The following is a 53,239-nucleotide window of genomic DNA, read 5'->3' on the forward strand; positions in this document are numbered from 1 at the left end:
GCGGTGAGCCGATCCGGGTCAGCGAGCACTCCGCCACCAAGAAACTCAAGGTCTGGGACAAGATCGGTGCCCGGATCGTTGAGGTCTCAGGCAAGAACATCTTGGCCGGTGGCCTCCTGCCCTTCCGTCCGAGCGCCGCCACTCTGCTCATGGACGAGCTCAAGGCGGCCAAGCAGCAGGCCCGGCGTGAGTTCCGCAAGCTGACCAAAGAGGCGCAGCTGCCTAAAGCGGCCCGGGAGGATGGCCAGATCGCCGACCTGCTGTTCATGGCGACAGTCGCGCCGACTTCAGCAACATCTGGCTGGAGGATGCCTTGGCCTCAGCGCTCGATCAGAGCCTACCGACCATTCTCAACGGCGATGGCGACGAGGTAGTCTTCTGCCGGGTCCGCTTTCCCTTGCGCTCAGAAGGCGCCGCTGAAATCCGGGAGCGCTTGCGCACCATTCCGGCTTTCCAGGAGGAGAATGGGGGCTTCTGGAACTGGATCGAGCGGCAGCCTGCCCAACGGAAGTCCTCTGGCAAGCCGGCGAGCCGGTCCGCCTCAAAGGAAGGTCGGTCGGTGCGGGTGACGCTCGACACAGGCGAGACAATCCTGGGCAACATTGAGCTGACCGATAAGGCATTGGTGCTGGAGGCGAACTCCCGTGAAAGGGCCGAGCGTGGGATGGCCATCCTGGCTGACTTGGCCGGGGCGCTGGTCGGGCCGGTTCTGACCGAGATCGAAACGCTCGAACAGGCCATGGCTAGGCGAGATGGGGACGTTCATCAGGACAAGGCCAGTGACCTTCCCGCCGAACTGCAAGCCGAACTGGTCCATGAGGCTCTGACCGCCCACTATCGCAAGGCCCTGGACGAACCGATCCCGGCGCTTGGGGACCTGAGCCCACGGGCCGCCGCAAAAACCGCCGTGGGCCGGCGCAAGGTCGTAGACTGGTTGAAGCACATCGAAAACCAGTCGAAGAGCGGGAGACAGCCCGACGATCCGATGGTCAGCTACGACTTCGCCTGGCTCTGGCGTGATCTGGGCCTGGAGAAGCTCAGGCGATAGCTCTGCAACGACAGCATCGGTTCCGCCCGAGCGGGAGTGTGTGTTAGAATTGCGCTCCGGAGAGCTGATCCGGGAGGTGCGCGATGATCCGGGCTTCGTGCCATACCGCCGACAATGCACTCGCTCTCGAGTTCGACGCGACACCGTGGTTTTGCGAGGCCGATCCGCAGAGCATCCTGCACCTTGCCGGGCAGGACTGGTCCAGCGTCTGGGTCGCCGATGCTCTTAAGGCGCGGCCCGGCTACGCGGGCCTTCATCGGCTCATCGACTATGCGGCCACCCGGCTTAAGGAGGAGTCACTCGAGGACCCCACCTGGGCCGCGATCGAGTGTGTCGTCAGCCAGCCTGATGCCACCCAGTGGCTTAGGGAGAACAGGCCCGAGATCGCATTGATGCTTCAGCGCCAGCAAACGGGGTCGCAGGCGAGTTAAGTGATAGCCGGCATGCGGCCTCACTCTTAACCCTAGCAGGGAGATCCATCGATGCATCCCTTGGGAGCCTTGGAGCTCGACATCCAGCCCGGAACACCGGACAACCCGGCAATCGTGAAGATTGCCCTCCTCCGCTACAGCCGGGGCGCGGATGGACGCCTGTTTATCACGCCCGAGTGCACGTCCTTCGAGGAGATCCAAGGGCAGATCAACTCCCTTCAGGACGAACTGGACGAGATCCGCGAGCGAGCCCAGCGCGCATTCCAAGTGACCTGAAGCCAACAACTTGGGACCTTGTACCCCCTTGGAGCGGCGGAGTTACCCCTTCGGGCGAGAGCCTGGATCAGGTAGGCAACGTACACTCACCGAAAGACTTCGGAGGGGAGGCTACCAGATGAGGGTTGTCCTTTCTGCTTGCACCAACAAGACGTTCTCGTGTGGCCCCATGCCGTTGGCGCACCTAAACCCCAGGCCACTGATCGCGGTAAATGATAACAACGCTGTGTTCAGTCCCCCAAAACGCTGCCTCCCCTTTCACGGCAAAAGAGCAGCCTATAGGCGAGCCGAGTTCATCATCGCCGTGCTTGCCGTTGTTGCTGGCATCATCGCGCTGCCTCTGCTTCAGGGCCTTGCCGTTCCCGTCATGACGGCCAGTGAGGAGAGGCCCAAGGTTCTCCGCGGCAGCCCAATCGCCCCTACCCTTCTGCAGCCACAGGGGAACGGGTGAGATGATTACCAGGAGCGACTTGCGCGCACTGTGAAGCAATTGCCTTGATGTCTGAGGCAGGTACCAGACTTGTGCGCGCTTCGGCATGGAAAGAGCCCCGTCGGGATTGGGCTGAACGGGGCTCAAGTCTACGGAGGCTGGTACAAAGAGAGCACAGGGGCTGTGGAACGCCTCCGCCATAGGATAACTCTCAGGCGTCGGGAATGTTGCGCTACAATGCCGGAACAAGGTGGCAATGGTGCACGATCAGGAGGGGCATGTGGGCGAGTGGAAGACGGTCTACGAAGATGAGGTCGAGGAGCGCTGGGTCACGCTCAAAGTCTACGAGAGTGAAGATGCCGAGGATGAGGATTACAGCCCGGTTGTGCGCGTCACGATAGCGCCCATCGACGACGAGGCGAATGAACCGGAGCAGATCGGCGACGAGTCGAAGCATATTTCAAAGGTAGCTGCAGAGGACAACTCGATCACTCTTGATCCTGATGCGGTTGAGGATCTCGAAGAGGAGTTGATCGAGATCGGCTTCAGTCCTGAGGCGGTCCGGTGGATCCTCAGCAAGATCCCTGATTGAGGGGCTCGGCAAGCGTAAACGAGGCGTAAATTCTCCCGATCCGTTCCATGCTCACTCCGCATGGCAGGGGCGAGATCTTTCAGGTTTGTCGTGTGCCAGCCGCGCTGTAGATGATCCCTCCTCCGCCACCGCCTCCCGGTGGCGGGTTTCCTCCCTGAACTCGGCCACCCCAAACGGTGGCCCTTTTTTCTCGCTGTCCGTGCGCGGCGCCTATGCGTGTGGGCTGGCTCATCATTGAGGTTGCGTCATGTTTTTATCAGTTGTTCTGGCAAGCCTGCGTCGCTGGCTGCGTGCCCGTGAAACCGCACGGCCGTTGCATGCTCTCTCTGACCGTGAGTTGTCCGACATCGGCATCGCCAGGCACGACATCGCGCAGGTGGCACGCCAGAGCCGCTGAAGCCTGCCCTGAAGTCGCTGCGATCGATGAGATTGGGTGAGGGGTAAGGACGGCAGTGCATCCGTGCCTGTCCTTACCCCTCGGGCCAAGCGGCCACGGGGCTCACCTAAAGCGGCTCGATGACGTCCATCTGACGGCGTTGCGATTGATCTCCCTGCGTCACATCCATAGATCCGCGGCCTATCTTCCGAAATCTGTTGTCCAAGGACCATGGACGTCTGGCGGGATGTCCTTGCCGGACAACTTCACCTGACTGAGGGTTATCGATCTATTCTGGCGCACACGGATAGGATCTCTCGTTCCACCCTACGAATACCGTGCTGTCGATGTCCACCGATTGTTCACCTGGGTCGGACAGCATGAGTGTGTCGGGCGCGTTGCGTACCAGCCCGAACAGATGCGGAGCTCCACGCTCCGCTGAGCGCCCTGGGGTGAGGTTATCCTGACAGCACCTCAGCCGGGGCGCTTGCCGTTTGGTACGGACCATGTCCGACGCCGTTGTGCTGGCCCAGAGGAGATCGCCGTGGCCTGCTACTACTTTGACATTCAGAATGGTGCACAGAGCGTCCGTGATGACGAAGGCGCCGAGTTCGACAGCCTCGACGCTTCGGTGCATGCAGCCACCCGTTCGGCGGCCGAGATCGGAACAGGCCGGCTGGCGAAGGGCGATTCCCGCGATGTTGTCATCGAGGTTCGAGATGAGCGCGGCCAGCGGGTCTGCACCGTCAGAGCATCGATGGAGATCGAGTGGCACGTCCCACGCTCTCAGGGTCCGCATCCATGGAGCGCATAAGTGCAGGAGGCAGCATGGCCAAAAAGAACCCGGCACAGGGCCGGGCTCTCTACGTCTGCTCATCAACGCTGACGCCCATAGTGCCGTTCCAGAGCTGTCGCTCTGGAGGAATGGCTCTCTACAGTTGATTGCGGCCGCGACTGCGGGAAAAGTACCAGATGGCTGCGGCGACGATGACGACCAGCAGGATGATCCACCAGTAGTCCGCAATTCCACCCCCAGTGGCTGTGGTGCCTCCGGCCGGAGGAGCGCCAGGCGTAGCGGGCGGAGGAGTCTGGGCCCAGGCAGACGAAATCGCCAGAAAGAGAAAGCCCATCAGTGCTGTGAGTGTGCGCATGGCTTTGCCTCCGTTCGAGGGTGCCCAGCGTTGATGGGCTACGGAACTGCTAAGCTAGGCTTACGAATGAACGTTCCTCGCGGGGGCATGTTCCTATGCAAGCCCGACGTCTGCCCGTAAGCTTCAATCCAACATGACGAATACTGGAGCAGTTGGGATGGTGTTGAAGCGGCAGATGCTCGCGATCCAGGATGTCTATGTGCCGGTGAAGCGGCGCCAAACTCTTGATCCGCAGAAGGTTGACGCCCTGGCGGAAAGCATCCTGATCAAGGGGCAGGAAGCCCCCGTTCTCGTGCGGCCAGACGGCACCGGCTTTGTTCTGGTAGAGGGGCTGCATCGGCTGGAAGCCTGCAGGGCACTCGGCGAGACAACGGTCCCAGCCTATCTGGTTCAGGCTCGCAAGCATTGATCTGCGCCGAGGGTGTTGCTGGAGTCAGATCGGAAACCAGACGCGGGATGGTGGAGGACCCAGACGTGGGAAGCGGGAACGGCCCCAAAAAGCTTTTGTGAAACGGTGGGCGGCTGAACTAAGTATCGGGTGTCTTCAGCGCGTGAGTGACGACAATCGCCACGTTGATGCCGGCGCGTCGTCGTTCTGCCGCTCGTGCGAACGTGGCCGAGAGCGCCTCCTCTTCGGTTGGGAAGATGGCAAACGTCTCTCCATCGTGCGACACCGACCACAGACCTTTCCTGGTTCGTGTGACCACAAAGCGCTCCATGCCCGTGGCTCCCTACTGTGACCCACACTCAAGCTTAAGCGTCGGACCGTGCCGTCACATTAGGCCTAAAGGAGTAGACCAGCACCAAGAGGTGGAACCGCTCCGCAGAAGCCTCGCTTAGATTATTGAGCTCCGTCGTGCTGCAGGATTGTTCAAGCGTGAGGTCATCGATGCCGCTTAGCCAAAACCCCGTCGTGGAATGGCCAACAGAGGGCCGTCATCTGCTTCAAGGTTTGCAGATCACAACCGGTCCTAACGGCACGCGCTTTGGCCACCTCGACCTCGACGTAGACGCGGAAACCCTGTTCTTGCTCAACGACTTCGAAGCCCGGGTTCGGCACCGCCAGGTTCGGCTCAGATTGGCAGACGATGCTGCATGCCTCGTGGGCGAGATGAACGTTTTGGTTGGCCTCGGGGCAGCGGCTGATGCGACCGGGCATATTGGCCGGATCCGTATCAGCTTCCACGACCTGCGGGATGACAGTTGTGTTGATCCAGTCTCTCAGGGGTGAGCGGTACGGCAATGCCTACTGGCCTGCATACCACATAGCAGGATCAGGACATTTTAACTTTGCGACTACACATGATTTTCGTTGAACATTTTTCATGGAACCAGCTGTACGATCTGTCCTCATGTCAACGACGTCATCCACGTACCGCCTTAGGGAGTTTGCCGCCGTGACCACCAGCAAGCCCAAGGCCGTGACAGTTCCTTCCAGCGTCACGATCTCTAAGGGAACGGTGTTGCCTGAGACGGTTGAAATCACGCCCTTCCTGTCTGATGTCGGTGTGACCGAGTACCGGTACGCTGTTGTGGGGAACCAGACTGTGCTGGTTGAGCCCAGCAGCCGCAGTATCATTGAGAGGATCGACTAACCGGTGCTTAAGGCAACGTGCGCAGCAATGCACCGTTGACCTGGAACTTCATCTGACCTCTGCTTGGCCTCGGCGCGATCCGTCGGGGCCATTTTGTCAGGCTGTCCGGAGCCGGATGAGAGGGTGCTTGATCGCGGAGCGCAGATCATCCGATACTGCTGGGCATGGGATTGTGTTGAGCTTGCGAGAGCTTCTCATCGGACCCGGAGGATGGAAGTGGACGCCAACCTCGGCACCAATCGCGATCTTCAACTCAGCCGCCTCAGGCACTCATAGGTGCTCGACCGTGCTGCGGCAGGCGCTGAGAGGCCCACATGGCTGCTTGGGTGCGATTGGATGCGCCGATCTTGCGCAGGATGGCTTTGACGTGGACCTTGATGGTCGCCTCAGTGATGTCGAGCCTGCGAGCGATGACCTTGTTGGGCTCTCCCTTCGTCAAGCAGCCCAGGATTTCCGCCTCACGCATCGAGAGCTTGCAGTCTTTCAGATCAGAAAGCTTCGGCTCTGTCGTGCTGTCCTGAAGTGGCTGGCTGTGCTTCCGGGGTGCCGCATCGATCAGTGAGCGCAGAACCTCGAAGGGCAGAACACTCTCGCCCAGCATGACCAGTTCCAGGGACTTGATTAGAACCTCAGGGCCACCGGCGGTGAGACAGAAACCGCTCACGCCAGCCTCATGGGCCGTCCGCACAAAGCTGAGGTCGAACTGATCCGCCAGAGCCACGATCCGGGTCTCGGGCGACCGCTCCCTCACCTGCCTGACCACCTCCAGCACCCGACGGGTGTTCTGGCTGGCCTCGATGATCACCAGGGCCGTGTTGACGGCACAATACTGGAGCCGCTTTGGACCCGTGACGGACGCTGCCTCAGCAATCGCAAACGGCGTGTCGCGCAGGCTGTGCTGAAGTGCGGAGCGGAAAAGGGCGCTGTCGCAGATCAGAGCGGTTGAAATCGTTGGAATGGAACTGCCGGACAGAAGGTCAGGGTCCGATGAGCAATCATGTACAAGCGTGAGCGTTTGCGTAGTCATCTGTGCCCCTTGTCCAGGAATTCCCGTTAAGAAAAAGTAAACAGCTGGTAGGATGTTTGTCTGTCGTAAATCCGACAAAGCAAGGTTAGACAAACGTCCTAAGCCTCACCTTTGATCACGATGGTATGGTCAAGCTTACCTGTAAGTCATATCGATGGCTAAGCTTGGTTAACACCACTGGAACACGGTGATCAGAGTGTTCCTCCGGTTCTAAAAAGCCGCCGAGATGGCGCCGACTACAGGTCGGTTCTCCGCGCCCGGAGGATCTCGGCCATGAGCCGACCCGTGAGAACCGGTTTCCGAAGCGCCACGAGCTCGGGATGTCGCGCCCTGACCTTCTCCGGCAGCTCGTCACCGCTGTAAACGATGGTGGGGGCCCGGCCGGCGTGGAGCGCTTCCAGGATCGGCGTGACGTCGCCGCCAGGCAGATGAAGATCCAGCACCGCGGCGTCGAAGGTGAGCCGCCTGATCAGCTCGCGGGCCTCGCTCACGCTGCGGGCCACGCCCACAACCTCACCCCCGGCATTCTCCATCACGTCGGACAAACTCGCGGCCACCAAGGCCTCGTCCTCGACGATCAGGACCTGGATGCCGCTGAGCATGATGAGGCCTCTTGCGATGTCGCACTGGTCAACAACGGCTGCGCCTGGTTGCACGCCTGAGAGCCAAGGGAACCCTTTCTCAGGTGGGCGCGTCAGATAGCATGGTAAGCGGTAACGGCAAGGCCGACCTGCGACGGGTATTCAGGCCGCTTGAACAGGAGGTGCCCTGCAAGGTCATGATCATGCCTTCAGAAGAAGGACGCACGCTCTCCGGAGCCTCCGGCCCCCGGCCAGATCACCGGGCCAACCGGTTCCTCGCCGCGCTGGAGGCCGAGGACTTCGCTCGGCTTGAACCGCACCTCGAGGCCGTGATCCTGCCACGCAGCACTGTGCTGTACGAGGTGGGCGATCCGATCTGCTACACCTACTTCCCGCATGACGCCATCGTGTCCCTCGTCGATGTGATGGCGGACGGCCGTCTGGCCGAAGTGGCGATGTTCGGGCGCGAGGGCTTGTTCGGCCTGCTCAGCGCCTTTGTCAGCCGCGAGGCCTTCGGGTGCTATGTGGTGCAGATCCCCGGCAGCGCCTCCCGGGTTCAGCTGGACCACATGCATGCGGCCATCCAGGCCCGCCCGGCGCTGCAACGGCAGGTGCTGGCGTACAACGAGGCCCTGCTCGCCCAAGCGTATCACACCGTGGCCTGCAATGCGGTGCATCCGGTCGAGGCTCGGTGCTGCCGCTGGCTTCTGAGCACCCATGACCGCCTGGATCAGGACGCCCTGCCGCTGACCCATGAGTTCCTGGCCGAGATGCTCGGCGTGCAGCGCTCCACCGTCAGCACCGTCCTGCGCGGCCTGCAAACATCAGGCCTGATCGAGCAGCGCCGCGGCGGCATCGCGGTGATCGACCGCGCCGCGTGTGAGTGCTACCGCAAGATCCACTTCCGCTTCGACAAGCTGCTGCCGGCCACCTTTGCCGATGCTGCTCGCCCCGGCGAGACACAACCGGCCCAGCGCTCCCGCCGGCCACCTCCCCGCTCAAGCTGCGCCGCTGACTTTGTTGAGTTTGCCTGGAGGCTGGGTGCCAATGTGGTCCTGCTGATCTATCTGCCTGCTCGATAGATCGCTTCCGTCGGAAGCGAGTGGCCCGGATCATGGCAAAGCCTGCGAGCCGATTAGATCATCGTGCCAACCAGCTTCTGGCGGCGCTGGCGCCTGAAGACTTCGCCGCCCTTGGGCCACATCTCGAGACGGTCAGGCTGTTGAAGGGGATGATCGTCTACGAGACCGGCGACCAGATGCCCCATGTCTACTTCCCCCAGGATGCGGTGGTCTCGCTCCTCACCATTCTGGCCGATGGCAAAACCGTCTAGATGACGGTGTTTGGACACGTGGCCCTGTTCGGCCTCGCCAGTGCGCTGGCGACCCGTCGCTCGCTCGGGCGCTATGTGGTCCAGGTCAGCGGCACCGCCTCGCGCCTCGACACGGAGGTCCTGCGTCAGGTGTTCGAGGCCCGGCCGGCGGTGCGGGGGCTCTGCCTGCAGTTCATCGAGGCAATGCTGGCACAGGCCCTGCAGGCGATGGCGTGCAACACCGTGCACAGCGTCGAGGCGCGCTGCTGCCGTTGGTTGCTTACCCTGCACGACCGGATCGGCCAGGATGCCCTGCCGCTCACCCATGATCACCTGTCCCAGATGCTGGGCGTGCAGCGTTCCACCGTCAGCTTGGTCACTGGCGCATTGCAGACCTCCGGGCTGATCGAGCAGGGGCGCGGCGTCATCACGATCACGGATCGGCCGGGCCTCGAGCAGGCGGTCTGCGGCTGCTATGGCATCATGCGCCAGCGAACCGAGCAGATCCTGCGGTCCCCTCAGCCCCCGTGATCGGCAACTGGGCCTGCCGCCCGCGAGACGCGTGTCAAGCGAACCGAAGAATTGACCTCTTGGGCGAATTGAGGATTTGACCCCCTCTCATTGCTTTGCATTTACCTCAGCTTCGAGTGCCGATCCGGCCTTCTGCAGCAGGCCGGATCGGCGCTTTTCGCGCAGCCGATAGCTGTCGCCGCGGATGGTGATCACCGTCGAATGATGAAGCAGGCGATCCAAAATCGCCGTCGCCACCATGGCGTCCCCAAAAACCGATCCCCATTCGCCCACGGAGCGATTGGAGGTAATCAGGATTGAGCCGCGCTCGTAGCGACGGGACACCAGCTGGAAGAACAGGTCGCGCTCGCCGACGATTAGCCGGTAGGCGTCGTTGACCAGGGCATAGACGTGGTCCGGCCCGCGTAGCACCGCCATGTGGCCGGGCGCCTGCTGGAACAGGGCGCGCAGGGCGGTCAGCTCAGCTTGGAGAGCATAACGGGAGCTCCTGTTCTGTTGGGCAAAGAAGGACTAGGGAGCCGCAGATAATCGTGCTGTCGACCTATGTCAGCGCAGCGAGTCGGCACATGCTGGTGCCTTCATGAACATGCAGCCGTCCTTGGCCAGTCTTAGGTCTAGGACGGTCCTTTCCGTTGTACGGCTGACGTCTTGTTGTGACCTGTGCGAACTCTCTCTCCCGGTGCTCGCCTGTTTTGTCGAACAGATTCTGAACCGGAGCCATACCTATCGGCTTGAAGGATCGCTGAGTTAGCCGTGAGTGCTCTGGCACAGACCCAGGATCGGAGCGCTGTCCATCTTCGCGACAATAGTCTGGTATGGTCAAACCCTGCCGTACAGCATGGCTGTTTAATGGTCGGCTTTGCGGCCGAATGCGGACGTGCGGCTCACTTCTGCTTCTCGTGTGTTTGCAGGCATTAGGGCTAAGCCGGCAACTTTGACGATCAGCGGCGATGATGTGCGAGAGCGCAGCAGGCAGGAAGCCCAGGATCCGACATGACCTGCAGCTGCTTCGCGTTTGTGCAGCGAGCCCCAGCTGGTAGTCCTCCCTACCGGCGTTCAGGTCGGGCATCTCGATTCCAGAATGCGATGCTGGAGAACATCGCATGCACCCTAGTGGAAGGCTTGGTGCTCAACCTCCTACCAGAGAGCTTCTCGGTCCAACGTTGACAATCAATGGGATGATCTACCCAGTCCTTGTCCAAAGGCGAGGTGATGGGGTCCTTGGGCTGGCAGCTGAAAGCAGTGATTAACCCTGTCGAACGAGCCCAGACAGACGGTTTGTGGATAAGGGCGGGGAAAAGCGAACGCATCCCTTTGAGGTAAGCAAAATCGTCAAAAGTTCCGGGCTTGGGAGTCCAATTTTTCGTTGCATCAGAAAGGTTTGATTCAGGATCTAGGGCTCAAAACCCGCGCCTGTTTTTGCGTACCCAGGTGCTTTCGTGCCCCCATCGAAGCTTCATATTCTCTTCACGATCATCGCCTTGATCACACTCGGGAAGGCTCCCGTCGTTGCCCCTGTCAGAAACCCTGATACTCAAATGGCCATAAGGATGTCCGTTACGCGTGACCCGGATGCCTAAGGCTTCTGACCACCGTGCTCTCGTCCTTTGAGGCATCCAGGGAAAAAGCCACGGTTGAACGGCCAAGGTTGCTAGTGCGGTGATGCCCCACAATCGCTGACGCCCTGGCTGAAGGTTCAAGAGCGGATGGCTGCGCTTGGCGCATGCCAGCTCAGCCTTCGGCCAGGTAACACACGCCCGTTCGGCGCACCATCTCAAGTGAGACGCGATCATTCCTCCCGTTCGCGTCGTTCCCTCTGGAAGGACGTATGTCCCACCTTCGGGCCGCTGATCCATCGGCGGCCTTTTTTCTTCGTCCGGCGCGACATCGGTAGCCAGCCTATCCGCTTTACCCCTTCTTAACCCTGCTTCAAACCGGATCCCGCTGACGCGGAGCTTCTAGCCGCTGGAGCGGTTTTCCTATCGTCAGGCTCCACGAGGATGATTAAATGATCGGGAAAGCTCTCTGCCTTACCGTCCTGCTGCTACCACTCGCACGGCAGCCCTCTGAAGCCGCCAGCTTCGACTGCTCAAAGGCTGTAGCGGCGGACGAGAAAGCCATCTGTTCTGATCACCAGCTGAACGATGCGGACGTCGAGATGGCGGTCCTCTATACCCAGTTAAAACCATTGCTTGGGATGGGCGCCCACGGTGACATGGAGGATGAGCAGGCCGTCTGGCTCAAGCGACGCGCCGGCTGCGGCACGGATAACGACTGCCTCATGAAGGCCTATGAAGAGCGTGTCCAGCAGCTCCGACGCGGCTTTGAGGCGCTCGCCAAGCGGGGGCCCTCCTAGCCTCTCCGCTGTACGGCCCATCACCGTCTCGTCACAATAGATCGGCAGGATACTCTCCGCTCATGCTGGGGAGATGATCAATGGCCACACGACGGTTTACTGAGGAGGAGATCACAGCCCGAGCACGTCAGCTCGCTAATAATCAAGGACCAGGTTGGGACGCTATCACGGCTGAGGAGCAAGTCGGAAAGGACACGGCCGAACTGAGGTACTGGAGAGATCGCGCTCTGAAGGAACTTGAGGCTGAGCAGCCGACGGTTTTGGAGGTTGAAGCCAGCACACCTAAGACGGTGGGATTGGATTAGGCTAGCTTTGACCAAGTGGTCTGAGCATCCCGACAATGTGAAGCTTGCTGAGACGGACGCGATACTTGCATCCGAGACGCCAGTGATTGCGCTTCCCTGTCACGTGTCGAACCCGCCAGCTGCCTCTCTTGGAGCGGGGATGCAGTTGATGCGGATGAAGATGAGGGAGATACAGCCGCTTATCGTGACTTGAGGTTTGTGTCCAGAAATGGCGACTTCTGGATTGGGAGCGGAAGTACGGCTTTCGTCTGCCTCGTGCCATAAGCTGACCAATCGCCGTGCTTAGCCTCGCACCAAGTAGATGCTACGCGCCCCTCACGATGTTAGCGCCGTAGATACCTTGAATGCTAGCGGTATTCTGCACGAAACATAAATCTATAGTCCTGTCGCCGATCGGGATCTGCCACTGACCCTTCGAAGCGGCCGACGTTGCGCGGCTATGAAGTGCAAGTACTTCGAAGGACCCTGCCATTCTCCGGGGCTTGATGAGCTGCTGGGACTAAGCCACACGATTATCTAGACTTCGACGGCATTTCGGCGTTCGAGCTCAATAAGGAGGCCGCTGTGATCGAGATCGCCCGCATTCTCGATGAGGCCCCGGAAGAGGTCCGCCGTCAACGCGGTGTAAGGCAGAGCGTCAAGCTCGATCCGCGCCGCAGCATCCAAAGCATTGTCGAGATCTTTGAGATGCGTGACCGAGCGGCCTTTGGTGACAAAATCGCGCTCGACCATGCGCTGACCGTGAAGTTCGAGAATGCGGCTTTCGGCAAATCCCCCACGAAGAGCCTCACGCACCTTGGCCGGATCGGCGCCGCCCCGCTGGGCCAGCAGAAGTGCCTCGGCAACGGCTCCGATGGTCACGCCGACGATGATCTGGTTAGCCAGTTTCGCGAGCTGCCCTGCTCCGTGCGGTCCCACATGAACAGGCCTGCCCATGACCTTCAGGATCGGCTCGACACGGCCGAAGACCTCGGCCTCGCCGCCAGCCATGATGGCCAATGTCCCCTGCTCCGCTCCAAGTGTGCCACCGGAGACAGGCGCATCGATGTGATGGACGCCCCGCTCCTTGAGATGCTTCGCATGTTCCTGTGCCTCAGCAGGCCTGATGGAGCTCATGTCGACCAGGATAGCACCCGGCCGCAGGGCCTCCGCCACGCCTTGCGAGAAGAGCACGTCCGTGACGATCTTGCCATTCTCCAGCATTAGGATCACAACGTCAGCGTTACTCACGGCCTCGGGCGCGGTATCCACCACACGAGCGTCAGGAGCCGCAAGAGCCTCGGCTTTCTCGCGTGACCGGTTCCAGAGCGTTAACGGATAGCCGGCATCCAGCAATCGTTTCGCCTGGCGCGAGCCCATGAGGCCAATGCCAAGGAACGCCACGTTGACCGACATTGATGGCGACATCGAAAACTCCTTCAAGGTGGCCCACACGGATACAGAGCGGACCATCTGAATATCGGATTCAGGCGACCGCGGACGAGGTCTTCGGCTTCAGCAGGCGGCCGAGCGTGCTGCTCAGCAGCGGTCCGAAGGCAAGAGCCAATCCGATCAGCATCAGCGTCGCGACGAGACCGTTGGACCAAAAGATCGAGAGCGATCCTCGGGACATGATCATGGATTGGCGGAAAGCATCCTCTGCCTTGTCGCCGAGTACCATCGCTAGAACAAGCGGCGCAATCGGATAATCCAGTTTCTTGAACAGATACCCCACACCACCGAAGGCCAAGGCCAGCCAAAGATCGAACGGACGGCCAGCGACCGTGTAGGCGCCGATGAAGCATACGACCACGATCACGGGTCCGATGATGGCGAAAGGAATACGCAGGATCGAGGCGAAGAGCGGAATGGTGGCGAGCACCATAAGCACGGCCACGATATTGCCGAGATACATGCTGGCGATCAGGCCCCAGACGAAGTCTGGCCGTTCGACGAACAGCATCGGTCCCGGATTAAGCCCCCAGATCATCAGGCCGCCCATCATCACGGCAGCAGTTGCAGATCCGGGAACACCGAGGGCGAGCATGGGCAAGATAGCGCTGCTTCCGGCGGCGTGATCTGCCGTCTCCGGAGCAACGACCCCTTCGGGCTCGCCTCGTCCAAAACCTTCCTTGCGACGGGAGAGGCGTTTGGCGAGACCATAGCTCATGAAGGAGGCTGCGGTGGGACCACCTGGGGTGATGCCCATCCAGCACCCCACGGCACTGCTTCGCAGGAGCGTCACCCAGTAGCGCGGCAGGGTCGCGACGGTCTTGAAGACGTCACGGATCTTGACCCGAGCGCGGATGCCGTCGAAGCGCAGCCCTTCCTCCATGGTGAGCATGAGCTCGCCTATGCCGAACAGGCCGATCACCGCGATGAGGAAGCTGATGCCGGATAATAGCTCATTGAACCCGTAGGTCAGTCGCAGGCCGCCCGAGACCGTATCCATGCCGACCGCCGCGAAAGCAAATCCGAGGCCCATCGAGACGATGGTCTTGAATGGCGATGCGGCGCCAAGTCCGATGAAGCTGGCGAAGGCCAGGAAATAGACGGCGAAATATTCCGGCGAACTGAACCGGAGGGCGAACTTCGCCACCCAAGTCGACAGCACCGTGATCAGGATCACGCCGACCAAAGCGCCAAAACCGGCCGACAGGAATGCGAGGGTCAGCGCCTGTGTCGCCTGTCCCTGCCGGGCCATGGGGTATCCGTCGAACGTTGTCGCAACGGATGATGGCTCGCCTGGAATGTTGAAGAGGATCGAGGTTGTCGATCCGCCAAAGAGCGCTCCCCAATACATGCTGGTGAGAAGGATGATCGCAGCGACCGGATCCATCGTAAAGGTCAGCGGCAGCAGCAGCGAAACGCCATTGGGAGCCCCGAGGCCCGGCAGAACGCCGACGAGAATGCCCAGAAGCACGCCGATCATCATCAGCATGACGTGGTAGGTTGTCAGCGCGACGCCAAAACCGTGAAGGAGTGATGCGAAATTTTCCACGACCTGTCTCCGTCGGGATTGCCGGCTAGTAGAGGCCCAGAGCGGCTTCGAGCGGACCCTTCAGGAGAGGAACCTGGAATGCCACTTCGAGAACGAAGTAAAAAATGACAGCGGCAGCGATGCCCGAAGCGATGGATATGACGAGCCGATATTTGCCTTGCACCGACATGACGAATGCGAGATAGAGCGCCGTCGCCACATATAGACCGAGAAGACGCGCCACCACCACGAAGGCGAGTATCGGCAGGAAGAACGAGGCCACACGCTTGGCCTCTTCCTTATGAAGGAAGACTGAGTGCAATCCATGTCGACCGACGGTCGCCTGGATCAGAGTTCCGATACTGGCGCCAACGACCAGCAGGCCGATATAGAATGGAAAAGCTCCTGGCTCTGGTCCTGCGTCGCCCCAACCAATCCCGAATTCCAGAGCACCGACCACAGCAGCAAGCCCCAAGCCTGTCGTGAGAGTCGCAGTTCCGATCTCAGCCGTGTAACGAGAAATCATGGCGTCCGTCCCGGTCTGATGAATGCCGCATGGAAGAGAGGCTGACGGAGAGAAGCCCGTCAGCCTTGGAGTCGCGCCAATTAGCGGGCAATCCAGCCTTCTTGTTCAAAGACCTTGCGGTTCTTGGCGTCGTCCGAGGCGATGAAGGTCTTCAGGTCCTGACCGGCCAGAAACCGATCAGTTTGAGATGTGCGCTCGATGTATTCCTTCCACTCGGGCGTCTCGCTCACTTTCTTTAGAACATTGGCATAGAAAGCGACAGCGTCTGCAGGAACGCCACCCGGCAGCCACACGGTGCGGGGCATCTGGAATTGGTCGATCGGAATACCGGCTTCCTTGCAGGTCGGGATGTCTGACCAGCCCATTGTGGCCGTTACCTTGACCCCACCTTGCAGACGCGTCGGGCTGAACACGCAGAGCGGGGTGATCGCTCCGGCCTTCCACTGGCCCGCATTCTCGTTCGGGTTGTTGGTGTTCGAGTCGATATGCCCGCCCGCGAGCTGCACACCGGCGGCACCGCCGCCCTGGAAAGGAACGTAGATGAACTTGGCACCCGTCGCATCCTGGATCAGGCTGGTGAGGGTCTGATCCGTATCCTTGGACTGGCTGCCGCCCATCTTGAAGGTATCGGGCTTTGCCTTGACCGCCTCGATATAGCTCTTGGCGTCCTTATAAGGAGTGTCGGCTTTGACCCAGAGCAGGAACTCGTCGAGGGCCATGGCCGCCACAGGGGTCAGCTCATCGGGCTTGTAGGCGAGCTTCGCCACATAAGGCAGGAGATAGGCGTTGTTCGTGCCGAAGGTGAGTTTGTGGCTGTCGCCGGCTGCGACCTTCGTATAGATGAATCCTTCAGCGCCGCTGCCGCCACCCTTGTTCGTAACGACGATGGGCTGTTCCATCAGCTTGTGCTTGGCAATGATCGACTGGACGACGCGGGCGAAGTTGTCCGTGCCGCCGCCAGGGGACGACGTGACGATGAATTCAACGGGCTTCGCCGGCTTCCAATCCGCCTGCGCCACGCCGCCGAATGTCACCGCGATGGTGGTGGCGAGCAACCATGAAGTTTTCTTAAGCATCGTTCTTCCTCCCTGTGGTGTTTCCAGCCGATAGCGTCGGCTCTTGGAACTGGCTGTTTAGGAATTGACTGCCGACAATCTGGGCTGCGATATCCCGGAGCGACGTGCCCGCACCTCCGAACCCATGCGGATGGCAAGAGAAAGCGCCTCACGGCTCGCGCCGAGATTGGCAATGCCGCGACCGGCAATCTCGTAGGCTGTGCCGTGGGCCGGGGTGCAGATCGGGAATTCGAAACCGCCGATGAGCGTCACGCCGCGATCGAAGCCCATCAGCTTCATGGCAATCTGACCCTGATCATGGTACATGGTGAGAACGGCGTCGAAATCGCCGTTCTTGGCACGCAGGAACACAGTATCCGACGGGAAGGGTCCTTCGACGGTGAAGCCCTGCGCCTGCGCCTGACGGACGGCCGGTTCGATGACGTCGATCTCCTCCATGCCGAAATTGCCGCCGTCGCCCGCATGAGGATTGAGACCTGCGACAGCGATGCGCGGCGGATTAAAGCCGGCGGCGCGCATGCACTGATCCGCCAGCGTGAGGGAGCGCAGGATCGCCTTCTCGGAAATGGCGGAAGCTACCTGCGACAATGGAATGTGCGAGGTGACGCGGGCATTCCAAGTCTTGCCCAGAACGTTGAACTCGCTTGCGGCCACCGATGTCTTGAGAACATCGCGCACAAAGCGGATCTCGTCGTCATATCCATCATAAGCCAGCCGCATGGCCTTCTTGTTGAAGGGTGTGAAGAACACCGCGTCCGCCCGACCGGATTGGGCCAGCAACAGGGCGCGCCGGAAGTTCTCAGTTGCGAACACACCGCCTTCGAGCGTGGCCGTGGCGAGAACGACTTGATCGGGGCTGAGACTTCCGAGATCAATAAAGACCGGACGGGTCGGGCGATCCGGAATTGCGTTCTCGGACGCAACAACATCCAGATCAACTCCAGTTCCCGCGACCTTGGCACCTTGCTCCAGGATCCGAAGGTCGCCGAAGATCACGAGATTTGCGCCGGAACGAAACTCGTCGGATGCGATGAGCTTGGCAGCCAATTCTGGGCTGATACCTGCCGGATCGCCCATAGCGAATGCAACAGTCGGCTTTGCTGACGGGATCGATGACGATTGAGCGCTCACAGCAACCTCTTCTCGGGATGACGTAAGGAACGTTAACAGCCCTAAATTTCGTACACAAGTATTCTGCATACAGAATTTTGTTTGCGGCGGTTTAGGAAAAAGTTGTATACGATGATCAATCCGCGCCAGGATTTGTGGAAAGACGACACAGAACGGAACGAACCATGGCATCTGAGGCAGCAGCCCTGCTGGTTGACGACTTCGATTCGCGCGGCCCCATCGCCCGCCCCACGCTCCACGATGCCATCGTGGCCCGGGTGCGCGACATGATCATTGAGGGCGAACTTGCCCCCGGGACCCGGCTTCACGAGGGCAATCTAGGCAAAATGCTTGGCGTTTCCCGGACACCGCTGCGGGAGGCCCTCAAATTTCTCGTTAGCGAGGGGTTGCTGGAACTGTCACCCGGACGGGGCGCCGTGGTCCGGCAGTTTTCCGCAAAGGATGTCCATGACAGCCTGATCGTGCTCGGCAATCTTGAGGGACTGGCGGGACGGCTCGCCTGTGAGCATGCCACGGATGCCGAAATCCGGGAGGTCCGGCGGCTGCATGACCGCATGATGGACATGTATGAGAAGCGTGACCGCCTGCCCTATTTCAAGCTGAACCAAAGCATCCACTCGGCCATTCTCCGCCTCTCTAAGAACGAGGCGCTGGTTTCAGTGCACAATGTCCTGCAGGCTCGCCTGAAGCGCATCCGCTACATCGGCAACGAGGGACCTGAGAAATGGGCCGGCGCGGTTGCCGATCATGAAGAGATGATCAATGCTCTGGAAGCGCGCGATGCCGACCGCCTGTCGAAGGTTCTCACCGACCACATGGCAGAGACCTGGGAGCGTGTGAGAAACGCTATCTGATAGCAGCTACCAGTCAGCTTCCTTTTCAAACATTTCCTATTTTACAAGGCCTCGACATGAACGATGAGAGCCGGCTTCGCGAGACGATCTGCCTTTTCGGACGGTCTCTTTTCGAGCGCGGCCTGACGGCAGGATCGTCCGGCAACATCTCGGTTCGGTTGAGCGACGGAGGCTGGCTGACGACACCGACCAACTCTTCGCTCGGCTTTCTCGACCCTGCCCGCCTGAGCAAGCTTGATGCCGATGGGCGCCTTGTCTCGGGCGATGCACCGACGAAGGAATTGCCTCTTCACACGGCACTTTACGCGACCCGCAGGGATGCAGGCGCGATCGTTCATCTGCACTCCACCCATTCGGTTGCCGTCTCGATGCTGCCCGACATCGACCCCGCCAACGCATTTCCGCCAATGACAGCCTATTACGTCATGAGGGTCGGCCGCACGGCTCTCGTTCCCTATTATCGGCCGGGAGATGCCGCCGTTGTGGATGCGATCCGCGGGCTCGCAGGCAAATACAGTGCTGTGCTCCTGGCCAATCACGGCCCAGTGGTCGCTGGCAAGGATCTGGAAGCTGCTGTCTATGCCACGGAAGAGCTGGAAGAGACTGCGAAGCTGCGCCTTCTCCTCCATGGCCTCAACCCTCGCCTGCTGACCCCTGCGCAGGTTCGGGATCTGGTGACTCATTTCGATCTTGATGGGTCGATTGTGGAAGAGTCCGCTGACTGCTCTCAGGAATGCTGCTCCGCAGCTCATGACCATTCACACAAGTGCGGATGAATCGATGCCCCGTTTTTCGGCCAATCTAGGCTTTCTCTTTACTGAGCATTCCGACATCGACCGGGTTGCGGCGGCCGCCGCTGCGGGCTTTCGCGCCGTCGAGATGCACTGGCCTTATCAGGTGCCCGCCGCCGAGATGCGCCATGCCCTGAGCACCAGCAAAGTGACCATGCTCGGACTGAACACTCCGGTGGGGAATGCCGCAGCCGGCGATTTCGGGCTCGGAGCCCTGCCGGGCCGCGAAAGCGAGTTTCAGAAGGCCTTCGAACAGGCTGTTTCCTATGGGCACGCCATCGGCGCAACGACCGTTCACTGCATGTCCGGATTGGTCACGCTCGATACCGCCTCGGCTGCCGAGCGCACGTTCGTCACGAACCTGAAGCTTGCCGCCGACAAGGCGGCTCAGGCCGACATGACGGTCCTGATCGAACCGATCAACCATCGGGACAAGCCAGGATATTTTCTTCACACAGTCGAGCAGGCCGCAATGATCATCGATCAGGTCGGTCGCCGGAACGTGAAGATCATGTTCGACTGCTATCATGCCCAGATCATGCAGGGCAATCTGACGCGGCGGCTCAAGCAGTATCTCGATCTGATCGGCCATGTGCAGATCGCTGCCGTTCCGAGCCGGGCCGAGCCTGATGAAGGCGAAATCGATTATCGCGAGATCTGCCGATCCCTTGATCGGCTGGGATATGCTGGCTGGATCGGAGCCGAATATAAGCCGCGTGGACGGACGGAGGACGGCCTCGGCTGGCTCTCGGCCTGGACGCAAGATCAGTCCTCCCCTGCCCGTGGAGCCATAGGATGAAACTCGGATGCATCGCCGATGATTTGACAGGGGCAACGGACCTCGCCCTCATGCTGGCCCGTGAAGGGCTCCGAACCATCCAGACGATCGGCGTGCCGAGAGCGGATCTCGACCTGTCGGGTGCGGACGCTGTCGTTGTTGCGCTGAAATCCAGGACGATCCTCGCGCAGGAGGCTATTGCTCAGTCTCTGGCCGCAGCCGAATCTCTCAAGAAAAATGGGGCGCAGCATCTTTTCTTCAAATACTGCTCCACCTTCGACTCCACGGACGAAGGCAATATCGGGCCGGTCACCGAAGCTCTCCTTGCCTTTACAGCCAGCGACTTCACCTTCGCCTGCCCGGCCTTTCCGGCCAACGGCCGGACTGTCTACAAGGGCCATCTCTTCGTGAACGGCGTACCGCTGCATGAAAGCAGCATGAAGGATCATCCGCTGACTCCCATGCGGGATTCCAACCTCGTGCGGGTTCTGCAACGCCAGACGAAGCTCTCGGTCGGCTTGGTTGCCTGTGAGGATGTGGAAGCAGGTCCAGATGCCATTCGGCATGCCTTCGCGCGTGAAAAGGCGGTAGGCCACCAGATCGTTATCGTCGATGCGCTGAACGATTCACACCTGCGCGCCATCGGCCTTGCAGCTGCCGACCTTCCTCTCATGACCGGCGGGTCGGGTGTCGCCATGGGCCTGCCTGCAGCCTATCGGCAGAGCGAGGGCCGGGAAGCACCCTCGTCCTCAACGGGCTTCGATGCCCCTGCCGGGCGCAGCATCATCCTGGCCGGATCATGCTCCAGCGCAACGCAGGGGCAGGTCAAGACGGCTCTTGATGCGGGTATTCCTGCCCTCCGGCTCGATCCGCGGGACCTCGCGTCGGGGGCCATGACTCCACAGACGGCTCTCGACTGGCTGGGATCACAGCCTTCACAGGGACCTGCTCTGATCTACTCCACGGCAAACCCCGACGACGTTCAGGCGGCCCAGAGCAGGCTCGGGCGGATGCATGCGGGCGAGATCGTTGAGAACACCCTCGCGGAGATTGCGAAAGCGCTTCCGGCCCTTGGCTTCACCCGCCTCATCGTCGCCGGAGGCGAAACATCCGGCGCTGTCGTGAATGCTCTCGACGTCGATGCGCTGGCCATCGGGTCTGAGATCGACCCAGGCGTTCCCTGGACCCGCTCACTGGCGGGGAACGACCTCGCCCTTGCACTCAAGTCCGGCAATTTCGGAACGCCTGACTTCTTCCTGAAGGCCTGGAACATGCTTCGATAGGGCTTCAGCTCAGGGTACCTGCACTTTCAGCAGCACAATAAACCGGCGGCGCGCGCCGCCGGAAGGGGAGAGATGCGCGATGAACTATCATGATTACTACGCGACGGCCGATCGCCCCGTGGAAACCTGCGTCGTCGGTACCGGCGGCTTCGGTCAGAGCTTCCTCGCCCAAGCTCAACGCGTTCCTCTGATGAATACACGCATTGCCGTCGATCTCACAGCCGAGAGCGCGGCATCGGGGTTGAGAGCCGCCGGCATCGATCCCCGCCAGATCCAAGTCTGCGAATCGGCTCGCGATGCTAAGACCTCATGGGAGCGTGGCGACTACATCGCAACCCACGATCTCGCATGCGTTTCCGACCTTCCTTTCGATGTGGTCGTCGAAGCAACCGGGCAGCCCCAGGCGGCAGCCCGTCACTCCCTGATCGCTGTCGAGGCCGAAAAGCATCTTGCTCTCGTCACGAAGGAGCTCGACAGCGTCGTCGGGCCGGGCCTCAAGGCCCTCGCCGCCGAACGCGGACGAATTGTCACGACCGTCGATGGGGACCAGCCGAGCCTGCTGATCGGCCTCGCCACTTGGGCTGAGGTCATGGGCTTTCATCTGGTTGCCGCCGGCAAGTCCAGCGAATACGACTTCGTCTTCAACCCCGCCTCCCGTCGCCTCACCAGCAACGAGCGTTCTGCGGAGAACGTGGATCTAGAAGGTCATTGGACTCTTGGTGAGCGGGATATCGGCGAGATCCTAGCTGCCCGAAACAATGCCATTGCGGGTTTCCCACAACGGGCAGTGCCGGATCTGTGCGAACTCATGGTCGTTGCCAATGCCACCGGTCTGCAGCCCGACCGTCTCGATCTTCACGCGCCGCTCGCGCGGATCCATGAGGTTCCAACCATCTTCTCACATCGGGCGGATAGCGGCATCCTTGAGGGCGACCGGCGTCTCGACGTGTTTCACTGTCTGCGCAAGCCTGATGAGATCAGCTTCGCAGGCGGCGTCTTCGTCGTCGTTCGCTGTGACGATCCGAAGAGCTGGGACATACTGGCTCAGAAGGGGCATATCGTCAGCCGGACGGGTGCGAACGCCATGATTTTCCTGCCACGGCACCTCCTTGGGCTCGAGGCGGCCACAAGCGTTCTCGATGCCGCGATCCATCGGACATCAGGCTACGGCTCCGACTACCAGCCGCGTTACGACCTCATCGCCGTTGCGACCGAGGACCTGCCGGCCGGCAGGGTTCTCGCGATGGGTGGCCATCATCACACGATTTCCGGAGTGACCGCCGAGTTCCGGAGTGCCGGACCTCTCACTGACTCCGCCCCCGCCCCGTTCTACCTTGCGGCGGATTGCCGTCTGACGGCTCCAATCTCCAAGGGGCAGGAGATCCGCATGAGCGATCTCGAGCTGCAGGAGGCATCTGACCTGATGAAGCTCCGCCGGGAACAGGACGCACGATTCTTCAGCCATCGGCTTTAAGAGACGCACCCGGAGCCCAGATTCGATGGCCTTTCTCTCACTCCTGTATCCTGACCGCTTCACCCTTGCCCTTGTGGCGACAGCCATTGCCGCGACGGTTCTGCCTGCGACGGGTGCCGCAGCCCCCATCCTGAAGATGGTCATCGTCGGCTCGATTGCGCTTCTGTTCTTTTTGCAGGGAGCCCGTCTTTCACGGCAGGCTATCATTCAGGGCGCCATCCACTGGCGCCTTCACGTCATGGTGTTCGCCGCGACTTTCATCCTGTTCCCGGTTCTCGGCCTGCTCACGAAAACCTATCTGCAATCCTATCTCGCGCCCGGCATTGCGCTGGGCATTCTCTACCTCTGCCTTCTTCCCTCCACCATCCAATCCTCCATCACGTTCACATCGATTGCGGGTGGAAACGTCGCCGCTGCCGTGTGCAGCGCGTCGGCCTCTAATGTTCTGGGCGTCTTCCTCACCCCGCTTCTCATGGGACTGTTCATGCAGACTCAGGGCGGTGTTTCCGTGGGCGCCATCGGGGAGATCGTCTTGCAGATCCTCGTCCCCTTCGTTGCCGGACACCTGATGCAACCCTGGATCGGCCAATGGGTGGAGCATCGCCGAACACTGACGGGGATCGTAGATCGCGGGGCGATCCTCCTGGTTGTGTACTATGCCTTCGGCGAAGCGGCCATCAACAACCTGTGGGCCCAGCTGGAGCCGGGAGACCTCCTCCTGCTGACGCTCCTCAGCTGCGGTCTTCTGGCCACCGTTCTTGTCATCACGACCATGGCCAGCCGGCTGCTAGGGTTCTCTAAACCAGATGAAATCGCCCTCGTATTCTGCGGCTCCAAGAAGAGTCTTGGCAGCGGCGTTCCGATCGCAAGCATTCTTTTCCCTGCAAGCATGATCGGGGCCATCATTCTCCCGCTGATGCTCTTCCATCAAATCCAGCTGCTAGTATGTGCAGCTCTGGCACGCTCCTATGCGGAGCGGAATGTCTAATGCCGCTTCCCTCAGATGTCCGCTAATGGGATTTAGGAGACGTCCAAGATTGACGAAGTCTTGGACTTCGTCACCGACGAAGCACCCAAGCCGGCCGATTGCTACGTTTTCAGATTCTGCTCGGCAATGCTCATACCGCTTCCTACAGGCCTAGGCAGGTGGCCGAAAGGCGAATCAGGAACATTTGTCGGAATAGGTTTCTGAGTGCCTTTCGGAATGCAGGTTCGAAGCAGCGGCTAAGTTATTGAGAAAATTGGGTGGTGAGCAAAGATTCTAACCTAGGACCCGCTGATTAAGAGCAGCGAAAAGCGCATATCTCATTGTATCAATGAATATCATGCTGATCGGCCATCCTATTGTAGAATATACTTTTTACAGTCCGGTCATCTGTGCGTACGTGAATCTTTGGATCCTTAATCAGACCACGGGGCTGAGGAGGCAATCCTGACGCACCGCGTCCTGAATTTTATAAGTTTGCATAGCATCTTCGAAGCCCGCTCACTCTATCTTGGGAACTGATACCCGGCCGGCGAATGGGGGATATACAGTTCCTCTAGGGCGAGAATTTCCTCGGCCTTAAGGGTCAGTTGCGTCGCGGCCACAGCGTCCTCAAGTTGGCTCATCTTCGTTATGCCTGCAATAGGGCATGTCACACCCGGCTTCTGAAGGAGCCATGCCATGGCGACTTGCGCCCGCGGCAGCCCGCGTCTTTCGGCTATCTCGCCGACCCGGCCAATGATATCCCTATCGGCGTCCTCGGCCGCGCTGTAAAGCACCTTCGCAAAACAATCCGTTGCTGCTCGAGCTGTCGATGCTTCCGTTGTCCAGGGGCGAGTCAGGCGCCCACGTGCCAGAGGAGACCAGGGCATCACAGCCACTCCCTCCGAACGGCAAAGCGGCAGCATCTCCCTCTCCTCCTCCCGGTAGAGGAGATTCAAGTGAATCTGCATGGAAACGAAAGGCGCCCAACGGTTCGCACGTTGGATCCCGAGCGCTTTCATAAACTGCCATGCCCACATGGAGGAAGCTCCGAGGTAGCGGACCTTTCCGGAGCGGGCAATGTCGTTCAGCGTTTCCAACGTTTCTTCGGCAGGCCTCTCGTCGTCCCATCGATGGATCCGGTAGATGTCGATGTAGTCCATGCCCAGACGCTGCAAGCGCGCATCGACCTCGTGCAGGATCGCCTTCCGGGAGAGCCCCTTCCATTGGGCTTGTTCCGCATCTTATCGTAGACCTTCGTAGCCACGACGACTTCCTCCGGGGGGGGCGAAGTCATTCAGGGCCCGCCCGAGGATCTCTTCGCTTGCTCCGAGCGAGTAGGCATTGGCGGTGTCGAAGAAGTTAATTCCCAGATCCAGTGCGCGCTTGATGATGGGGCGGCTGTCGTCCTCGCTGAGAACCCAACTATGAGTGCCGGCATTCGACGCGCCGAAGCTCATGCAGCCAAGACAGATCCTGGAGACCTTCAAGCCCGACGAGCCAAAATTCACATATTCCATTGTCGCTACTCCTGTCCCGAATGGTTCGGCGGTCCACGCACCCTAGCCTGCCTCACTACCTCAGGCGGAATCGATGAAAACAGGCTGAAAACCGTCGTCTCCTTCTACGATCCGCATGCCGGCGGAGTGGCGTATGTGAGACGGGAGCAGGATCGTGCCGTCGGCTTGCCGAAGCAGTGAGCGTCGAGTCTCTCTTGCCGTTTCCTTGTCCGCGCAGAAGACGCTGGTCCATTCCGGCATCCAGACCTGTGCCGGGGAATGAAGGGCATCTCCGCACAGCAGGAGCTTTCCGTCGGTGGTGTCAATCTCGACTCCGAGCTGTCCTACCGTATGCCCGGGCAAAGGCACCAGCCTCATGTTGTCAGCAATTTGGTCCCCGTCCCTGACCTGATCGACCAGCCCAGCCTCCAAAAGCGGGATAGTGCTGTCCTCGTGTGCGCCATGATTGAAAGTACCAGGTGCGGCATTGTCCCGGATTCTCTCCCAGTAATCGAGTTCACCCGCTGGAAGAAGGTAACGTTCGAAAATGTCGGAGTCCATCGATCGGCAGCAAGGCGGGTGTTCCAGCCAATGTGGTCCGCATGTAGATGCGTGCACAGCACAAGATCTATATCATCGGGACTAATCCCAGCAGCTTGAAGACGTACCAGGTAACCCGAGTCTTCACGCCGATTCCAGATCGGAAGCCGAGGACGCTACTTGTTCTCCCCGACACAGGTTTCGATCAGAATTTTGAGATCGGCGGTTTGCAGTAGGAAGCTGTCGCAGCCGAGGAGAACTTCAGCGTGATCAAAATCGATACGATGCCAGCCAAGTAGGCTGCGCTGCGGCGCAGCCAGGTCAGAAAGCTCTGCGCCAGGGAACATGAATCCAATCGGTAGCGGAAACGGATCGAGATCCATAATTCTATCAATCCGCAGATCGTCAAAGTTGAACATGACGACTCCTGATGAAGGTTCGGACCTCGAACTGCTGGAATGACGGCCCCCGAGGTGGTCGGAGAGCTGCTGGCCTCTCCAACCTTGCGGGCAACTCACAAATCCTAAGCCAGCTTATCGACGCGCATGAACACCTTCAGAAGCGAAGCGTGAGAGCACGACATCTCTAGGCCAGCGACACAGCGGCCGGTCGTTCTCTCCGGGTCATGACCACATGCGCGGTGATAAACACTACTCCAACAGCCGATACCGCGAACTCAACCAATGGCGATGCCAGCTGATCGAGCGGCGCGATCGTCGCGAAACCGATCACGGTCCAGACAAAGCGCATCAGCGGGACCAACGGCGCCAAGGCATAGCCGAGGATACCGCCGGTCACGAGCACGAGAGCGACAATAGAGCTGGCGAACACATACATGATCATGATGAAGCTATCTTCGAGGAGCAAACCAGGCTTGTAGATGAACAGGAATGGTAGAATGTAGGCAATCCACCCGAAGCGGAAAGCCTCATTGCCGGTGCTGATCTGATCAGAGCCGGCGATGCTCGCTGCTGCAATAGCCGACATGGCAATCGGAGGGGTGATCATCGACAGCATGCCATAGTAGAATACAAACATGTGCGCTGCGATAGGTTTGATGCCAAGCTGCACCAGCGCTGGCGCTGCAAGTGCGGCCAGCAGAAGGTAGACAGCGGTCGTGGGAAGGCCGAGGCCTAGAACGATGCCTACTATGCCGGTGATGATAAGCAGCCCAAACATGCTCTCACCGCCAAAATCGAGCAGATAGATCGACAAAGCGAAGCCAAGGCCGGTCGTGGTCATCAAACCGATGATCATGCCTGCGGCGGCCGTAATCAGCATCACGTCGGCGACGGACGATCCTGTATCCACGAAAGCGGCGAGGACGGCACGCGGCGACATCTGCCCGTTCTTGACTTTCATTCCCCATGCGAGGAGACCGAATATCGCAATGGCGAGAACGGTCCAGATCGCAGCCGCTTCGGCACGCATCTGGAACTGAAGAATTGCCACCATCAGCACGGCGAAAGCGATGATACAGACCCAGCCCCTGATCAGGACATTGAGGATCGGTGGGCGCTCTCCCTCTACTAATGAAGCGATGTTGTCGCGGCGTGCCATGAAATCGATCTGAACGTAGATCGACAGATAATACAGGATGGCCGGCAGGGCTGCCGCAAGCATGATGTCCCGATAAGGGATCTGCAGCAGTTCCGCCATCAGGAACGCGGCAGCTCCCATGACCGGAGGCATTAACTGTCCACCGGTCGAGGCGACAGCCTCGATCGCGCCGGCTTGCGAAGGCTTGAAACCAGCCCGCTTCATCAGTGGGATTGTCATGACTCCGGTTGACATGACGTTGGAGACGGCGCTGCCAGAGATGGTTCCAAACAGGGCAGATGCAGTCACCGCGACTTTGGCTGTGTTTCCAGGTCCATTACCGGACACACGAGATGCAAGTTGGGTGAAGAAATCTCCACCGCCCGTCGCCATCAGGAAGCTGCCGAAAAGCACGAACAGGACCACAACGAAGGCTGCAATCTGAAGTGACTGCCCCCAGGTAGCCGTCGAATCCGTGCCGAGGAAGCGCAGAATGTCCTCTATAGGCTGCGGCCGGCCCACCAAAGGACCTGGCACGTAATCGCCAAACAATGCATAGAGCAGCAGAAGGGCAAAGATGATAATTAACGTCCATCCGATGACACGTCGCACCCCCTCCATGACGAGAGCAACCACAAAGATCCCGAGCACGAGCGCTTCCGTCGGAAGACGATGCGTATTCTCCGAAAGGTCGACGAAGCGCCAGTAAACGTAGAGGCCTAGCAAAAAGGATGCCAATGCCAGGAAACCGTTGAGCAGGGCCATTACGCCTGTCGTCCGCTCAACGTCGCGCAGGTAGACTACGGTCAGCGAGAAACCCAGCATCAAGGCCGCAATCTGCTCGGGATATATGAGAATGCCAAATCTCTGGGGCACGGACAATGTCCAGATCACCGCGAGGACCGGCACGAATATAGCGAGAGCAGCTGCAATCAGATCGAGAGCGCGGTTGGCTTGTGGTTCTGGCACTGGTCTAGTCCTTGCTTTGACGGCTGACTGGTGACACGGCTTGAGGGAGCGGCGGGGACTAACCCGCCGCACCGGGCTCAAACGGCGTTACTCACCTTTCCAGACGCCGACGCTCTTGTAGAACTCGACGGCTGCAGGATGGTAGGGCAACGAGGTCACGTGCGCTAGTTTGGCAGGATCGTATTCAGCCCAAAGGGGACCAGCAGCCAGGAACACATCCTTGTTCTCGTAGAGAGCCTTCACCACCTTCGTCACCACGTTGGCGGGCACGTCCTTATGCGCAAAGAGCGTGTAGTCGTAGTACAGAATCGTGGTGCTGTCATCGGCGCCCGGCGCCGGCGGGCGGCCCTTCCACGACTTGAGCAGCGTACCCGGAAGATATTTGTCGAGTGTCTTCTCGTCGCCGTTTTTGAAGTTCAGGTAGTGCAATTTTCCGAGTGTAGCCTCGATCTCTAGTGTCGACTGTGCTCCAACGGAACCGATCGTCACTTCGGTCACGCCATCCTTCATGTTCTGGAATTGCGCCGGGAAGTTCGCCGTCGGGACTGAGACCACGTCGTCGTAGGTCAGGCCTGCGGTCGCCAAGGACGCACTGACGAAAATGTCACCAAGCGAGTTCTTTGGGAAGCGAGGCACCTTGCGTCCCTTGAGGTCGGCCATTTCCTTGATGCCGGACGATTCTGCAACGAGAAGGCCGGCGTTGAACGGGATGATCGAGGCGATCATCACCAAATTCGGATGAGGCTGGCCGTCCGACATGCCAACGCCTTTAACGGCATTGGATGTTTGAGGATAGTTTGCAATGCCGAATTCAACACGACCGCTGTTGACCAGTGGGAGATATTGCGACGTGTTTCCCAAGACTTGAGGGCGAACCTTCAGGTCTGTCCCCTGCGCGATTGCCTTCGCCAAGTTTGTGGCTAGTTGCTCGGTAGCACCGCCCTGCGTAGTCGCAAGCCCAATGGTCTGCGCCTGCGCACCGCCTATACAGGCAAGGATAAGGCCGGCGGCCACGGTCATCGATCTCAGCATGAATCTTTCCCTCGCTTCTGAAGCCCGTCTAAATATTCGTGAGGCGGGACTGCCCGCCGCCCCGAGGAGCGGCGGGCAGTCACTTTACTTGCAGGTATCACCGGCGGCCTCGGCGAACTTGGTCCACTGGCCGTCCTTGATTTCGATGACGAAACCGGGAAGTTCCGCATCGTTGCCGGCGAAGCAGATGTTGTCGCCGAGAATACCCGTGAAGCGGATGCCCTTCATGGCCTCGACCAATGCTTCGCGCTCCTGCTCCAGCTTCGACGGGTTGCCGGTCACGCCAGCCTTTTCCATTGCCTGCTTGAGCAGAAACACGCTGTCGTAGGCCTGGGCGTCCGAATGGTGGGCACCAAGCCTGTGAATGCCACGAGCTTCGGCTTCCTTCACGTACTTGTCGTTGAATTCCTGAGCTTCGGGAGTGCGACCGCGCCAGAAGCCGGCGACCACCATCGTGCCCTCACCTTCGGGACCGAAAAGCTCCACGACGTTCGGATCAGCGAAGATCTGCGAGCCGATGATGCGCCCCTTATAGCCCTGACGGCGCAGTTCCTTCGTTACCTTCGAGGCCGATTCGGGCAGCGCCGCAACGGCCACGAAGTCGGGGTTGCTCTGCAGGATCTTGGCGGCCTGCGCCGACATGTCGAAGCTCTTGTACTGGATCGCCATTGGCTCGCCATGCTTGATGCCAGCCTGAGCCAGCAGGGCCGGATAGAGCTTGGTTCCTGCGGTGTTGGAGACGACCTCTTCCGAGATGTAGACGATTTCGGCGGTCTCGGTCTTAAGCCCCTTTTCCTTCATCGCCTTGAGCAGGCGGCTGAACTGCTTGGTCTCATCCTCCGACAGGCGCCAGCCATACTTGCGGCCGTCGGTGAGGCCAGGAGTGGAAGCGGAGGTGGGGATCGTCAGGATCTTTAGACGCTCGGCATCGTTAAAGGCCACAGACGACTCGCCCGACGAGAAGGGGCCCAGGATGGCCAGAACTTTATCGTCCTGCGCGAGCTTGCGCACACCAACTGAGGCCTGCTTCGGATCGGAGCCAGTATCGAAGCGGATCAGTTCGATCTTCTTACCGTTGATTCCGCCTGCGGCGTTGATCTTCTCCACAGCGAGATCGAACGCGACCACGGCCTGGCTCGCGACGCTCTTCAGGGGGCCAGCGGTCGCAACGATATTACCGACCTTGATCGTCTCTTGGGCGAGCACTGTGCCGGCCGTCATGGTAAAGGATGCAGCCGCGGCAAGCAAAAATGCGTTCTTCCTCATATAGGCTCTCCTAGTCCGTTGGTTGTTCCCTTTGGTTTTCAGGCATGGGCATGAGTGCCTCCGGCAGCGGGCCCATGTCCGCCGCCGAGATAGGCTTCCGTCAGCGCCGTGTTGTTCGACAGTGCCGCCGCATCGTCTTCGAGCACGGCGGATCCGAGTTCGAGCACATAGCCGCGGGATGCAACTTCGAGCGCCATCGTTGTGTTCTGCTCGACAAGCAGGATCGAGATGCCGCTCTTGTTGAGTTCGAGGATGAGTTCGAAGAGCTTGCCGACAAAAAGCGGCGAGAGGCCGAGCGAGGGCTCGTCAAGCATGATCAGCCTCGGTCGTCCGACCAGCGCGCGTCCGATGGCAAGCATCTGCTGCTCGCCACCCGACAGGACGCTAGCCTTCATGTTCCGCCGCTCGGCGAGGTTGGGGAAGCGGTCGTAGATCGCCTCCATGTCGCGGGACACGTCCGCGTCCGCGCGCATGTAGCTTCCCATCAGCAGATTTTCATGCACGGTCATCGAGACGAAGATCTGCCGCCCCTCCGGAACGAGCATCATTCCGTTCCGGACACGCGCCGATGGTGGAGCCTGAGTCAGATCGGTGCCGTCGAACAGAATCTTTCCGCCGGCGGGACGGACCGCGCCCTGAAGCCCGCGCAGCAGAGACGTCTTGCCGGCTCCGTTGGCGCCGAGAACCGTGACGATCTCACCCTCGCGAACGGACAGACTGACCTGCTTGACGGCTCGTGTGCGGCCGTAGTTGACGTCGAGCCTGGAAACATCAAGCAGCATCGCCCGCCACTCCGTTGTTGGTCACCGCACCTTGCGCCACATTGTGGCGCGGGCCGAGATAAGCCTCAAGGACGAGAGGGTCTTCATGAACGGTTTGCGTCGAACCTTCGTAGATCTTGCGCCCGAAGTTCAGCACGACCGCGTGGTCACACAGGCTGCGAACGAGCCCCATATCGTGCTCAACCACGAGGAGCGTGACGCCGCGTCGCGAGATGCCCATCAAAAAGTCGCGCAGGCTCGCAGTCTCGGTCTGGTTCAGGCCCGCTGCCGGTTCATCGAGAAGCAGGAGCTGAGGTTGCGCCGCAAGAGCCCGCACGACCTCAATCTTCTTGCGGATTCCGTAGGGCAGCGTCGCGACCACTTCGCCTGGATAGGTATCGAGCCCCATCTCGCCGAGCAATGTTTCCGCTTCACGACGCCATCTCGAACCGCTCAGCGGCATCGCCATATCGGCGAGGCTTTTCGTCCGCGCCTGCTGGCCGAGCATCACGTTCTCGATCACCGACAGGTGCGGCATGAGGCGGATGTTCTGGAACGAGCGGGCCATGCCGAGGCGGACGCGCTTGCGGGAGGGAACATTGGAGATGTCGTGCCCGCGCAGCCGGATCGCGCCTGCGGTCTGACGATAGACGCCGGACACGAGATTGAACATCGTGGTCTTCCCGGCACCGTTAGGCCCGATCAATGCGACCCGTCCACCTTCGGGAACCGAGAAGCTGACCTCGGATATCACCGACAGTCCGCCGAAGTTCTTCGACACTCCCTCGATCGACAGCATATCGGTCGTCATGCGGATACCTCTGCAGCGGCTCGGGATGGGGATCGGCGGAATTGCAGCCGCTCCATCATCGTGCGGGTGATCAGCCCTTCCGGACGGAACGCCATCATGAGAACGGTGAGAACGCCGAGGATCACCAGGCGCCAGCTCTCGTCTGGCGGAGCCACGGGTTCGGTAATGCCGACGAGGGTCGCTAGCGTTTGCTTCACCGTCGGTAGGGTCTCCCGCAGGACTTCCGGCAACATTGTGAAGAACGTCGCACCGACGATCGGCCCCCAAGCCGTCTGCGTGCCGCCGAGCAGCACGTAGAGCAGAACGTAGATGGACACGACCGCATTGAAGCCCTGAATCTCGACGAAGCTGAAGGTGTGTGCGTAGAGACCGCCCGCCAGACCCGCGAGAGCTGCTCCAAGACCGAACGCTGTCACCTGCGTCTTGCGGATGTTGACCCCCATCAGATCGGTGACAACTTCGTCGTCATGAGCGGCGCGCATCGTCAGTCCGAATCGCGTGGACATCAAATAGAAGACGAACAGAGAAACGAGAACCGCTACGGCCACGGGAATCTGCCAGTCTATGAACGCCGGGACCGAAAGTCCCATCGCTCCGCCGAGCGTCTCCGAATTGAGGATGGAACCCGCCACCACCTCGGCGAACGCGAAGGTGGCGAGCACCAGATAGACGCCGCGCGTGCGCAGTATTGGGAACGCGATCAGCGCACCGATTGCCCCAGCCAGCAGAGCGGCGAGCGGTATCGTGACATAGACCGGAAGGCCGAACGATGCCGACGCGTAGGCGGCCGCGTAGGCACCGAGTGCCTGAAATCCGGCACCGCCCAGATTGAGCTGACCAGTCGCGACCGGAAGAAAGATCCCGTAGGCGAAGACGATGTTGATCGCCAGGATCGAGAGAATGCCTGCCCAGTATCCGCTCATAATCAGAGCTTCCCCTTGCCGATGGCGCTGTGGCCGAAGAGACCTTGCGGACGGATGAACAGCGTGAGCAGCAGAAGCCCCCAAACCGCGACCTGCACCGTATCGGCGCCGAAGAGATGGATCGTCATCACTTCCGTCAGGCCGACGATGAGTCCGCCGAGCACGGCACCCCAGATGGATCCCAATCCTCCGACCACCATGCCAGCGATCGCCTTGGTGCCGATGTCCTCACCCATCTGGGGCGAGACCTCGCCGTAGTTGATGGCGAAGAGAGCCCCCGCGAGGCCGCACAGCAATCCGGTCAACATGAACACGACCGGCACGATGCGGTGCATGTCGACGCCCAAAATGTTCGCCGCATCGGGATTCTCCGCAATGGCCCGCAGGCCACGGCCGAGGCGGCTCGTGCGCAGCAGCCAGTTCAGTCCAATCACGATGACGACGACGAACAGGAGACTGACGAACTGGGGCACTCTAACGAAGATGCCCCCAATGCTCATTGTCAGATCAGCCGATGGTCCGGGGAAGCGTTGTGCATCCGTGCCGTACCCAATGCGAACAAGATTCTCGATTATGAGCAGAAATCCGAGCGAACTGACCAGCGGGATCGCATGCTCTGTAGAGTCGCCATACTTCGTCTTCATGATGCGGAATGTGAAGCGCTCGACCACCAGCGAGACGATCATCGAGGCAATGATGCCGACGGCCAAGGCCACTGGCCAGTAGCTCGGTCCCGTTAACCCGCCAGGAAGGCCCCAATAGGCCAGCGCCCAGCCAATCATGGCTGCAAACATGAAGAGCGTCGGGATCGTGAAATTGAGGAAGTTCAGAATACCAATCGTCAAGGTGAAGGCCACGGCAACCGTGACGTAGACGCTGCCCAGCATGAGGCTGTTGACGATTTGTTGTAACAGAAGCATGCGCATGCACTCCCGAGCGACCGAGGAATCTACGTCCCCTCGGCACCAAAAAGGACGAAGCGTCTGAGCTTGTGTATACAATCGAGATGCGGAGTGGCAGCCTAAGGCGCACTTTACAACTCGGTCTCCACCAGACTTACGCCGAGGGCGTTCATCTCTTCAGACAAGCCGTCAGTCGAAGTTCCCTCGCAAATTGGCCATTTTAAGCCGCCTTGCTCCATCTCTTAACCGGTGTCATTGGCCCGCACTGGTTTGGGTTGCCGAACCTATCAACCATTGATCCAAACAAAGTTGGGAAACGCGGTTGATATGTCCTGACAACTTGTGCACAGTGCGACTGGCTACATTAGATGTCAAGCCAAACTTCGGAGGCCAAACCGGCATGTCACAAGCAGCAGATCGGGTCGTCATTGTTGGCGCGGGGCCAGTCGGCCTCGTGGCCGCGAGTTATCTCTCGCAAGCAGGAGTTCCTGTCCTGATCGTCGAGGCCCACCGTGAACTTCCGCAGGATTTGCGCGCTTCCACGTTTCATCCTCCTACACTCGATATGCTGGACCGTTTCGGGATCGGCAGCAAGCTTGTGGAGCGCGGCCTCGTCTGCCGGCAATGGCAGTTCCGCGACCGGAACGAGGGAGTTGTGGCCACGTTCGACCTCTCATTGCTCGAGGGACTGACCAATCATCCTTACCGCCTGCAATGCGAACAGTGGAAGCTCAGCGAGGAACTGCGCAGCCTTCTCGAAGGCAATGACCTCGTCGAAATCAGGTATGAGGCCGAAGCTGTCGGCGTCACCCAGGATGATTTTGGCGTGACGCTCACCGTCCGCCGTCCCGACGATGCGCTGGAGGAAATCCGCGGCCGCTACCTTATTGCATCCGACGGCGCCCGCAGCGTCGTACGCAAGACGCTGGGAATTCCGTTCGAGGGACAGACGATCCCCGAAATCTTCCTGTCGATGTCGACCCATTTCGATTTCGCCAAAGCGATCCCGAATCTCGCGCCCATCGCCTACATCACCGACCCTCAGGAATGGGCCGTGCTGCTGCGCACGCCGAGCCTCTGGCGCGTTCTCCTGCCGACCGATCCGAACCAAACCGAGGAGCAGATCAAGGACCCCAAGGCCATGAACGCCCGGCTCAAGGCGCTGTGCCCGAATGATAGGGATTATGACATCGTTCATGCCACCGCCTACCGCGTGAACGAGCGGGTGGCGACCCGATACATGGAAGGCCGCATCTTCCTTGCGGGCGACGCCGCGCATGTCAACAACCCCCTCGGCGGAATGGGTATGAATGGCGGCATCCATGATGCCGTGAACCTTTCCGAGAAGCTGGTGCAGGTTTGGAACGGCGCTGCCAATCTCGACCTAATGGGCCGCTACGAGCGCCAGCGCCGCAAGGCAGCCGTCGAGGCGGTCCAAGCGCAGACCCTGCGTAACCGCGCGATGATGAACGAAACCGATCCGTCCGCCCGGCGCGCCTATCACGATGAGTTGCGCGCGACGGTCGCCAATCCCGAAAGACACCGCGCCTATGTGATGCGCTCCTCGATGATCCAGTCGCTCAACGATCTTCGGGAAGTTGCCTGATTTCGGTCTCCTCCTTGGCATCCCAAAACGTAGTTCTCCAGGAAAAGGAACAAGTAAGATGGTCGACAGCCTAGGCTATCGCATGAAATTCGGTGTCATCGCGCCTTCGACGAATACATCGGTTCAACCCGAGTTCGATTCGATGCGCCCGGTCGGCGTAACGAATCATTTTTCGCGCATCGTCATCCCTGACAACTCGGTGGGCAGCGACGCCGACTTCAACCAGCTCATCGCCAACATCCGCAAGACCATGATGGACTCCGTCGACTCCGTCATGACCTGCAGCCCCGGTCACCTGATCATGGGCATGTCGGCGGAAACCTTCTGGGACGGCAAGCAGGGATCGGTGGATCTTCAGCGCCGCGTCGAAGATCGCGCAGGCGTCAAGGTCACGATGGGATCGGACGCCTGTCAGGCGGCCCTGAACGCATACGGCAATATCAAGCGTATCGCCGTCGTCACGCCCTACATGCCCGTCGGCGACGAACAGGTTCATCGCTTCTTCACCGATTGCGGCTTCGAGGTCGCCAAGATCAAAGGCTTGAGGTGCCCGAGCCCGATGCTCATCGCCCATGTTTCCGAGGGGGAGCTGCGCGACGCGATCAACGAGCTCAACGACCCATCGGTCGACGCCATTGTTCAGGTCGGAACCAACCTCGCCATGGCGCGCCTGGCCGGTGTCGCCGAGTTCTGGCTCGACAAACCCGTGATCGCGATCAACACCGCGACCTACTGGTATGCCCTACGCCAGAACGGCATCAACGATAAGGTTCAAGGCTTCGGCTCTCTTCTATCGAAATTCTAAGCCGCCGTGCGCGGACCGGAGAGCTCCAGATGAAATACAATTTTATCCCGATCACGCATCGAAAGCCTCTGCGTTGGCCGAACGGCAAACGTCTGGCGATTATCCTGACAACTAATCTGGAATATTGGGATCCGGTCCGTGACACTGCCAAGCCGTTCTACCCGGGCGGGCCGAGCATCGTCGGCGGCGACCTCCCCGGCAACGTCTACGACAATGCCAATTACACATGGCGCGAGTACGGTCAGCGAGTCGGTGTCTGGCGCATGTTCGACGTGTTCGATGCCGAAGGTGTTCAGACCAGCTGCACGATGAACGCCAAAATGGCATTGGAACGGCGGCCGGCCGTGGATGCCGCGCTGGAGCGGGGATGGGAAATCGTCGCCCATAACTACGTGCAGTCCGAATTGCTGACCGACTACATGTTCGATGAGGCGGCCGAACGGGAGATCATCCGCAAGACGCTGGACATATACGAGGAGGTGTGCGGCAGGAAGGCCAAAGGCTGGCTCTCGAGCTCGCTGCGCTCGACCCTCAACACGATCGATATTCTGGCAGAAGAAGGCCTGATCTTCGTCACCGACCTTCTGAACGACGATCAGCCCTATCTCGTCGAGACACGCAGCGGCAGGCCGATGGTGTCGATCTCCTATACGTCAGAGGTCAACGATTTCAGCTTCCTGCGACAGGGCTTGAGCGCCGAGAGTGGCCTGCAGATGTTCAGGGAGCAGTTCGACTGGCTTTATGCCGAAAGCGCTACGAGCGGGCGCTTCATGAACATCGGGCTGCATCCCCACGTAATCGGGCAAGCCTATCGCATCCGGGCGCTGCGCGATTTCATCCGCTACGCAAAGCAATTCGACGACGTCTGGTTCGCGACCCGTGAGGAGATAGCCGAATGGTATCTGCAAAACCACTCGAGTCACATCTGAGCTCGCTCAGCCTTGTAGGCGCGGGGGAGTTCGCTCTCGACGAGTTGAACCTCATTGACGACGACAGCGGCCGCGGGCGGCCAGCCGACAAGGCCTATCTCGGTATTCGCCGCGCAATCCTGAACGGAGTTCTGAAGTCCGGCGAGCATCTGCGCGAGGAGCCTCTCGCGCAGATGACGGGCACAAGCCGCACACCCGTGCGTGACGCACTTGGGCGCCTCGTCGCCGAGGGGCTTGCCGTGCAAGTGAACCGGCATCGTTTCGTTGCCGATTTCTCCTTCGAGGAGATCACCGTCGTTTTTGGCCTGCGCGCCAAGATCGAGGGCTACGCGGCGTCTCTGGCGGCCCAGCGGATCACGCAGCCGGAACTCGATGCGCTTGCCGACAGCATCTACAAAATCGACCAGTTGTCTGGCCTCGATCCGGAAATCGCAGCGGAGCGCTTCCTGAGGTTGAACGCCGAGTTCCACAGCATCATCGTTCGCGCGGCGCGGTCCAGCCAGCTCCAGGCGCTGGTCGCCCAGACCGTGGCCGTTCCTCTGACGACGATCAAGAAGTTCATTTGGGACCAGAAGCTGAACATCGTTCGCTCGAACGCTCACCACCGTGACATACTGGACGCGTTGACCCAGCGGGACAGCGATTGGGCGGAGGCTTCGATGACGGGCCACATTCTCTCGACGCGGCCAAAGTCACCACCGTTCAAACGGGAGCCGTCGCGCAACCAGCAACCCAAGGAACAGCATTCGCATGACCAGCAAACGTGACGCGCTGACGGATAGGCCGCTCCATGTCGGTGGACATATCGGCGGCAGACCTGTTCCGCTCGACGGCGCCGAGATAGAGATCCTCGATCCAACGACGGAGAAGACGATTGCTGTCCTGCACGAGGACTCGGTCGAGAATGTCGACCGAGCCGTACGGGCTGCACGCGCCGCATTTGACCACGGACCGTGGCGCAAGACTACGGTTGCTGAGCGTCAGGCGACCCTGATGGCGATCCATGACGCGATTATGGCGCATTCCGAAGAGCTGTCTGAGCTCGAGGCGATCAACACCGGCATTCCGGCAGGCCTCACCCGTGCCTTCCACATCCAGCGCGCCGCCCACAATTTTCGATTCTTCGCGGAGTATATCGGGCAGGCCGGCGGCGACGTTTATACTCAAGAGCCCGGCATCCTCAGCCAGGTGACTTACGAGCCGCTCGGCGTCTGTGCCTTGATCGGCCCCTGGAACATGCCGCTCGGCCTGACCGCGATGAAGATCGCCGGCGCGCTGGCCTTCGGCAATACCTGCGTGGTCAAGCCCTCGGAATTGACGCCCCTGACAGTGGCCCGCCTGTTCGAAATCATTGGGAATGGCGTTCTGCCCGAGGGTGTGCTTAATCTCGTCAACGGCTCGGGCCAGGTAACCGGCTCCGCGCTGAGCGCGCATTCCGGCATCGACATGCTCTCGTTCACGGGCGGGACGCAGACAGGAGCCAACATCCTGGCCGCTATGGCGAAGGGCATCAAGCGGCCGGCCATGGAGCTCGGTGGAAAATCCGCGAATATCATCTTCGCCGATGCCGATTTCGATACCGCGCTTGACGCTGCGCTCCTGAGCGCCTTCATGAACAATGGGCAGATGTGCCTTGCCGGCAGCCGCATCTTTGTTCAGCGCCCGATCGCGGGCCGCTTCCTCGGCGCTTTCGAGCAGCGTGTCAAAGCCCTGCGCATCGGCGATCCTCTGGTCGCCGGCACCGAGATCGGTCCCATGATCAATGCCGCGCAACGGGACCGCCTGAAGCGCTATGCGGCCTCCGGTCTTGGGCAGAACGCCACGCTTCTCGCCGGCGGCAAGGATTTCGAAGGCTTCGACAGGGGATTCTTTGCCGAGCCGACCGTCATGCTCGCTCCCGACAACAGCCTGGCGATCTGCCAGGAGGAGATTTTCGGGCCGTTCGCGACGATCCAGATCTTCGACGAGGAGGAGGATGTCGTTTCGCGCGCCAATGACAGCGTCTTCGGGCTCGTCGGCTATATCTGGACGCGCGACCTCGAACGCGCTTTGCGGGTCTCCGCCGATCTGCGCACCGGCACCGTTTTGGTCAATACGCCGATCATTCGCGATTTGCGGACCGGGTTCGGCGGCTACAAGCAGTCCGGCCTTGGGCGTGAGGGCGGCAACGGTTCGCGAGCCATGTTCACCGAAATGAAGAGCACCATAATCGCGCGCGGCAAGCGTTCGCTTCCCCGCCTCGGCTTGTCCTGATCGCCACCACGCAATGGAAACACCAAACAGCAATGACCGATTACCGTCCTTCTCTCCGCGACCGCGTGGTCATCGTCACAGGCGCATCGCGCGGCCTGGGTCGTGAAATGGCTCTTGAACTCGCGGCATCTGGCTGCAAGGTCGCGATCTGCGGCTCGGCCGATACGCCCGAGCTGCGCGCCACCGCGTCCGATGCCGAAGCCTTCGCGGGCGGCTCCATTCTCGTTCATATTGCCGATGTCGCAGACCCGGCTGCCTGCGACGGATTGGTGGCCGCCACGTTGGTGCGGTTCGGCAGGATCGATGTGCTGATCAACAATGCCGGCCGCGGCATGCGCCTCATCTCAGAGACGTTCAACACGGTCCCGACGAAGTTCTGGGAAGCGAAGCCGGACGACTGGCGCGCCATCATCGACGCCAACCTTAACGGCGCGTTCTATATGGCGCGCGCAGTTGCGCCGCACATGGTTGCGCAGGGCTTCGGCAAGATCATCAATATCTCCACGTCTGATCAGACGATGGTGCGCAGGGGCTATTCCCCCTACGGGCCGTCGAAGGCGGCGCTGGAGGCCGCCTCCCGCGTGTGGGCGCAGGATCTCGAGGGTACCGGCGTGGACGTCAACGCCTATCTGCCCGGTGGCGCCGCCGATACCGACCTGCTTCCTCCAAGCGGCGTCCGTCGTGGTGCGGACGGCAATCTGCTGCCGTCGTCGATCATGCGTCGCGCGATTGGGTGGCTCTGTTCCGACGCCTCAAATGGCCAGACGGGCGGCCGCTATATCGCTCGCCTGTGGGACGATGCCTTGCCCGCCACGGAAGCAGCCGCCGCATCGCGCTCGCCCCAGGTCGAGCGCCCCGCGATCATGTAGGTGCAGGATGGAAATCGGAAACGCCAAGCTTCACCGCATCGTGGATCTCGATCCCTTCGCGCTGCCGATCGACTTTCTGCTGCCTGAAGCGAAACTCGCGGAGATCCAGACCGAGGCCGCGACGCTCGCGCCGCATCACGTCGACTTCGATGCCGGCACCGTTCTGCTCGGCGTGCAGAGTTTCGTGCTCCAGGTCAATGGTCTCAACATCCTCATCGATGCCTGCATCGGCGAGGACAAGGAGCGTCCGCGCCGCCTGGATTGGCATCGGCGCACCGGCTCGGGCTATCTCGAGGCGCTCGCAACCGCAGGATTGCGGCCCGAAGACATCCATGTGGTCCTCTGCACCCATCTTCATGCCGATCACGTCGGCTGGAACACGCGCCTCGACAATGGACGCTGGGTGGCGACCTTTCCGCGCGCGCGCTATCTAACCGGATCGTCCGAGCTTGCCCATTGGCAGGAGGAGGAACGCATCGCACCCGGCGCGCACAACCACGGGGCCTATACAGACAGCGTGCTTCCGGTGATCGAGGCGGGCCAGATGGACACGGTGGACGACGGCTTCGAGTTGGCCGCGGGACTGTCCATCGTGCCGCTGCCCGGTCACTCCCCCGGACAGGTCGGTCTCGACCTCACCTATGGGGCCGATGAGCACATTCTGTTCTGCGGCGACGCGATCCATTCACCGGTCCAAGTCTTCAAGCCGCTCTGGTCCAGCCGATTCTGCTCCGATCCGGTCGAGGCTGCCGAGACCCGGACTCGCCTGCTGGAGCGCTCTGCCGACGAGGGCACCATCATCGTGCCCTCGCACATTCGTCACGCGAGCGGATTGCGCGTCCAGCGTTGCAGCTGCGGCTTCCGTCCTGTCTTCGTATGAGCACGCCGGCCACGAACAGCTAATCGGATGCTTGGGGACGCCGATGGATGCGCATGACGTACTTCATCTGCTCGGCCGGATGCCAGTTCACGGAGCTGATCAACATCCCGCTTTCCGTCGAGTAGCGCCGCAGCAATTGCAGCGCCAGCGCGTTCGGCCTGAGGCCAATGGCCTGCCCGATTTTCGGCGGCATGGCGACGGAGCGAATTTCCTGGATTACTTCGTCGATCGGCTCCCCCGCGTACTTTTCCAGAAGTGCGAAGAACGGTCCTTGATGGGAGTTGAGCTGCGGGACTACATCGGCGAACCGCGCAGGAATGTAGCACTGGATGTAGCAGATCGGTTTGCCGCCGGGCTCCGTCCAGCGTACACCGTCAAGCTGGAACCACTCCTCGCCCTGCCGACCGCCGGCAATCTCCGCAAGCTCGGCCGTCAGGGTGATGCGCTTGACTTCGTGGGTAACGAAGTAAGTCTCAAGCGCGATCTGGAAAAGTTCCTGCAGCGTGTTGAAGGACTGCACGTAGTTCGATTGCCAGCGGGTCGAAACCACGCGCGTGCCGACGCCCTGACGCCGCTCGACGATTCCAAGCCCCGTCAGGTGACGCAGGGCCTCACGGATCGTAAAACGGCTCGTTTCGAATTCCTTAGCAAGCTCGGCCTCGGTCGGGATGAGACTGCCGACCGCATAGGTGCCGTCGGTGATGCGGTCCTGCAAAGTTTTCTGGATGCGCAAGTAGAGCGGGCCGCCTTCCGGCGCCTCTTCGCTCACGGCAATCGCCGGGTTTGTCATAGACTGTCCTTCCTGAATTATGGGCGGTTGTTACGCAGTCCAGACAAAGCCGCAACCCTATCGTAGCGACATTAGGGGCCATATAGGGGCCGCTAGGGCACAAAGCAGGAATTTTCGACCGCCTCCAGATATTAATATGGACAATTTAGAATTTGATTGTCCTATTCGTCCGTACTAAAGATTTACTCATGAGCCAGCAGCGACATCAATCGACCTATTCCTCCCGGGCCAAGCTCGGGTTGATCGTTCCTCCGACGAACACCGTCAATGAGGCGGAATGGTCGCGGCTGGTGCCGGCCGGGGTGACGTTTCACACGCACCGGATGCCGTTACATCCGGGCGCCAACACACCGGAGGGACGCGCCGAGCTGATTCATGATCTGTCCGGCGCAGTAGGACTGCTCAAGCAGGCCCGCGTCGACGTCGTGGCTTATGCTTGTACCGCCGGCTCGATGATGAACCCCGTCAACGGGCTGCCGGACGAGATCGCGGCCCGCAACGGCATTGCGGCCGTCACCACCTCGGCGGCAATCGTTGCCGCCCTGAAGGCGCTCCACGTGCGCCGCCTATCGGTCGCCACCCCCTACTACGCGGCGCTCAACGACCATGAGACCCACTTTCTCGAAGAGAACGGCTTCTCAGTCGAGCGCCTGATCGGCCTCGGCATCGGCGCCGGCGGCCCATCGGAATACCCACTCATCGCCCAGACGCCGCTCGAGAAGGTGCATGAGACGGCGCGCGCCTGCTTCGTGCCCGGCAGCGAGGCCCTGCTCATCACCTGCACGGATTTCCCGACCTTGCCGCTCATCGCCGATCTGGAGGCGGAGTTCGGCGTGCCCGTGGTCACCTCGAACCAGGCGACCCTCTGGGCAAGCCTGCGGGCGGCCGGCATCACGGACAGCATCGCCGAGGCCGGAACTCTCTTCTCGCGATACTAACCAACGCCTCAAAGCACTTCGAAGAAACACAAGGACAACCACAATGGCAGACCCCATTCTCCGCCACGCCCTGCGCGACAAGGAATTCATTCTCGCCCCCGGCGTATTCGATCTGATCTCCGCCCTCATGGCGAACACGATGGACTTCAAGGCGCTCTATGTGACCGGGTACGGCACGGTCGCATCGTATCTCGGCCTGCCGGACGCGGGCATTGCGACCTATCGCGACATGATCGAGCGCATTGCCCAGATCGTGAAGCAGACCAACAAGCCGATCATCGCGGATGCGGATACCGGCTACGGCGGCCTTCTCAACGTGCGCCACACCGTGCGCGGTTACGAGGATGCCGGCGTCACGGCGATTCAGATCGAGGACCAGGAGTATCCCAAGAAGTGCGGGCATACTCCGAACCGCCGGGTGGTTCCTCTGGAAGACATGGTCAAGAAGATCGAGGTCGCGGTCGACAGCCGAAAGAGCGACGACTTCCTGGTCATCGCCCGCACCGATTCCCGAACCAGCCTTGGGCTCGACGAGGCGATCCGTCGTGGCAAGGCTTTCGCGAAGGCCGGCGCCGACGTGGTCTTCATCGAGTCTCCGGAATCCGAAGAGGAGATGCTGAGGGTGGCCGAAGCCATTGATGCTCCACTCTTCGCCAACATGGTCAACGGCGGCCGCACTCCGCTCCTGTCCGCCGCGCGCTTGGCCGAGATGGGCTACTCCATCGCCATCCACCCGGCTATCGGGTTCCTGTCGGTCGGCGCGGCCCTGCAGAAGGCCTATGCTGATCTGCTTGCCAATGGCGAGACGAGCCCGTCGATTGAACTGTACCCGTTCTCGGAGTTCAACAAGCTCATCGGCTTCGAGGATGTTTGGGCGTTCGAGAAGAAGTACGCTCAGGTTTCGTAAAGACCAGTACGGAGTGACAACGATGGCGGATCGCACATTGTATGAGAAGATCTGGTCCAGTCACGTCATCCGTGACTACGAGGATGGATCGTCGTTGATCTATGTGGATCGGCATCTGCTGCACGAGGTCTCAACCCCGCAATCCTTTTTAGCCATGGAGGAGAAGGGCCGCACCCTGCACCGCAGGAGCGCGAATCTCGCAGTACCGGACCATGCGGTTCCGACCGTCGACCGCCATAAGCCGATCGCCGATCCGCTCGCCCGAGCGCAGACCCAGCGCCTGATCGAGAACGTTGCCCGTCACGACATTCCGTTCATCCCGCTTGATGACCTGCGTCAAGGCATCGTTCACGTGGTCGGGCCCGAACAGGGATTCACCCTGCCGGGGATCACATTAGCGTGCGGCGACAGCCACACATCGACACATGGTGCGCTCGGCGCGCTCGCCTTCGGCATCGGCGCGTCCGAGTGCGGCATCGTCATGGCCACCCAGGCGATCCGCCAGCGCCGGGCCAAGACGATGCGGGTGACTGTCACCGGCACGCGTGCGCCATGGATCACCGCCAAGGATATCGCCCTGACGCTGATCGCGCGGATCGGCGCCAACGGAGCAAGCGGCCACGCCATTGAATACGCCGGGCCGGTGATTTCCGCCATGTCGATGGCGGAGCGCATGACGCTCTGCAACATGAGCATCGAGTCCGGTGCCCGCGTCGGCATGATCGCGCCCGACGAGACAACGTTCGACTACATTGCCGGCCGCCCACTGGCCCCGACCGGCGAGATGCTGGAGCGTGCTCTCGCCTATTGGAAGACGTTGCACTCCGATCCCGGCGCGGTGTTCGACCGCGAAGTCACCATCGGCGTCACGGGGCTCGCGCCGGTCGTGACCTGGGGCAACTCGCCCGAAGATGTGCTGCCAATCGACGGATGCATCCCGGCACCGGCAGCCGAGCCCGATGCCACCCGGCGCGGACGCCGTGAACGCGCGCTTTCTTATATGGGTCTCTCAGCCGAAGCCCCGATCGAGGGGACGCCGATCGACGCGGTGTTCATCGGCTCCTGCACGAATGGCCGCCTGGAGGATCTACGCGCCGCCGCCGCCATCGCGACGGGCCGTAAGGTGGCGCCCGGCGTGAGGGCTATCGTGGTCCCGGGCTCTGGCTTGGTTGGCCGACAGGCCGAGGCGGAAGGGTTGGTCGAGATTTTCCGCACCGCGGGCTTCGAGTGGCGCGCCGCAGGCTGCTCCATGTGCGTTGCCATGAACGGCGACCGGCTCGAACCGGGCCAGCGCTGCGCCTCCACATCCAACCGCAATTTCGAAGGCCGCCAGGGCGCTGGCGGCCGCACCCATCTCATGAGTCCGGCCATGGCCGCTGCCGCCGCGGTGACGGGCTGCCTCACGGACGTTCGCAAGCTTGTGGGAGCAGAGGCATGAAACCTTTCACCACCATCGAGTCGCATGCGGCCTACCTGCCGGCCACCAACATCGACACCGACATCATTTTTCCGGCGCGCTATCTCCTGCTGCTCGACCGCGAAGGACTGGGCCAGTACCTGTTTCGTGACCGGCGTTACGAAGACGACGGCACACCCGTGCCGGACTTCGTGCTCAACCGCGCGCCCTTTACTGACGCGAAGGTTCTGATCGCCGGTTCAGGCTTCGGCTGCGGGTCGAGCCGCGAACAGGCTGTGTGGGCTCTGACCGGCCACGGGATCTGTTGCGTGATCGCGCCGAGTTTCGGCGAGATCTTCGCGTCCAATTCGCTGAAGAACGGACTGCTTCCCTTGATCCTTTCGGAGGAGCTGACCGCCGATCTCGGCGCCCGCGCCAAGATCGGCGCGATCTTCACCATCGACCTCCAGAACCGGGTGCTCAAGGTCGATGGCGAGGCAGTTGCTCCCATCGACATTCCCGAGGATCAGAGGCAGGCTTTGCTCAACGGTTGGGATGAAACCGATATCCTCGTGAAAGAGGAAGGCGAGAGGATCGCCGCATTCGAGCAGAGCCACCGCGCCGCGCAACCCTGGCTATTCCTGGAGACCCGCCTGTGACGAGCGATCTTTCCGAAAACTACAAGAAGGCCTACAGCAACAGGGTCGGCTTCGGCCAGCGCCCGGCCCTCGTGCTCATCGACTTTGCCCATGCTTACTACGATCCGGAGTCGGAGCTATATGCCGGTGTCGATGCGGCGCTCGCATCCGCGCTAAGAATCCGCGAAGCCGCTCATGCGGCTGGCGTTCCGGTCGTGCTGACCGAGGTCACCTACCAGGAAGGCGGCATCAACGGCGGCCGCTTCTTCGAGAAAGCAAAGCCCCTGCACAACTTCATCAAGGGGCGCAAAACCGCTGCCTTCGCCGAGGGCCTCGTACCGCGCAACGACGAGATCATCGTGTCGAAGCAGTATCCCAGCGCGTTCTTCGGCACCTCGCTTGCCTCGACCCTCACGGCAGGCGGCATCGACAGTGTCATCCTTACCGGGTTGACGACCTCCGGCTGCGTCCGCGCCAGCTGCGTGGATTCCATGTCGCACGGCTTCCGGACCATTGTCGTGGCAGATGCCTGCGGCGACCGCCACCCGGCGCCTCACGAGGCCAACCTCTTCGACATGAATGCCAAGTATGCGGACGTCGTCTCGGAAGCCGATGTTCTCGCCTATCTCTCACGGCTGAAGGGCGGAGCACGCGCATGACCTCATCGGCACGATGCGTTGCGATCCTAGGAGGCGCCGGGGGCATCGGCCGCAAGCTCGTCGAGCAGCTGCACGCGCAGGGCGACGACGTTTGTGTGCTCGATCTGGCCACATCGCTGGAACGCCACAGGCTTGATGTTCCCAGCATCCCCCTCGACCTCCTCTCGGAGGGCTCGGTGAAGGCGGCCGCTGCCGAACTGAGCCGGATGTGGGACAGGGTGGACGGTTTCGTAAATCTAGCCGGTTACAACAGCCATCTTTTTCCGCTGGCCGACACCGAGACCGATTATTTTGATGACGTCATCGCCGGCAACCTGCGCGGAACGTTTCTGGCCACCAAAGCCTTTCTGCCTTTGTTGGGCGGGGAGGCACCCTCCTTCGTGAACGTCTCCTCCGGCCTCGCGAGCTTCGTCCGCCCTGGCTACGGCTCCTACTCGGCCGCCAAGGCCGGCGTGATCGCCATGACCAAGACCTTGGCGCTCGAGTGGGCTCCGAAGGTGCGAGTCAACGCGGTTGCACCCGGGCTTGTTGACACGGCCTTCCTGCGGGGAGGCACCGGTCGCTCGAACGAGGACGCGCCGGTGATCGTCAATGTCGAACCCTATCTTGCGGCCATCCCACTCAAGCGCCTCGCCCAACCCGAGGATGTGGTTGGACCGATCCTGTTCCTGCTCGGACGGAGCTCCAGCTATATGACAGGTCAGGTGCTGTGGATCAACGGCGGCGCCTACATGCCGTGACGGCGCATGACGCTGCCGCGCTCGACCAGCAAACCAGGCAGACTAATCGAGTTCGCCTGCGCCGTTGCAGAGGCCGCGACGGCCGCGACGGCACTGGACACCATCTCGCTCACCGGCTGACGAATCGTCGTCAGCCGGTAGGACGGCCAGGAAGCCATCTCGATATCGTCGAACCCGACCACCGACACGTGCTTAGGCACTTGGAGGCGCAGTTCGTGCCGCAATGCGTCCAAGCCGCCAAGCGCCAGGATGTCATTGGCGAAGAAGATGCCGTCGGGCTTCAGCGCTGCCGCCCTGTGCGCGGCGGCCGCACCCGCATTGAACGAATACTCGCCGGCGTCGATACGTCCGACCAATCCCGCATTGCGCTCCATCAGCCCTTCCATGAAGCCGTCCTCGCGGTCCCTGTTCGTTGACGTATTGCGTGGGCCCGCGACGTAAACCAAGCGTTTGTGACCGCTGTCGAGGAGGAGATCGGCGAGTTGTCGCCCTCCGCCGCAATTGTCACAGGAGATGCTGGCAACCGACGCGTCCGGCACGGTCCGGTTGATCAGCACGACACGCCGGTCGTCCCTGCGCCACTCAGCTGCGATCCGCGACGAGATCGAGGCTGAGGCCACGATGAGGCCGTCTACATTGTAGCGTCTGAGAGCCGGCAGTTGATCGTCAACGTCCTGTCCCGGCGGCACACGGAACAGCAGCGAACGCAAGCCAGCTTCATCAAGGGCCTGCGCCAACTGGTCGAGTACGCCCGTATAGAACGGATTCTCCATACTGCCCATAACAATGGCCACGATGCTGCTGCGCCGAGTCGCGAGCGAGCGCGCGATGACATTCGGCTCGTATCCGAGCGCCCTAGCAGCCTCGACAATACGGGTTCGGTTGGCCGGCGAGACGCTCGCGCGCGGGTCGAAGGCGCGCGAGATCATCGACTGGGAAACGCCGAGCAGCCGCGCAACGTCGCGCGAGGTCACCGGCCCTTTTTGCCTACCAGGCTGTTTCGACATCCGTTCTCCCATCACGATATAATTGTCTGAAATCAGATGCAAAAGATAGCCTGAACCACAAACAGATTCTCCTCTTAGTAGCCGATCTAGCGAGTTATTCAACTTGCTTCAGTCGGAAGACAGCGTTATGCATACGGATGCAAATGTGAAGCGGGAAACGACCATGGCTGTTTGGCTGAAGAAGGGTGCATTGGCTGGCGACGCCGCCAATCAGGACCGCAAGATCCGCGATACGGTCGAGGCAATCCTCGACGACGTGCGCGCGCGGGGCAACACGGCGATCCGAGAACTGTCGGTCAGGTTTGACGGTTGGGATCGGAGCGACTACCGACTCACGGACACTGAGATAAAGGCTTGCCTGAGCGAACTCACCGGGCGCGATCTCGACGACATCCGTTTCGCGCAAGGTCAGATTCGGAATTTCGCCCAACATCAGCGCGCCGCCATCACCGACATTGAAGTTGAGACTCTCCCGGGCGTTATACTGGGCCACAAGAACGTGCCCGTGAATTCGGTCGGCTGCTACGTTCCGGGCGGCAAATACCCGCTCCTCGCTTCAGCCCACATGTCTGTCATCACGGCCAAAGTCGCTGGCGTGCCGCGCGTGGTGACCTCTGCACCGCCCTACAAGGGCAAGCCCGCGCCGGCCATCGTGGCTGCGCAGCATCTGGCGGGTGCCGATGAGATCTACTGCTTAGGCGGCGTGCAGGCGATTGCCGCGATGGCGCTCGGCACCGATACGCTCGACTCCGTCGACATGCTGGTGGGGCCAGGCAACGCCTTCGTTGCGGAGGCCAAGCGCCAGCTCTTCGGCCGCGTTGGCATAGATCTCTTCGCCGGTCCCACGGAGACGCTCGTGATCGCCGACGAGACCGTCGACGGTGAACTCTGTGCCACCGACCTCCTCGGCCAAGCCGAACATGGCCCGGATTCACCCGCCATCCTTCTCACCACGTCCGAGGAACTGGCGCGCGACACCATGAACGAGGTTGAGCGCCTGCTCACAGCTCTGCCAACAGCTGAAATCACCCGCAAGGCCTGGGACAACTTTGGCGAGGTCATCGTCTGCGACAGCGATGACGAGATGGTCGCAGAAGCTGATCGTATCGCGTCGGAGCACGTCCAAGTCATGACTCGAGATCCAAACTTCTTCCTCGAGCGCATGACGAACTACGGCGCGCTCTTCCTCGGACCACGCACGAACGTCGCATACGGTGACAAGGTCATCGGCACCAACCACACCTTGCCGACCAAGAAGGCCGCGCGTTATACCGGTGGGCTCTGGGTGGGCAAGTTCCTCAAAACCTGCACTTATCAGCGCATCGACAGCGATGCCGCTTCGGCCATGATCGGCGAGTACTGCTCCAGGCTTTGCGCCCTGGAGGGCTTCTCTGGCCACGGCGAGCAGGCCAACATTCGCGTTCGCCGCTACGGCGGCCGGAACGTGCCTTATGCCGGTGTCGCCGAATGAACATTGCGTTGCCCAAAACGCCGTCGTTCCGGCTCGACGGCCGGCGCGCCCTCGTCACGGGAGCAAGCCGTGGCATTGGTCTTGCCGCGGCCACGGCGCTCACCGATGCCGGTGCGCATGTGACTCTTGTCGCACGAGCTTCCGCGGATCTCGACTCGGCTGCGGCTGCGATTGCCAATGCGGAGGCGCTCGCTATCGACATCACCGATGCATCCGCGATGCGGGCTGCTCTTGCCGAGCGAGATGGTTTCGACATCTTCGTCAACAGCGCTGGGACGAACCGGCCAAAGCCTTTCCTTGACGTTACCGAGGCGGATTATGATGCCGTCATGGATCTCAATGCGCGCGCGGCCTTCTTCGCCACGCAGGTCGTCGCGGCGCGCATGATCGAGACAGACCGCGCCGGAACGATCATCCAAATCTCGTCTCAGATGGGCCATGTGGGCGGCGCTCTGCGCAGCGCCTACTGCGCGTCGAAATGGGCGGTCGAGGGCATGACAAAAGCTCTCGCCATAGATCTCGCGCCCAAGGGCATCCGCGTGAACACCATCGCTCCGACCTTCATCGAGACGGCCATGACGGCCGGATCGCTTTTGGACCCGAGCTATCACGGCCACGTTTTGTCGAAGATCAAGCTGGGTCGTCTCGGTCAGTTGCAAGACATAATGGGCGCTGTGGTGTTTCTTGCCTCCGATGCATCCGCCCTGATGACCGGAACATCCATCGTCGTCGACGGCGGGTGGACTGCCGGCTGAACCCGCCTATCTGGAGCACGCCTATGGACACCGCCTCGACACCACATATCGCCATCGTGGGTGCCGGCCTCGTCGGCGCCGGCTGGATCATCGTGTTCGCCCGCGCAGGGCGCAAGGTTCACGTCTTCGATGCCTCCCCAGCCATCCGTGATGCCCTGCCCGGCCTGCTGAGCGAAGCGCTCGATGCGATGGCACGGCACCGCCTTATCGATGACGTCGAAGCCATCCTGGCCCGGATCGAGCTGGTGGAGACGCTTGAAGCGGCCGTAACTGGAGCATCGTACATCCAGGAATCCGTCCTTGAGATTGTGGAGGTGAAGCGTCAGGTCTCGGCGGAGATCGACCGGTTCCTCGCGCCCAACGCCATCGTTGGCAGCTCGACATCAGGGCTGCCTGCATCCTCGTTCACGGAGGACTGCGTTAATAGGGCCCGTTTCACGGTTGCACATCCGGTTAACCCGCCGCATCTAGTGCCGGTTGTTGAAATAGTGCCCGCGCCGTGGACCGACCCGGACACAGTGACCCGCACCCGCACGCTGATGGATCATGTCGGACAGGTGCCGGTGGTGCTCACCCGCGAGGTGCCGGGCTTTATCCTTAACCGGCTGCAAGGGGCATTGCTCGACGAGGCCTGGTCACTGTTCGAGCAGGGCTATGCCAGCACCGAAGACATCGACCGCACGATTTCGTACGGTCTGGGCCTGCGCTGGTCCTTCATGGGACCATTCGAGACCATCGACCTCAATGCGCCGGGAGGTATCGACGACTATGCACGCCGCTTGGGGCCAATGTACGCCGGCTTTGCGGCCGATCGCGAACCCTCAGGACACTGGAGCCAAGAGGCCGTCGCCCGGGCGACGGCAGAGCGCCGCGCGGCTCTTCCGTCTACCGACCTAGAGGCTCGACGGGCATGGCGCGACGAACGACTCATGGCGCTGCTCGCCTCTCGACGCTGAGGTTCACAGAAAGCCTCGGCTGCAGGTCGCGTGCAGGGACCGGACGCGCTCCAGGACGATTGGTGGGTGAAGCCTCAGCCTCCTCTCAAACTTCGCCCGGATCAAGGCCGACCCTCACTACGTACTCCGTCGGCGTTCAATCGAGAGCAGAGCTTGTGCTGACTCCACTATGCTATGCCGGACTGGACAGCCCCCGCCGCTCATGTACGGCTCAGACCCATGTTGTTGTTCATCCTCTCCCTGTGCGGTTTCTCGGGGGCGCTTGCCACCCGCCTCCTCGACCCGCTCATCACAACCATCGCGTCGGATTTCGCCACATCAGTGGGCGTCGTGGCTATCCTGTCCTCGGCGTTTGCGCTGCCCTTCGGTCTGAGCCAGCCGTTTCTCGGCCCAACAGGGGACGCGTTCGGCAAGGCTTTGGTGGTCAAGGTGGCTGTGACGAGCCTGGCGCTGTGCCTGCTCGCTTCCGCCCTGGCGCCCGACCTGACGGTGCTGTTCATCACCCGGGCTCTCGGTGGTGTGGCAGCCGGCGGGATCATGCCGGTGTGTATGGCAATAATCGGGGACAACTTCCCGCTTGCTGTCCGGCAAGTGGCGATGGGCCGCTACATTGGAGCCACGCTGATTGGTCAAATCGTTGGTGTCAGCGTCGGGGGCATGATCGCCGAATGGGTTGGCTGGCGCGGCGTTTTCGGGTGTGCCGCCGTTCTGACTGCGATTGCGGCTGGAGCGGCGATGATGCTTTTACCCGAGCCGAATGGTCAAAGGGCAGCGCCGCCGAGTATTGCGGAGGCCGTTGATCGCTATCGCATGGTCCTGCGTAACCCTCGATCCTTCGTGTGCTTTTCGATCGTTTTCCTGGAAGGCCTCGCGATCTACGGCATCATGCCTTTTATCGGGGAGCTCCTGCGCTCACGCGGAGCCGGCGGGTTGCGTGAGGCCGGGTTCGTGATCGGTGGCGTTGGTATCGGAGGGCTCCTGTATGCCATTGCCGTCCCCCTCATCCTGAAGTTCGCGAAGCGGCCTGCGATGATGGTCGCCGGCGGTAGCATTGCCGCCGTGGCTCTTGGGACTGTCGGATTGGACGTGAGCTGGGCCACACAGATGGCCTCGATGGCGGTGCTCGGGTTCGGCTTCTTCCTGCTGCACAATTCTGTGCAGACCGAGGTTACGGAACTTGCGCCCAGTGCGAGGGCATCGGCATTCTCACTGCACGCCTTCAGCTTCTTCATGGGACAGGCGATCGGACCGATAGCGTATGGGGCAGCGTTGCCGATCCTCGGGGCGACACCCAGTTGCGCTGGGGGCGCTCTGATTCTAGCAGTTACGGGCGTGGCAGCCAGCCAGCTCCTCAGATCTCCTCTGGGCCGTTCGGCTTAGGAGAGACCAGGATGCCGAAGCCTTCCCCAGCCCGAAACGGCACCGTTGCATTAACCTCGGCCGTATAGCGAGAAGCGGTTCATCAAGGATCCGCTCCCGTGTCTCTGTTCAAGCGCCGTCGCTTTCCGGTTGAGATCATCCTGCTGTGTGTGCGCTGGTACTGTACGT

At 60.9% G+C, this 53,239-nt stretch carries 57 protein-coding genes and 2 pseudogenes (1 of these 59 only partly in view); 36 read left to right on the plus strand and 23 right to left on the minus strand.

Annotated elements, in window-relative coordinates; all coding sequences use genetic code 11:
* The 7 genes from FHR70_RS24210 to FHR70_RS21680 form a co-directional block, all read left to right on the plus strand.
* A protein-coding gene (locus tag FHR70_RS24210; RefSeq protein WP_246408407.1) for a DUF7986 domain-containing protein crosses the window boundary here: on the plus strand, positions 1-374 show its 3' portion. The gene continues 262 nt to the left of window position 1, outside the view; 374 of the gene's 636 nt are visible here — the last part of the coding sequence; the start codon falls outside the window, past its left edge; it ends in the stop codon at positions 372-374.
* Positions 314-1,048: a hypothetical protein gene (locus tag FHR70_RS24215; protein WP_246408409.1), complete on the plus strand. Its 735-nt coding sequence runs from the start codon at positions 314-316 to the stop codon at positions 1,046-1,048. The genes FHR70_RS24210 and FHR70_RS24215 overlap by 61 nt, the downstream gene beginning before the upstream one ends.
* 83 nt (positions 1,049-1,131) lie before the next feature.
* Entirely contained in the window at positions 1,132-1,479 is a 348-nt protein-coding gene (locus FHR70_RS21660) for a hypothetical protein (protein WP_183454130.1), read from the plus strand.
* A 51-nt stretch (positions 1,480-1,530) separates the two neighbouring features.
* Entirely contained in the window at positions 1,531-1,755 is a 225-nt protein-coding gene (locus tag FHR70_RS21665; RefSeq protein WP_183454131.1) for a hypothetical protein, read from the plus strand.
* A gap of 686 nt (positions 1,756-2,441) precedes the next feature.
* Positions 2,442-2,777 (plus strand): hypothetical protein, encoded by a 336-nt coding sequence (locus tag FHR70_RS21670; RefSeq protein WP_183454133.1) that lies wholly within the window; start codon positions 2,442-2,444, stop codon positions 2,775-2,777.
* Between the two features lie 247 nt (positions 2,778-3,024).
* On the plus strand, positions 3,025-3,174 hold the full coding sequence (locus FHR70_RS21675) for a DUF1127 domain-containing protein (protein WP_183454135.1): 150 nt from the start codon (positions 3,025-3,027) through the stop codon (positions 3,172-3,174).
* A gap of 523 nt (positions 3,175-3,697) precedes the next feature.
* On the plus strand, positions 3,698-3,967 hold the full coding sequence (locus FHR70_RS21680) for a DUF6894 family protein (RefSeq protein ID WP_183454137.1): 270 nt from the start codon (positions 3,698-3,700) through the stop codon (positions 3,965-3,967).
* Positions 3,968-4,085: 118 nt separating this feature from the next.
* Here FHR70_RS21680 and FHR70_RS21685 read toward each other — a convergent pair whose 3' ends face one another.
* Positions 4,086-4,304: a hypothetical protein gene (locus FHR70_RS21685; protein WP_183454140.1), complete on the minus strand. Its 219-nt coding sequence runs from the start codon at positions 4,302-4,304 to the stop codon at positions 4,086-4,088.
* Between the two features lie 157 nt (positions 4,305-4,461).
* Between FHR70_RS21685 and FHR70_RS21690 the strand changes: the two genes are divergently transcribed.
* Positions 4,462-4,713: a ParB N-terminal domain-containing protein gene (locus tag FHR70_RS21690; RefSeq protein ID WP_183454142.1), complete on the plus strand. Its 252-nt coding sequence runs from the start codon at positions 4,462-4,464 to the stop codon at positions 4,711-4,713.
* A gap of 118 nt (positions 4,714-4,831) precedes the next feature.
* On the opposite strand, the gene FHR70_RS21695 is transcribed toward FHR70_RS21690, so the two are convergent.
* Positions 4,832-5,023 (minus strand): hypothetical protein, encoded by a 192-nt coding sequence (locus FHR70_RS21695; RefSeq protein ID WP_183454144.1) that lies wholly within the window; start codon positions 5,021-5,023, stop codon positions 4,832-4,834.
* A gap of 164 nt (positions 5,024-5,187) precedes the next feature.
* Positions 5,188-5,463 carry a hypothetical protein gene (locus FHR70_RS21700; protein ID WP_183454146.1) on the minus strand — a complete coding sequence of 92 codons (276 nt, stop codon included), beginning with the start codon at positions 5,461-5,463 and terminating at the stop codon, positions 5,188-5,190.
* Between the two features lie 238 nt (positions 5,464-5,701).
* Here FHR70_RS21700 and FHR70_RS21705 point away from each other — a divergent pair, with 238 nt between their 5' ends.
* Complete coding sequence (locus tag FHR70_RS21705; RefSeq protein WP_183454148.1) at positions 5,702-5,899, plus strand: DUF1236 domain-containing protein; 198 nt, start codon at positions 5,702-5,704, stop codon at positions 5,897-5,899.
* A gap of 262 nt (positions 5,900-6,161) precedes the next feature.
* Here FHR70_RS21705 and FHR70_RS21710 read toward each other — a convergent pair whose 3' ends face one another.
* On the minus strand, positions 6,162-6,926 hold the full coding sequence (locus FHR70_RS21710; RefSeq protein ID WP_183454150.1) for a LuxR C-terminal-related transcriptional regulator: 765 nt from the start codon (positions 6,924-6,926) through the stop codon (positions 6,162-6,164).
* A 236-nt stretch (positions 6,927-7,162) separates the two neighbouring features.
* A complete protein-coding gene (locus FHR70_RS21715) occupies positions 7,163-7,528 on the minus strand; it encodes a response regulator (protein WP_183454151.1) in 366 nt (121 codons plus the stop codon).
* A 176-nt stretch (positions 7,529-7,704) separates the two neighbouring features.
* On the opposite strand from FHR70_RS21715, the gene FHR70_RS21720 reads away from it, so the two are divergent.
* Genes FHR70_RS21720 through FHR70_RS21725 form a run of 3 tightly spaced genes read left to right on the plus strand, consistent with a single transcriptional unit; the run spans position 7,705 to position 9,350 of the window.
* Complete coding sequence (locus FHR70_RS21720) at positions 7,705-8,589, plus strand: Crp/Fnr family transcriptional regulator (protein WP_246408413.1); 885 nt, start codon at positions 7,705-7,707, stop codon at positions 8,587-8,589.
* Positions 8,590-8,621: 32 nt separating this feature from the next.
* Positions 8,622-8,840: a cyclic nucleotide-binding domain-containing protein gene (locus tag FHR70_RS24220; protein WP_246408415.1), complete on the plus strand. Its 219-nt coding sequence runs from the start codon at positions 8,622-8,624 to the stop codon at positions 8,838-8,840.
* Positions 8,841-9,350, plus strand: a complete 510-nt coding sequence (locus FHR70_RS21725) for a Crp/Fnr family transcriptional regulator (RefSeq protein ID WP_246408417.1) — start codon at positions 8,841-8,843, stop codon at positions 9,348-9,350.
* Positions 9,351-9,437: 87 nt separating this feature from the next.
* Here the strand turns inward: FHR70_RS21725 and FHR70_RS21730 are convergent.
* A pseudogene (locus FHR70_RS21730) lies at positions 9,438-9,689 on the minus strand (ATP-binding protein); the annotation flags it as partial.
* A gap of 1,669 nt (positions 9,690-11,358) precedes the next feature.
* On the opposite strand from FHR70_RS21730, the gene FHR70_RS21735 reads away from it, so the two are divergent.
* Entirely contained in the window at positions 11,359-11,706 is a 348-nt protein-coding gene (locus FHR70_RS21735) for a lysozyme inhibitor LprI family protein (RefSeq protein ID WP_183454153.1), read from the plus strand.
* 821 nt (positions 11,707-12,527) lie between these two features.
* On the opposite strand, the gene FHR70_RS21740 is transcribed toward FHR70_RS21735, so the two are convergent.
* From FHR70_RS21740 to FHR70_RS21760, 5 genes are all read right to left on the minus strand, one after another.
* Positions 12,528-13,463, minus strand: a complete 936-nt coding sequence (locus FHR70_RS21740; RefSeq protein WP_425487891.1) for an NAD(P)-dependent oxidoreductase — start codon at positions 13,461-13,463, stop codon at positions 12,528-12,530.
* A 13-nt stretch (positions 13,464-13,476) separates the two neighbouring features.
* Positions 13,477-14,991, minus strand: a complete 1,515-nt coding sequence (locus FHR70_RS21745) for a tripartite tricarboxylate transporter permease (protein ID WP_183454157.1) — start codon at positions 14,989-14,991, stop codon at positions 13,477-13,479.
* Between the two features lie 25 nt (positions 14,992-15,016).
* Positions 15,017-15,496: a tripartite tricarboxylate transporter TctB family protein gene (locus tag FHR70_RS21750; protein WP_183454159.1), complete on the minus strand. Its 480-nt coding sequence runs from the start codon at positions 15,494-15,496 to the stop codon at positions 15,017-15,019.
* A gap of 80 nt (positions 15,497-15,576) precedes the next feature.
* Entirely contained in the window at positions 15,577-16,572 is a 996-nt protein-coding gene (locus tag FHR70_RS21755; protein ID WP_183454161.1) for a Bug family tripartite tricarboxylate transporter substrate binding protein, read from the minus strand.
* Between the two features lie 57 nt (positions 16,573-16,629).
* Positions 16,630-17,649 carry a 4-hydroxythreonine-4-phosphate dehydrogenase PdxA gene (locus FHR70_RS21760; protein WP_183454248.1) on the minus strand — a complete coding sequence of 340 codons (1,020 nt, stop codon included), beginning with the start codon at positions 17,647-17,649 and terminating at the stop codon, positions 16,630-16,632.
* 218 nt (positions 17,650-17,867) lie between these two features.
* Here FHR70_RS21760 and FHR70_RS21765 point away from each other — a divergent pair, with 218 nt between their 5' ends.
* The 6 genes from FHR70_RS21765 (at position 17,868) to FHR70_RS21790 (ending at position 23,871) form a co-directional block, all read left to right on the plus strand.
* Positions 17,868-18,557, plus strand: a complete 690-nt coding sequence (locus tag FHR70_RS21765; protein WP_183454163.1) for a GntR family transcriptional regulator — start codon at positions 17,868-17,870, stop codon at positions 18,555-18,557.
* 56 nt (positions 18,558-18,613) lie between these two features.
* Positions 18,614-19,333 (plus strand): 3-oxo-tetronate 4-phosphate decarboxylase, encoded by a 720-nt coding sequence (otnC, locus tag FHR70_RS21770; RefSeq protein WP_183454165.1) that lies wholly within the window; start codon positions 18,614-18,616, stop codon positions 19,331-19,333.
* A 4-nt stretch (positions 19,334-19,337) separates the two neighbouring features.
* Positions 19,338-20,147, plus strand: coding sequence for a hydroxypyruvate isomerase family protein (locus FHR70_RS21775; protein WP_183454168.1), 810 nt, complete (start codon positions 19,338-19,340; stop codon positions 20,145-20,147).
* The gene (gene otnK / locus FHR70_RS21780; protein ID WP_183454170.1) at positions 20,144-21,409 is read left to right on the plus strand and encodes a 3-oxo-tetronate kinase; all 1,266 of its coding nucleotides are present in this window, start codon (positions 20,144-20,146) and stop codon (positions 21,407-21,409) included. The genes FHR70_RS21775 and otnK overlap by 4 nt, the downstream gene beginning before the upstream one ends.
* Before the next feature lie 79 nt (positions 21,410-21,488).
* Positions 21,489-22,883 carry an NAD(P)H-dependent oxidoreductase gene (locus FHR70_RS21785; protein ID WP_183454172.1) on the plus strand — a complete coding sequence of 465 codons (1,395 nt, stop codon included), beginning with the start codon at positions 21,489-21,491 and terminating at the stop codon, positions 22,881-22,883.
* Between the two features lie 25 nt (positions 22,884-22,908).
* Positions 22,909-23,871: a bile acid:sodium symporter family protein gene (locus FHR70_RS21790; protein ID WP_183454174.1), complete on the plus strand. Its 963-nt coding sequence runs from the start codon at positions 22,909-22,911 to the stop codon at positions 23,869-23,871.
* 503 nt (positions 23,872-24,374) lie between these two features.
* Here FHR70_RS21790 and FHR70_RS21795 read toward each other — a convergent pair.
* From FHR70_RS21795 to FHR70_RS21840, 10 genes and pseudogenes are all read right to left on the minus strand, one after another.
* Positions 24,375-25,370 (minus strand): annotated as a pseudogene (locus FHR70_RS21795) (aldo/keto reductase).
* A 60-nt stretch (positions 25,371-25,430) separates the two neighbouring features.
* Positions 25,431-25,910 carry an MBL fold metallo-hydrolase gene (locus FHR70_RS21800; RefSeq protein ID WP_183454175.1) on the minus strand — a complete coding sequence of 160 codons (480 nt, stop codon included), beginning with the start codon at positions 25,908-25,910 and terminating at the stop codon, positions 25,431-25,433.
* Positions 25,911-26,065: 155 nt separating this feature from the next.
* Complete coding sequence (locus FHR70_RS21805; protein WP_183454177.1) at positions 26,066-26,308, minus strand: hypothetical protein; 243 nt, start codon at positions 26,306-26,308, stop codon at positions 26,066-26,068.
* 166 nt (positions 26,309-26,474) lie between these two features.
* Positions 26,475-28,397 (minus strand): TRAP transporter fused permease subunit, encoded by a 1,923-nt coding sequence (locus tag FHR70_RS21810; protein WP_183454179.1) that lies wholly within the window; start codon positions 28,395-28,397, stop codon positions 26,475-26,477.
* Between the two features lie 87 nt (positions 28,398-28,484).
* Positions 28,485-29,429, minus strand: a complete 945-nt coding sequence (locus FHR70_RS21815) for a TAXI family TRAP transporter solute-binding subunit (RefSeq protein ID WP_183454181.1) — start codon at positions 29,427-29,429, stop codon at positions 28,485-28,487.
* A gap of 84 nt (positions 29,430-29,513) precedes the next feature.
* On the minus strand, positions 29,514-30,695 hold the full coding sequence (locus FHR70_RS21820) for an ABC transporter substrate-binding protein (protein WP_183454183.1): 1,182 nt from the start codon (positions 30,693-30,695) through the stop codon (positions 29,514-29,516).
* A 38-nt stretch (positions 30,696-30,733) separates the two neighbouring features.
* On the minus strand, positions 30,734-31,474 hold the full coding sequence (locus FHR70_RS21825) for an ABC transporter ATP-binding protein (protein WP_246408429.1): 741 nt from the start codon (positions 31,472-31,474) through the stop codon (positions 30,734-30,736).
* Positions 31,467-32,267: an ABC transporter ATP-binding protein gene (locus tag FHR70_RS21830; protein ID WP_183454187.1), complete on the minus strand. Its 801-nt coding sequence runs from the start codon at positions 32,265-32,267 to the stop codon at positions 31,467-31,469. Before FHR70_RS21830 ends, FHR70_RS21825 begins: the two co-directional genes overlap by 8 nt.
* A complete protein-coding gene (locus tag FHR70_RS21835) occupies positions 32,264-33,190 on the minus strand; it encodes a branched-chain amino acid ABC transporter permease (protein WP_183454189.1) in 927 nt (308 codons plus the stop codon). Before FHR70_RS21835 ends, FHR70_RS21830 begins: the two co-directional genes overlap by 4 nt.
* Before the next feature lie 2 nt (positions 33,191-33,192).
* The gene (locus FHR70_RS21840) at positions 33,193-34,110 is read right to left on the minus strand and encodes a branched-chain amino acid ABC transporter permease (protein WP_183454191.1); all 918 of its coding nucleotides are present in this window, start codon (positions 34,108-34,110) and stop codon (positions 33,193-33,195) included.
* 382 nt (positions 34,111-34,492) lie between these two features.
* Here FHR70_RS21840 and FHR70_RS21845 point away from each other — a divergent pair, with 382 nt between their 5' ends.
* The 7 genes from FHR70_RS21845 to FHR70_RS21875 are packed head-to-tail and all read left to right on the plus strand — an operon-like array spanning position 34,493 to position 41,434.
* The gene (locus FHR70_RS21845; protein WP_183454193.1) at positions 34,493-35,698 is read left to right on the plus strand and encodes an FAD-dependent oxidoreductase; all 1,206 of its coding nucleotides are present in this window, start codon (positions 34,493-34,495) and stop codon (positions 35,696-35,698) included.
* Positions 35,699-35,756: 58 nt separating this feature from the next.
* On the plus strand, positions 35,757-36,503 hold the full coding sequence (locus FHR70_RS21850) for a maleate cis-trans isomerase family protein (protein WP_183454195.1): 747 nt from the start codon (positions 35,757-35,759) through the stop codon (positions 36,501-36,503).
* A 29-nt stretch (positions 36,504-36,532) separates the two neighbouring features.
* The gene (locus FHR70_RS21855; protein ID WP_183454197.1) at positions 36,533-37,432 is read left to right on the plus strand and encodes a polysaccharide deacetylase family protein; all 900 of its coding nucleotides are present in this window, start codon (positions 36,533-36,535) and stop codon (positions 37,430-37,432) included.
* A complete protein-coding gene (locus FHR70_RS21860) occupies positions 37,399-38,199 on the plus strand; it encodes a GntR family transcriptional regulator (protein WP_183454199.1) in 801 nt (266 codons plus the stop codon). Before FHR70_RS21855 ends, FHR70_RS21860 begins: the two co-directional genes overlap by 34 nt.
* Positions 38,183-39,685 carry an aldehyde dehydrogenase gene (locus FHR70_RS21865; protein WP_183454201.1) on the plus strand — a complete coding sequence of 501 codons (1,503 nt, stop codon included), beginning with the start codon at positions 38,183-38,185 and terminating at the stop codon, positions 39,683-39,685. Before FHR70_RS21860 ends, FHR70_RS21865 begins: the two co-directional genes overlap by 17 nt.
* A gap of 32 nt (positions 39,686-39,717) precedes the next feature.
* On the plus strand, positions 39,718-40,554 hold the full coding sequence (locus tag FHR70_RS21870) for an SDR family NAD(P)-dependent oxidoreductase (protein ID WP_183454203.1): 837 nt from the start codon (positions 39,718-39,720) through the stop codon (positions 40,552-40,554).
* Positions 40,555-40,561: 7 nt separating this feature from the next.
* The gene (locus FHR70_RS21875; protein WP_183454205.1) at positions 40,562-41,434 is read left to right on the plus strand and encodes an MBL fold metallo-hydrolase; all 873 of its coding nucleotides are present in this window, start codon (positions 40,562-40,564) and stop codon (positions 41,432-41,434) included.
* A gap of 19 nt (positions 41,435-41,453) precedes the next feature.
* Here the strand turns inward: FHR70_RS21875 and FHR70_RS21880 are convergent, their stop codons facing one another.
* A complete protein-coding gene (locus tag FHR70_RS21880; RefSeq protein WP_183454207.1) occupies positions 41,454-42,224 on the minus strand; it encodes a GntR family transcriptional regulator in 771 nt (256 codons plus the stop codon).
* A gap of 188 nt (positions 42,225-42,412) precedes the next feature.
* On the opposite strand from FHR70_RS21880, the gene FHR70_RS21885 reads away from it, so the two are divergent.
* The 6 genes from FHR70_RS21885 to FHR70_RS21910 are packed head-to-tail and all read left to right on the plus strand — an operon-like array spanning position 42,413 to position 47,502.
* The gene (locus FHR70_RS21885) at positions 42,413-43,162 is read left to right on the plus strand and encodes a maleate cis-trans isomerase family protein (protein ID WP_183454209.1); all 750 of its coding nucleotides are present in this window, start codon (positions 42,413-42,415) and stop codon (positions 43,160-43,162) included.
* A gap of 43 nt (positions 43,163-43,205) precedes the next feature.
* Complete coding sequence (locus FHR70_RS21890) at positions 43,206-44,069, plus strand: isocitrate lyase/PEP mutase family protein (RefSeq protein ID WP_183454211.1); 864 nt, start codon at positions 43,206-43,208, stop codon at positions 44,067-44,069.
* A 22-nt stretch (positions 44,070-44,091) separates the two neighbouring features.
* Positions 44,092-45,507: a 3-isopropylmalate dehydratase large subunit gene (leuC, locus tag FHR70_RS21895; RefSeq protein WP_183454212.1), complete on the plus strand. Its 1,416-nt coding sequence runs from the start codon at positions 44,092-44,094 to the stop codon at positions 45,505-45,507.
* A complete protein-coding gene (leuD, locus tag FHR70_RS21900) occupies positions 45,504-46,124 on the plus strand; it encodes a 3-isopropylmalate dehydratase small subunit (RefSeq protein WP_183454214.1) in 621 nt (206 codons plus the stop codon). Before leuC ends, leuD begins: the two co-directional genes overlap by 4 nt.
* Positions 46,121-46,762 carry an isochorismatase family protein gene (locus FHR70_RS21905; protein WP_183454216.1) on the plus strand — a complete coding sequence of 214 codons (642 nt, stop codon included), beginning with the start codon at positions 46,121-46,123 and terminating at the stop codon, positions 46,760-46,762. The genes leuD and FHR70_RS21905 overlap by 4 nt, the downstream gene beginning before the upstream one ends.
* Positions 46,759-47,502, plus strand: coding sequence for an SDR family NAD(P)-dependent oxidoreductase (locus FHR70_RS21910; protein WP_183454218.1), 744 nt, complete (start codon positions 46,759-46,761; stop codon positions 47,500-47,502). Before FHR70_RS21905 ends, FHR70_RS21910 begins: the two co-directional genes overlap by 4 nt.
* Here the strand turns inward: FHR70_RS21910 and FHR70_RS21915 are convergent.
* Complete coding sequence (locus tag FHR70_RS21915; protein WP_210277741.1) at positions 47,490-48,476, minus strand: LacI family DNA-binding transcriptional regulator; 987 nt, start codon at positions 48,474-48,476, stop codon at positions 47,490-47,492. The two genes, FHR70_RS21910 and FHR70_RS21915, sit on opposite strands and share 13 nt — an antisense overlap.
* Positions 48,477-48,672: 196 nt before the next feature.
* Between FHR70_RS21915 and hisD the strand changes: the two genes are divergently transcribed.
* The 4 genes from hisD (at position 48,673) to FHR70_RS21935 (ending at position 53,071) form a co-directional block, all read left to right on the plus strand.
* Positions 48,673-49,980, plus strand: coding sequence for a histidinol dehydrogenase (hisD, locus tag FHR70_RS21920; protein ID WP_183454222.1), 1,308 nt, complete (start codon positions 48,673-48,675; stop codon positions 49,978-49,980).
* On the plus strand, positions 49,977-50,735 hold the full coding sequence (locus FHR70_RS21925; RefSeq protein WP_183454224.1) for an SDR family NAD(P)-dependent oxidoreductase: 759 nt from the start codon (positions 49,977-49,979) through the stop codon (positions 50,733-50,735). Before hisD ends, FHR70_RS21925 begins: the two co-directional genes overlap by 4 nt.
* 23 nt (positions 50,736-50,758) lie before the next feature.
* Entirely contained in the window at positions 50,759-51,691 is a 933-nt protein-coding gene (locus FHR70_RS21930) for a 3-hydroxyacyl-CoA dehydrogenase (protein ID WP_183454226.1), read from the plus strand.
* A gap of 219 nt (positions 51,692-51,910) precedes the next feature.
* A complete protein-coding gene (locus FHR70_RS21935) occupies positions 51,911-53,071 on the plus strand; it encodes an MFS transporter (RefSeq protein WP_183454228.1) in 1,161 nt (386 codons plus the stop codon).
* Positions 53,072-53,239 lie beyond the last annotated feature (168 nt).

Source organism: Microvirga lupini, from assembly GCF_014191055.1.
Taxonomy (GTDB): domain Bacteria; phylum Pseudomonadota; class Alphaproteobacteria; order Rhizobiales; family Beijerinckiaceae; genus Microvirga; species Microvirga lupini_A.

What these genes read in the sequence shown, in the direction of transcription:
- otnC (WP_183454165.1), top strand. Translation starts at nt 18,614, where the DNA reads ATGAACGATGAGAGCCGGCTTCGCGAGACGATCTGCCTTTTCGGACGG.
- FHR70_RS21910 (WP_183454218.1), top strand. Translation starts at nt 46,759, where the DNA reads ATGACCTCATCGGCACGATGCGTTGCGATCCTAGGAGGCGCCGGGGGC.
- FHR70_RS21840 (WP_183454191.1), bottom strand. Translation starts at nt 34,110, where the DNA reads ATGCTTCTGTTACAACAAATCGTCAACAGCCTCATGCTGGGCAGCGTC.
- FHR70_RS21710 (WP_183454150.1), bottom strand. Translation starts at nt 6,926, where the DNA reads ATGACTACGCAAACGCTCACGCTTGTACATGATTGCTCATCGGACCCT.
- FHR70_RS21835 (WP_183454189.1), bottom strand. Translation starts at nt 33,190, where the DNA reads ATGAGCGGATACTGGGCAGGCATTCTCTCGATCCTGGCGATCAACATC.
- FHR70_RS21790 (WP_183454174.1), top strand. Translation starts at nt 22,909, where the DNA reads ATGGCCTTTCTCTCACTCCTGTATCCTGACCGCTTCACCCTTGCCCTT.
- FHR70_RS24220 (WP_246408415.1), top strand. Translation starts at nt 8,622, where the DNA reads ATGGCAAAGCCTGCGAGCCGATTAGATCATCGTGCCAACCAGCTTCTG.
- FHR70_RS21885 (WP_183454209.1), top strand. Translation starts at nt 42,413, where the DNA reads ATGAGCCAGCAGCGACATCAATCGACCTATTCCTCCCGGGCCAAGCTC.
- FHR70_RS21735 (WP_183454153.1), top strand. Translation starts at nt 11,359, where the DNA reads ATGATCGGGAAAGCTCTCTGCCTTACCGTCCTGCTGCTACCACTCGCA.
- FHR70_RS21660 (WP_183454130.1), top strand. Translation starts at nt 1,132, where the DNA reads ATGATCCGGGCTTCGTGCCATACCGCCGACAATGCACTCGCTCTCGAG.
- leuD (WP_183454214.1), top strand. Translation starts at nt 45,504, where the DNA reads ATGAAACCTTTCACCACCATCGAGTCGCATGCGGCCTACCTGCCGGCC.
- FHR70_RS21925 (WP_183454224.1), top strand. Translation starts at nt 49,977, where the DNA reads ATGAACATTGCGTTGCCCAAAACGCCGTCGTTCCGGCTCGACGGCCGG.
- FHR70_RS21670 (WP_183454133.1), top strand. Translation starts at nt 2,442, where the DNA reads ATGGTGCACGATCAGGAGGGGCATGTGGGCGAGTGGAAGACGGTCTAC.
- FHR70_RS21870 (WP_183454203.1), top strand. Translation starts at nt 39,718, where the DNA reads ATGACCGATTACCGTCCTTCTCTCCGCGACCGCGTGGTCATCGTCACA.
- FHR70_RS21675 (WP_183454135.1), top strand. Translation starts at nt 3,025, where the DNA reads ATGTTTTTATCAGTTGTTCTGGCAAGCCTGCGTCGCTGGCTGCGTGCC.
- FHR70_RS21865 (WP_183454201.1), top strand. Translation starts at nt 38,183, where the DNA reads ATGACCAGCAAACGTGACGCGCTGACGGATAGGCCGCTCCATGTCGGT.
- FHR70_RS21890 (WP_183454211.1), top strand. Translation starts at nt 43,206, where the DNA reads ATGGCAGACCCCATTCTCCGCCACGCCCTGCGCGACAAGGAATTCATT.
- FHR70_RS21775 (WP_183454168.1), top strand. Translation starts at nt 19,338, where the DNA reads ATGCCCCGTTTTTCGGCCAATCTAGGCTTTCTCTTTACTGAGCATTCC.
- FHR70_RS21815 (WP_183454181.1), bottom strand. Translation starts at nt 29,429, where the DNA reads ATGCTGAGATCGATGACCGTGGCCGCCGGCCTTATCCTTGCCTGTATA.
- FHR70_RS21690 (WP_183454142.1), top strand. Translation starts at nt 4,462, where the DNA reads ATGGTGTTGAAGCGGCAGATGCTCGCGATCCAGGATGTCTATGTGCCG.
- FHR70_RS21860 (WP_183454199.1), top strand. Translation starts at nt 37,399, where the DNA reads ATGGTATCTGCAAAACCACTCGAGTCACATCTGAGCTCGCTCAGCCTT.
- FHR70_RS21720 (WP_246408413.1), top strand. Translation starts at nt 7,705, where the DNA reads ATGATCATGCCTTCAGAAGAAGGACGCACGCTCTCCGGAGCCTCCGGC.
- FHR70_RS21845 (WP_183454193.1), top strand. Translation starts at nt 34,493, where the DNA reads ATGTCACAAGCAGCAGATCGGGTCGTCATTGTTGGCGCGGGGCCAGTC.
- FHR70_RS21785 (WP_183454172.1), top strand. Translation starts at nt 21,489, where the DNA reads ATGAACTATCATGATTACTACGCGACGGCCGATCGCCCCGTGGAAACC.
- FHR70_RS21695 (WP_183454144.1), bottom strand. Translation starts at nt 5,023, where the DNA reads ATGGAGCGCTTTGTGGTCACACGAACCAGGAAAGGTCTGTGGTCGGTG.
- FHR70_RS21930 (WP_183454226.1), top strand. Translation starts at nt 50,759, where the DNA reads ATGGACACCGCCTCGACACCACATATCGCCATCGTGGGTGCCGGCCTC.
- FHR70_RS21800 (WP_183454175.1), bottom strand. Translation starts at nt 25,910, where the DNA reads ATGGACTCCGACATTTTCGAACGTTACCTTCTTCCAGCGGGTGAACTC.
- FHR70_RS21750 (WP_183454159.1), bottom strand. Translation starts at nt 15,496, where the DNA reads ATGATTTCTCGTTACACGGCTGAGATCGGAACTGCGACTCTCACGACA.
- FHR70_RS21880 (WP_183454207.1), bottom strand. Translation starts at nt 42,224, where the DNA reads ATGACAAACCCGGCGATTGCCGTGAGCGAAGAGGCGCCGGAAGGCGGC.
- FHR70_RS21715 (WP_183454151.1), bottom strand. Translation starts at nt 7,528, where the DNA reads ATGCTCAGCGGCATCCAGGTCCTGATCGTCGAGGACGAGGCCTTGGTG.
- leuC (WP_183454212.1), top strand. Translation starts at nt 44,092, where the DNA reads ATGGCGGATCGCACATTGTATGAGAAGATCTGGTCCAGTCACGTCATC.
- FHR70_RS21760 (WP_183454248.1), bottom strand. Translation starts at nt 17,649, where the DNA reads ATGGGCGATCCGGCAGGTATCAGCCCAGAATTGGCTGCCAAGCTCATC.
- FHR70_RS21740 (WP_425487891.1), bottom strand. Translation starts at nt 13,463, where the DNA reads ATGGTCCGCTCTGTATCCGTGTGGGCCACCTTGAAGGAGTTTTCGATG.
- FHR70_RS21700 (WP_183454146.1), bottom strand. Translation starts at nt 5,463, where the DNA reads ATGCCCGGTCGCATCAGCCGCTGCCCCGAGGCCAACCAAAACGTTCAT.
- FHR70_RS21765 (WP_183454163.1), top strand. Translation starts at nt 17,868, where the DNA reads ATGGCATCTGAGGCAGCAGCCCTGCTGGTTGACGACTTCGATTCGCGC.
- FHR70_RS21665 (WP_183454131.1), top strand. Translation starts at nt 1,531, where the DNA reads ATGCATCCCTTGGGAGCCTTGGAGCTCGACATCCAGCCCGGAACACCG.
- FHR70_RS21830 (WP_183454187.1), bottom strand. Translation starts at nt 32,267, where the DNA reads ATGACGACCGATATGCTGTCGATCGAGGGAGTGTCGAAGAACTTCGGC.
- FHR70_RS21875 (WP_183454205.1), top strand. Translation starts at nt 40,562, where the DNA reads ATGGAAATCGGAAACGCCAAGCTTCACCGCATCGTGGATCTCGATCCC.
- FHR70_RS21755 (WP_183454161.1), bottom strand. Translation starts at nt 16,572, where the DNA reads ATGCTTAAGAAAACTTCATGGTTGCTCGCCACCACCATCGCGGTGACA.
- FHR70_RS21855 (WP_183454197.1), top strand. Translation starts at nt 36,533, where the DNA reads ATGAAATACAATTTTATCCCGATCACGCATCGAAAGCCTCTGCGTTGG.
- FHR70_RS21935 (WP_183454228.1), top strand. Translation starts at nt 51,911, where the DNA reads ATGTTGTTGTTCATCCTCTCCCTGTGCGGTTTCTCGGGGGCGCTTGCC.
- FHR70_RS21850 (WP_183454195.1), top strand. Translation starts at nt 35,757, where the DNA reads ATGGTCGACAGCCTAGGCTATCGCATGAAATTCGGTGTCATCGCGCCT.
- FHR70_RS21820 (WP_183454183.1), bottom strand. Translation starts at nt 30,695, where the DNA reads ATGAGGAAGAACGCATTTTTGCTTGCCGCGGCTGCATCCTTTACCATG.
- otnK (WP_183454170.1), top strand. Translation starts at nt 20,144, where the DNA reads ATGAAACTCGGATGCATCGCCGATGATTTGACAGGGGCAACGGACCTC.
- FHR70_RS21685 (WP_183454140.1), bottom strand. Translation starts at nt 4,304, where the DNA reads ATGCGCACACTCACAGCACTGATGGGCTTTCTCTTTCTGGCGATTTCG.
- FHR70_RS21725 (WP_246408417.1), top strand. Translation starts at nt 8,841, where the DNA reads ATGACGGTGTTTGGACACGTGGCCCTGTTCGGCCTCGCCAGTGCGCTG.
- FHR70_RS21805 (WP_183454177.1), bottom strand. Translation starts at nt 26,308, where the DNA reads ATGTTCAACTTTGACGATCTGCGGATTGATAGAATTATGGATCTCGAT.
- hisD (WP_183454222.1), top strand. Translation starts at nt 48,673, where the DNA reads ATGGCTGTTTGGCTGAAGAAGGGTGCATTGGCTGGCGACGCCGCCAAT.